The organism is Patescibacteria group bacterium, assembly GCA_041667185.1.
In the GTDB taxonomy this organism is placed as follows: domain Bacteria; phylum Patescibacteriota; class Patescibacteriia; order SG8-24; family SG8-24; genus JBAYFM01.
In genome coordinates this window covers 1-57671 of sequence record JBAYFM010000009.1, presented here as the reverse complement: position 1 = coordinate 57671, position 57671 = coordinate 1, and the positions used below count along the sequence as shown (strand labels likewise).

Below are 57671 nucleotides of genomic sequence, written 5' to 3'. Positions count from 1 at the left end.
CGCGGCGTCGGGCGCGAGCTCGGCTATCGCGACTTCGAGGCTTACCTCGCCAGCATTCCCGATATTCCGCCGGCTCTTCTCAAGGTAGACAAGGACTTCCCGTGGATCGTCCTGGTCGAGCCGCGTCTCGGCCTGCGGAAGCTCTGCGATCGCGCGGGCGTCGTGTTCAGCGGCAGCGATGCGACTTGTGCCGCTTTCGACGCGCGTTACGTCGAGTTCGCGAATCCGACCTGGATCCGCGTCCGGGATGGTCGTCAGAATCGCGGCCGTCTTGTTTCCGAGTGCCGCGAGTCATTCCAGGAGGATGAGCTGGGCCTCACGGCGCTTCAGGGCGTCTGCGCCTATCTCCAACACGCCTTTGTCGAGATCATCTACGAGATGGGCCGAAATGGCGTGGATCTGGCCGGGTCGGTCTGCAGTGACAAGCGCGATTTTACAGCGATCCTTCTGCTCGATTGCGATGTCACAGCGACGCTCGATGCGGACCATGCTTTCTTCCGCAACTGTCCGGGCTGCGGCACCGCGTCGCGCCGGGTGCTGTAGGTTCGCCCGAAACGATCAGCCGTCCTTTCGCGAAAATTCAACGCTTCGTCTCGTCCGGCTTTCCCGATAAGGAAGCCGGGCTTTTTTAACGGTTCTTTGTGGTAAAATATCCGGATAAAATTGCGTTGAAGCCAGTCATCTTATGAAAACAGCTGACAAGAAATCTGGCCGCGGTCGCGGCCTCATCCAGGTCTATACCGGCGACGGCAAGGGCAAGACGACCGCTGCTCTCGGACTCGCGGTCCGCGCGGTCGGCGCTGGTTTCAGGGTCGCTATGATAAGTTTCGACAAGGGCGGCGATCATTATTCCGAGCGCCGGGTCATCGCCGAGCGCTTCCCGGGCGAGATCGATCTTTTCGCCACCGGACTCAAGCGTTTCGATCCGGCGGCCAAGACGTTCCGTTTCGGTGTCACGCCGGAGGACGTAGCCGAGGCTGAGCGCGGTCTGCGACTGGCACAAGAGCTATTAGCTGGTAAAAAATACGACCTGGTTATTCTCGATGAAGCCCTGACCTGCGTGCCGTTCGGATTGTTGCGGGAAAGCGACGTACTGGAACTGCTGGCCGCCAAATTAGCCGCGACCGAACTGGTGCTCACCGGCCGCGGTTGCCCGACGTCGATCATCCGGCTGGCTGATCTTGTGAGCGAGGTCCGCTGCCTCAAGCATTATCACGCGAACGGGGTGCTGGCGCGCGCCGGCTTGGATCACTGATCCGAGCCATAGCCGCTCTTGCGGCCGCTGGCTCGCGTCGTGTTATAATATTTTCGCCGCCGCTGTGCGCGGTGAATTCAACAAACCATAAGCTTTTTTAAGCTATGCCCAGCAAACAGACGTTGTCGTCCAACCGGTTCTTCATCGTCAATATCATCCTGACCGCGGCCGTAGCCACCTTGTTCGGCTTTGCCGCCGGTCTCGTCGCTTCGAGCGGCCGCCTGACCGGCGGATTATTCCAAATGCTGCCGGCCGCCGTGCGCCAGGTCATTGATCCGGCGGCTGGCCAGTTTCAATCCGGCGCGGAGAGATATTCTTTGCCGCAGTTGCGCGGCCGGCTGAAACAGACCACCAGCGAACAGGCCGCCATCGAGGTCGTGAAAAAATCTTCGCCAGCCGTGGTCTCGATCGTCGTCTCCAAGGATATGCCGGTCTATGAACAATATCTGGCGCCGCAGGAGAACGACGATCTCTTTCAGCAGTTCTTCGGCGACATGCCGGGTTTGCAGTTCAACGTTCCGCAATACCGTCAGAACGGCACGGCGAAGCAGGAGATCGGCGCCGGTTCTGGTTTCCTGATCTCGGCTGACGGCTATATCGTCACCAACCGGCACGTCGTCGCCGACGAGAAGGCTTCCTACACGGTCGTGCTGCAGGACCAGCGCAAGTTCGAAGCCAAGGTGCTCGGCCGCGACGCGGTCAGCGACATCGCAGTCCTGAAGATCGAGGGGATGGATTTTCCTTTCGTCGCGCTCGGGGATTCGGACAAGCTACAGGTCGGGCAGAGCGTCATCGCCATCGGTTACGCGCTGGGGCGTTTCAGCAACAGCGTCTCTTTCGGCATCATTTCCGGATTGCAGCGCTCGCTCACCGCGAACGACGGTTTGGGCGGCTCGCAAGGACTTTTCGACGTCATTCAGTCGGACGCGGCCATCAATCCGGGCAACTCCGGCGGGCCGCTCCTGAATCTGAAGAGCGAGGTCATCGGCGTCAACGTAGCCATCGTCCAGGGCTCGCAGAACATCAGTTTCTCGTTGCCGATCAATGACGTGAAGACTGTTGTTTCGAGTCTGCGCGCCACTGGCAAGATTGTCCGGCCGTTCCTGGGCGTGCGCTTCGTCATGATCTCGAAAGAGCTGCAAGCTGCCAATCAGCTATCGGTCGATCACGGCGCGCTCGTCGTCCGCGGCCAGGCGCAGACCGACCTCGCGGTCATGCCGGGTTCGCCGGCCGATCTCGCCGGCATCGTCGAGAACGACATCATCCTGGAGATTAACGGCAAAGAGCTGACCGCCGATTATCCGCTGCAGCTCGCGGTGACCAAGCTTGCCGCCGGCGACACAGTGAAGCTGAAGATCCTGCATAAAGGCGAAGAGAAGGTCGTCGAGGTCAAGCTGACGGAGAAGAAATAAGTAGCAGGCGCAGACGCGGTCCGGCAGAAGATCCGGGCCGCGTTTTGATTTTCTTGATCTTCCGGATCGGGTTCTGCGAGTGGGGTCCGGATATTGACAATGACGGTCAAATATTCCAAAGTAGGGCTGTGTTTTGACCCCTAAGGCCGCCTGGAGCGGCGAGGATGCAGTCATGGTTGACGAGAAGAAAGACGCCCCGAAGCCGCTGGAGAAGGAAGAGGTCCATGTGAGCGTGAAGCCGAAGGACCCGAAGGATCCCGCTCATCGGCAAGTTGCCGAGAAGGTCAAGGCCAACGTCGAGAAAGAGGTCAAGAAGGCGCTCGACGACAACAAGTCCGGCGGCGTGCAGAAGCAGCTCGATGCCGCCGAGAAGAAGATCGACGACGCCAAAAACGGGACGAGTCCGAACCAGATCGAGAAGATCAGTGTGAAGGTGAAAGGCAAGGACGGGGACGGCGACGAAGTCTCCCGCGAACGGTCGGTCAAACCGAAGGGCTGATCAAGCCCGCGCATCTCTATTCGCCAGCCTAGTGCTGGCGATTTTTTTCACCACCAAAGTGTAACCCCGAGTGTCAGCTCGGGGTTTTATGACTCGTGAATCCCCCGACCTGTTCCCCGCAGCTTTAGCGAAGGGGGAAGCCGCAGGCAGAGGGGGATAGGCCGCTTGCCGCCAAGCGCGACCTTTGGACGCTAGCCTGGGATTTTATGAATCGTTTCCTTCGGTGTCAGGCACCTGAGGTGCCTGACACCGTTGCGCCATCAAATGAGCTTAAAAAAGATGCTGCAGCCCGCGGTGCCTGACACCAAGGGGACAGGCACCGGAGAGGCCGCGATAAAAAAGACCCGTCGGAAAGTTCCGGCGGGTTGCGGTCGAGAGGCATGGCGAGATCCTCACTTGGCGAGGAGTTCGAGCGCCTTGTCGAGTTGCGGGTCGCGGTTCATCTGGAAGTCCGCCGTCGTCCGAGGCACGATCACGTCCGGCGTCAGGCCGACATTGTGGACCGAGCGGAATTTTTTGGGCGTGAACCAGCGCGTGGTCACCAGACTGATGACGGAACCGTCGCTCAGTTGGAGGTCAACTTGGCCGACGCCTTTTCCGAAGGTCTGCGTTCCGACCACTTGGGCTAGGCCATAGTCCTGCAAGGCGCCGGCCATGACCTCTGCCGCCGAGGCTGATCCGCCGTCGACGAGCACGATCGTCGGTTTGCTGGCCAGCGGCGAGTATTCGGTCAATCGTGAGGCGAATTTCGCGTTGTCGTGCGCATAGGTGATCATCATGCAGCTATTCGAGCCGATCCAGGCACTGACGATGTGGCAGACGTTGTCGACGGTGCCGCCGGGATTGCCTCGGAGGTCGATGATCAGGCCTTCGATCCCGGCTTTCAGCGCGTCGTCTGCCGCTTGGTCGAATCTGGCGGCAGCATCCCCGGTTAAGTCGGCGATCCGGATGATCGCCAGACGACGACCGTTCGCTTGGACCAGCCGCAGACTGACCAGGTCGTAAGCCGCCGGGACAGCATCGATGTCGAACTGCAGCGGTTCAGCGGCTCCTTCACGTCCGATGAGCAGGCGGATCGTCTTGCCGGCGAGCCGCGTGCTCCGCAGGGTAACCAGGCCTTGGCGGGTGAGTCCCGAAGCGCTGCGGCCGTTGATGGCCAACAGCCGGTCGCCGGGGAAGACCCCGGCTTTTTCCGCCGGCGAATTGGGTATGAGCCCGACAATGGTCGGCGGGTCGGTCCGGAGATCAGTAATGGTGCCCAGGTCGGAGGTCGAGTCTTTTTCCGCCCGCTCCATCTGCCGCACCGTCTCGGGATCGTAGTAAGCCGAGAACGTGTCGTCCTGGCGGTGCAGCGAGCCGATGAGTCCGGTAAGGGCGCTACGGAGCATCTTGTCCTGGTCCAGCGGTCCGGCGGCGTAGTTATCCTCGATGTAGTTCCAGACCTCGCTGAATTGCCGCGCAGGCGGTCTCTGGTTGCCTCGGCCGATGACCAGGCCGAGGATGAAGGTGGTGACGGGCAGAACCCCAATCGCCAATGCTATGAAAGAACGTCTCATGTCAGACTCCTGTCTTCAGCCTTTGACTGACATACGTATAGCGAACTTAATCAGAACCGGAACGACGAGTCAATCGGGGTTGGTCGGGACTTTTTGCGCCTGATGCTGGAAATAAAAAGACCCGCCGGAAAGTTCCGGCGGGTCGCGGTCGAGAGGCGGTCGACTCACTTGGCGAGGAGTTCGAGCGCCTTGTCGAGCTGTGGGTCGCGTTCATTTTTCGCGTCGTCTTCGGTGAGCGGTACCGCGACGTCGGGTTCGATGCCCACTTTATGGATCATGTTTCCCGATGGCGTGAGCCAGAGACTGATCGTGAGCTTCACGTAGGAGCCGTCCGGCAGGTCGTATCCGGTCTGGACGCAGCCTTTGCCATAGCTCTTTTCGCCGACGATCCTGATCTTGTCGTTGTCTTTCAGGGCGCCGGTGAGCACCTCCGAAGCGGAGGCTGAGTTCTTGTTCAGTAGCACGATGGTCGGCATCGCGGCGAGACGGGCTTTGTGTTGCACGCCGCTTTTTTCGATGGTGCCGTCGCGATATTTTTGCTGAACCACTACGCCGCTGCCGATCCATTCACCGGCGATGTCGATAGCGATGTGGAGATAGCCGCCGGGGTTGTCGCGCAGGTCGAGGACCAGTCCGTCGGCTTTGGCTTTGATGATCGCCGCCACGGCCTCGTCGAACTGCTCGTCGGTGTTTCTCTGGAATTCGGCGATCTGGATCACGGCGAGATGCTTTCCGCCGCGTTCGATCATTTTCCATTTGACGGATTCGATCGTGACTTCGTCGCGCGTGATCATGAATTCCTGCGGTTGGGGCAGGCCCGGGCGGTTCACGAGCAGTTTGACCTTGGTCTTCTTGGCCCCGCGGATCTTCGTGACGCATTCGTCGATCTTTTTGTCCTTCGTCGGCTGTCCGTCAATCGTCAGGATCTGGTCTCCGGCCTTGAGCCCGGCGCGTTCCGCCGGCGAGCCCGGCATGATCCGGATGATGGTCAGGGTCTCTTGCTTGTCTTCGAGGACCGCGCCGATGCCGCAGAATTTTCCGGACTTGGCTTCTTCGAATTGCTTGGCTTCGGTCGGGTCGAAGAATCGCGAATGCGGGTCATCGAGCGCGGCGACCATGCCAGCGAGCGAGCCGTAGAAGAGTTTGGAATCCGAGACCGAGCTCGAATCGAAGTACTGGCTCCTGATCATCATCCAAACCTGCCGGTAGGTTTCGAAATCCACGCCTGCAACCTTGTCTGGAGATTCGCTGCACATCCCGTTGAGCGAGGCTGGTTCCGGCGGGAGGGATTCGATCTGGCTGACTGGCGGGACAGTTTCGACTGTCTCGGCTGTGCGGCGTCCCAGGAGGAATCCGCCGGTGTAGATGCCGCTGGTAGCGAGCAGAACAAGCAGGGTTTTGGTTGTCAAAGAGCGTGACATGAGCCACCTCCACGTTAGCTGTTCAGACACAGAAAGGCCCACTTGAAGCGACCTTAGCGGCTGCGTCAGCCGGCGTCAAGCTCAGACAGCCGGCCAGTCGTGTCGGGTCCGAGCGGCTAAAAAAAGACCCCCAAAGTTGGGGGTCAGCGCGGATCGGCGAGCAGGGCGTCGATGCCTGGGATGACGCGCCTGGCTCCGGCGGCGCGCAGACGTTCGGCGGTGATCGTGCCGAGGACGCCCACGGTGTACAGGTCGAAGCGGTGGCCGATGAGCATGTCCATCTCCGAATCGCCGCAGTAGAAGCAGTCGCGCGCGAACTCGGTGATGCAGACGCCGGCGGCGTCCGCGAAGGCCTGGATATGCAGCGGTCCTTTCGGAATGGCTGTCGAGCCGAGCGTCAGCTTGAAGCGGCCGCGGGCGAGTTCGGAGCCGAGGCGGCGGCTGACTGTCTCATCCGGCGAGCCGCTGGAGACGAAGATCGTGACGCCTTTGCCGGCGAGCGCGCGCAGGAGCCTTTTCGCGCCGGCGAGATAGTCGATCGGCACGAGGCGGATGCGCCGCTCGAATTCGAGGAAGAGGCTGGCGATTTCCTTGTCGGTCGGGTTGTCGCCGGCCGCGTTGATCGTCTGACGGAAGATATCCGTGAGTTTGGCGCTGGTCGCGGCCGCGAATGAATCCCGGGCGGCCGCTTCGTCGAGGCCGTAGCTGGCCACGAGGTCGGCGAAGATCTTGAGGCACGGCTGCATGCTGTCAATCAGCGTGCCGTCCATGTCGAAGATACCGTAGCGGAAAGAGAAGACGCTGCGATAACCCTTCATCGGCAGCTCCTTGGTCGGTGGTGGTTGGAAAAGGACTTCAAGACAGCTTGCCAGCGCTGGCGGATGGAGTCAATGGGGTTAGGGAGTGCAGGAGTGCGGGAGTGCTGGAGAGACGGAGCCACGTCGCTCGCGAGCGACGTGGCGGAGTCAATCGATATTTTTTAACTTCCGCACTTTAGAACTCCAGTACTTCAGCACTTCTTCACCCCCACCCTCGAATCAAAAAACCGCCGAGTTCGCCCGGCGGCTTTTTAGACGTTGGCTGATGCCGACAGCTACTGGACCAGCTGGCAGCCTTTCGCGGTCGATTGGCAGGAGTAGGGAATGCCGACGTATCCCGCCTGGGCCGGAGCGGCAAAATCTTCCCAGTCCGCCGGGCGGCTTGTGCAGGCGCCCTGGGCGCAGCCGTAGCAGTCGACCTCGCCGGTCTTGATCTGGCGCATCAGCACGCAGCTGCTGGCGGCGCCTTTAGGCTGGGCGCAGGTGACCTGGACCGGATAGCTCTCGGCGAGGAGACATTGTCCGGGGCAGCCGGCAGCCTCGCATTCGTGTCCCTGAGGGACGCAGAGCGTGCCTTTGTTGTCCGGCAGCGTGGCGCAAGTCTGGCCGGCGGCGCAGGGATTACGCAGACCGCACTGGACGCTGCCGATGGTGTCCGTGGCGTTCAGTTCGAAGCAGAAATGTCCGGACGGATGCTCCCAGGTCCGCAGGCGGCCGCGTGTCAAAGGCTCGGTCACGAGCGGGGCGGTCGCGGCCGGCGGCAGTGGTTCTCGCACCGGCATCGGCTGTTTCAATTCCTGTTGGTCTGCTGTTTCGCTGGCCAGATCAAAAATGGCGCAGAGCAGGTAGTTGGAATCGCCCTGAGGTTCGTAGCCGTAGGGTTCTTTCGTCTGCGGATCCTCGAGCGAACCGACCAGGTAGCTTTCGGTTCCCGCGGCCTGCATGAGGACTTTCAGGTCGGCCGGCAGCCGGTTGTTGCGGGCGTAGAAAGAATCCACCGCGGCCGCGATCTGCTGCACTTCGGCCAGGCGTTGCGAATCGAACTGGCGGCTGCGCTCCGCGTTCGGCGAACCGGAAAGGTACAGGCCGCCGGCGATGGCCGCGATGACGAGCGTGATGACGAAGCCGGCGAAGATCCGGAGACCATTGATGCGCAACATATTTATTTCTCTTCCTTTCTCAGATCCCATAGGTAGTAGCCGAAGATCAGGCCGGCGATGAGCATTACGGCCAGAACTTTGAGGATGAACCGCAGCGTCAGTTCGCCCGCGAGCAGGTTATAGATGAGCGTGATGAGGTCGCCGATGATGATGCTGGCCGCCACGAAGAGCGTGAGGTAGGTCAGCCACTTGCGGACTTTGGAGCTCTTCTTTTCCGGATCGCGGCTGATCCATCTGATCGTGAGCGTCGTCAGCCAGAAGTAGATCGGGAAAGCGACGATGAGCGAGGCGATCGAGGTGCGCACGCCGAAGATGTCGAGCTGATAATACTGCGACAGCTTATCCGGGATCCAATGATTGATGAAATCGAAGAGCAGCGTACCGAAGCTCCAGGCGCTCCAATAGAGACAGGCGAACAGGAGCAGGTAAATGAACGCCTCGCGCGCCGACAGGTAGGGGCGTTGGCGCGGCACCGGGATCGGGAAGTCGATCTCGGCAAAGGCTCCGATGGCCGAGACGATCTCCTCTTCCGCCCAGCCGGCCTGGGAGAGGGCTTTTTTAATGTCCGGCCTGGGGATCTTTTCCGTCAGGGCGGATTTGATGAACTGCTTAAGGTCTTCATTCATATGGGGACATTATAGCCTTTGTTTTGAGAGTTGGGGAGTGGGGGAGGCTTAGTTGAGAGTGCTGGAGTTCTGGAGTTCTGGAGTTCTGGAGTGCTGAAGTTGGGGAGTCAGGAAGAGACGGAGAGACGAAGTTACGAGGTTAAAAATATATTTCAAATGACTTCGTTTCTCCGTCTCTCCGTCTCTCCCGTATCTCCGTCTCTCCGTCACTCCCTGTTAAAGTGGCGAAAAAAACCGCGTCCCGATGAACGGGGCGCGGCAAGAATCAGAAGGATCAGCTGAGAGCTTTGAGAAGTTCCGTGAAGTTCATGATCTGCGAGGCGGCGGTGAACAGCCAGAATAGTCCGCCGGCGAGCGCGGCGTAGGCCACGAAGCCGTTCAGCGCTTCATCGCGCGTCATCACCGGGAGCGGTTTCGTTTTGAGGAACTTGCCGAGCGGCGTCTGGCGGAAATCGTCGTCGTCCGTCAGGGCCCAAAGTTCCTGCGCCGAAGTGGCGCGGGATCTGAACGAGCGGCGCGGTTCGGTGGCATCGACGGCGATCCGCGTCCAGAAGAGCTTCATCATGTCGCCAGAGGTGAGGCCGCAGTTTTTCATGCGCTGGCGCAGTCCTTCGTCGTGCAGTTCGCTCCAGTCTATGAGGCCGGCATTGATGCAGTCGAAGATCTGCTGCAAAGCGTCGCTTACGACGTTCACCTTCGGTTCGACGCCGAGCTTTTCGGCGAAGGCGGCGATGATCCGTTCGCGGTCGCGCTGTTGGCGTTGGTCGCTGATCTCCTGCTTGAGGTCGAAGTAACCGGCCAAGCCGATGAAAGCGACGACGATCGGAGAGAAGAAGAGTCCGAGGCAGGCCGTCAATCCGAGTCCGGCCACCAGCACGGCGAGTCCGAACTTGGGCGAGATCGAGTAGGCGATGGATTTCGCCGCCCGGCCGCCATCAACCGGGTTGACCGGCAGCAGATTGAAGAGATTCAGGAAACCGTTGAACATGGCTGCGCCGGCGAAGATCGGTTCGTTGGTCAGGAAGTAGAGGCCCAGACAGGCGAGTCCCAGGGCAAAGCCCCAGGCCGGTCCCATGAGCGCGATGATCGTCTCGTCCCGGCGCGATTCCCATTTCCTGAGCGGGGAGACCGCGAGTCCCAGGAGCGGCACGAAGTAGAATCCCCGGATACCGCAGCCGAGGCGTTTCATGGCCCAGCCGTGTCCGAATTCATGGATGAGGAGCGAGCCCATCATGATGAGCGCGAACTTCCAGCTCGCGAGCCAGGCGATGACGAGGAAGAATAACGCGGCTAACAGCAGTTCCTTGCCGGTTACGAGCGGCCGCTTTTCGGCGGCCTGGTTGCGTTGGTCGTTCACGACGGCACCTCCGGACAGTGATTCAGCTGATTGTCTAAAGAACTTGCGGCGATCTTAACGGCGCGGCGGGTGAATGTCAATCAAGGCTGGCGGGCGCCGGGCGTTGACGATAACGGCCATTAACGGCTAAGGTGGGCGCAAGCTCCTTTCATTGTCTCATTTCGGCATTCGCCGGTCAGGAGATCCAGATGTTCACGACGGATCAGCAAAGCTTGGTCGACTTTGTCTTGCGCCATTGCGCCGACAAGAAGCTGGCGCAGCGGGCGCTGGCGGTCATCGATCCTTATTTCACGGAAGCCAAGGTCGGCATCTTTCCGCTCGATATCGCCTGGCACGTGGATCAGGATGCGGCCAAAGCGGCTTTAGCCGTCGCTCTCGGCAAGACGATCACTGATCTGCGCGTCTTGGCCGGGTCGCTCGGCACCGGTCTCAGCGCGAACGGCGCTCTGCCTGCCGATCTGGCAGCCGCCGACGCCGAGGCTGCTGACGTCGATCCGTCAGCCGACTTCGTCTTCACCAGCGTGCTGCTCTTGAGCGAGTTCCGCGACGAGCTCGCCATCCAGTTGGATGATGAGCAGTCCAACGAGCTGATGTACAAGGTGTATGACACGCTCGGTCTGGCGGTCCAGATCAACATGAAGACGGCTTACGCCCAGTTCTTCGGCCGGCTCAACGACAATGCCGCGAACACGATCGCTCTCATGCCCATGGCCTGCGTCTTCTACTTGCTCGGTTTCGCCATGGCTGGCGACGTCGGCATGTTCGAGCGGCTGAAGCTGCTCGTCGAACTTTGCCGCCACGCCATTCCCATCGGCGAGATCAAAGCTCGGCCCGCCCAGGACGGCCAACCCGCCGCGCCCGGCAAGTGGCTGCTGCTCGCCGGCTGATCGGCGGCCTTATCGCAAAACCCGGATCCGCACTGGATCCGGGTTTTTTTGTCCCGTCTTGATCTCCGCGGGTCGTGTGAATCCGGATTCATTCGCAGGTTCGGATGATCATGGGCTATATCGTACCAATTCTTGACGATCAGGTCTGGCTTGGGCGTTCCCGGCCGGGGCGCTTGATTATTTGGCGGAGATACATTATGCTGTTTCCACATAAATATCATCGGGGCGTAGCACAGCGGTAGTGCGCTCGGTTCGGGACCGAGAGGCCGCAGGTTCGATCCCTGTCGCCCCGACCACGCAAGAACACCAGCCAGACTGGTGTTTTTACGTACATGGATTTCGGTCAGATAAAAAAACGTCCCGTAGTTTTTGGGACGTTGGACGAGAGCAGTTTTCCGGTTTCTGGTCACTTCTTGTGGCCGAACAGGATACGGCGCAACCGTTCGAGAAAGGTGGTTCTGGCCTTTTGCGGACGTTGCGTTGTCCCTCCGCTACAGGTCATGGATCCGACCCTGGTAAGTTTGTAACCCCTGCGTCGCGCGGCTTCTTCCAGAGAATACCAGTACGTTTTACCTGTCCTTTTGGAGTTGGCCTTCATCTCTTCCTGTCTGATCTGTTGGGCCAGAGCCAGTATCTGCTTGGCTTCTTTGGAGAGTAATGCAAAGGGCATGTCGCGCCTCCGTTCCTTGGAAAGATCTGAGCACACTTTTGCGTGAATCGCCGCGGCTGTCAAGACGAGGTCTTGTCGCGCGGACAAAAAAACGGACCAGAGCGGTCCGTGGGCGGCTAAGTCATTCAGCCTCGATCGCCGAACAGGAGATGGCGCAACCGTTCGAGAAAGGTGGTTCTGGCCTTTTGCGGACGTTGCGCTGCCCCTCCGCTGCAGGTCATGGATCCGACCCTGGTAAGTTTGTAGCCCAGCCGTCGCGCGGCCTCTTCATAATACCAGTCCGGATGGTGGTCCAGGGGGATGGACATCTGATCACCGTTGTTCACCAGCGGCCGGCCGGTCCTCCGGGAGTTGGCTTCCATCTCTTCGTGCGCGATCTGGTCGGCCAGAGCGAAGATCTGCAAGACTGTTTTGGAGTGTATTATCATGGGCATGTCGCGCCTCCGTTCCTTGGAAAGATCTGAGCACACTTTTGCGTGAATCGCCGCGGCTGTCAAGATTGCCCATGTCGCGCGGACAAAAAAACGGACCAGAGCGGTCCGTTGGCGGCTGAGTCATTCAGCCTCGTCTGCCGAGGCAGCCTTTTATTCGCCCTCAAGAGCGATCTCTTCGCCAGCGAGGTACTGCTTGATCCGAGCGTCGTCGGCCAGCAGACACTGGAGGAATTGCGTCGCTTTGAGGTCGGCCGTATTCAGGTAGCCGAACCAGCGCAGGCGCTCCTCCGGCGTGCCCTCAAGAAGGTTCTGGAACAGCTTCTCGCGCTCGGCTTCCTTGAAGAGGAAGAGCCCCTTCTTGGGATACAGGTCGAGCATTTCGGCGCGGATCTTCGCTGGCGTGTCTGGCCCCATGGCCAGCGCGAAGAGCGTGGAGATCGCGTCGATGTTATCCTTGACGAGCTCCTGGTTGAAGTTGTCGTTGGTCAGCGAGTTCATGATCGCCCAGGCATTGTTGCGCGCCCGGACGAATTCTTCGCTGGCGCAGGGGAGAGCTGGCGCAGCAACGGACATCGCGGCCGGCGCCTGGTCGACGGTTGCGGCCGGTTCCGGCTTCTGGTCGGAATATCCGGATCCATAACCGACGAGGTAAGCGGCGTTGATGGCCAGAAAGATCCCGATTCCGATCAGGCGTTGACGGGGAGTGAAACGCGCAGTGGAGATGTTGCCGTTCGGTTCGGACATGTTGGCCTCCGTGGCTGAAAAGGTTGTAAAGAACGGCCTCACCTTAACAGACCGCGGAAAAACAGCAAGCTCCACCCGCCGCCGGTATTCCGTTTTAGCGCCAAGAGGCGTAATCTAGAGGGTGAAATATGGACGACCTGTTCGACTACAAGGCCCGCCGCCAGCAAAAGAAGGAGGCTCCGCTCGCCGATCGTCTGCGGCCGGAGAATTTTTCGGAATTCGTCGGCCAGCAGGACATCATCGGCGAGGCCAGCCCGCTCCGGCGTCTCATCGATCAGGACGAAGTGCCATCGATGATCTTTTGGGGGCCGCCCGGCACCGGCAAGACGACGCTCGCGCGTCTCATCGCCAAGACGACCAAGTCGCGCTTCGTGCAGCTCTCGGCCGTCTCGAGCGGGGTCGCGGAATTGCGCCAGGTGGTCGCCGAAGCCAAGGACACGCTGAAATTCAACGGCACCCGCACCATCGTCTTCGTCGACGAGATCCATCGCTGGAACAAGGCCCAGCAGGACGCGTTCCTGCCGCACGTCGAGGACGGCACAGTCGTGCTCATCGGCGCAACGACGGAGAATCCGTCCTTCGAGGTCAATTCGGCGCTGCTCTCGCGCTGCCGCGTCTTCGTCCTGAAGAGCCTCGCGGCCGCGGATATCGAGGTCCTGCTGCGCCGGGCGCTCGCGGACGCCGAGCGCGGGTACGGCAAGCAGAAGATCGAGGCGGAAGAGGGCGTCATCGAGTTCATCGCCGCGGCCGCCGACGGCGACGCGCGGACTTCGCTCAACACGCTTGAGATGGCGGTGAAATCCGAGTCCGGCAGTTTAGACGCCGCCGGCGCTGGAGTGATACACTTGAAGCGCGAACGTCTCGCTGCGATCATGCGCCGTTCGCATCTGCTCTACGACAAATCCGGCGAGGAACACTACAATCTCATCTCCGCGCTGCACAAGAGCCTGCGCGGTTCGGATCCCGACGCCGCGCTCTACTGGCTCGGGCGGATGCTCGAGGCGGGGGAGGATCCGGTCTACGTCGCGCGTCGGCTGGTCCGCTTCGCGTCCGAAGACATCGGCCTCGCTGATCCGAACGCACTCGTCCAGACCGTGGCCGCTTTCCAGGCGGCCCACAGCCTCGGCATGCCGGAATGCAACGTCATCCTCGCCCAGGCCGCCGTCTATCTCGCCCGCGCGCCGAAATCCAACTCCCTGTACGTCGCTTACGGCCGCGTGCGCGAGGATATCGAGCGCCTGCCGAGCGAACCCGTCCCGCTGCACTTGCGCAACGCTCCGACCAGACTGATGAAAGAACTCGACTACGGCAAGGGTTATGTCTATCCGCCCGACGTCGCCAAGAAACGTTCCGACGGCCACGCCGATACCGGTCAGGATTATCTGCCGGAGCGGCTGCGGGGACGCAAATACCTAAAAGACTGATCGCCGCGCTCATGGCTTCGAAAAAGTGGTACGCCAACGCCTACATCCTGCTCGTGTTTTTCATTTCCATGACCGCGGTGCTCATGGCTGCTCTGATGCTGCTGCTCCTGCCGCAATCCTCGGAGATCGTGCGTCTCGCGCAGTGGCGCCTGATGCGCGCCCGGACGTTCGGCGTCGAGGCTCTGGTCCGCTACGAAGGCTGGCAGGAAACGAAGAAAAGCAACGGCGCCGTCGATCGCCGACGCGAGGCGGTCTACTTCGAGTCGGTCGGCGTCGTCGACCGGACGGATGCCGAAGCCTCCCAGGCCGCTCTGCAATTCGACCTCGCCGTCGGAGCCGATCAGCCGACGGAATACTCCGGCCAGTTCGTGAAATCGGGCAGCGCCGACTTCCTGCGCTTCGATGTTCTGCCGGCCATGCTCGGCGTTTTGAGATTGGAAGCGTTCCGCGGCGACTGGCTGACCTTCGATCTGGAGAGTATCCGGGCCGGCCTGGAAGCGCCGTTCTGGGGCGGCCGCGGTCGCGAGCTCGCCGAGGCCGACCAGACCTATCTTCTCGAGCAGCTGCGCATCACGCCGTTCCTGAAATTTCTCGGCAAGCTGAAGTCCGAGACCGTCGGCGGCGTGCCGAATCATCATTACGTGATCCGTCCGGAACTCCTATACGTCAAGGATTACGTGCTGCAGGCCGAGGCGCTGCGGCAGGGCCGCGAACTCACGAGCAAGGAGCGCGAGCCGGTCGATATTTTTTTCGCCAACGTGACGGCCGAGAACGGCGAGATCTGGATCGGTAAGCGCGACCTGTATCCTTATCGCGCCCTGTTGCGCTTCCGGTACGATGACGGGTTGCGCCGCGGTATTTTTTCGGCCACGTTCAATTTTTCGAAGTTCAACGGACCGGTCGCGATCAGCGCGCCGACTGCCGGAGTCGAACAGGTCGATGACATCATCACTTCGCTCCTGCCGACCATTTCCGAACATTTGCCGCTCGCCGGCCAAGGCGCGGTCCGCCGGGGCGCGGCTGCCGCTCCGGCCAAGGGGTTGCCGGTCATCTCGGCCAAGGCCGCTGGCGACGACGATCCGGACAAGGATGGCTTGTCGAATGCACTGGAGTATTTTTACGGCACTGATCCGGCCAAAGCCGATACCGACGGCGACGGCGTGAATGACGGCCTGGAGGTCGAAAGGGGATCGAATCCGGCTGGCCCGGGCAAACTTTTCGATTTCGGCATCGAGGCGGCGCTCAATAAGTGAGGTTCGCGGTATGGCTGTGAGATTTGGCATCGCCAGACATCGCCCGGGCGGCAAGGCTGAAGTTTCCGGCTCCCGCCTGCTTTTTTTGCGCGTCGCGATGGCGGCGCTGCTGCTGGTCTTGGTCGGCCGGCTGTTCATCATCCAGGTCCTGTCGCACGATCATTACGCCGCCCTGGCCACCGACCAGCACTATCTGACGGAAAAATTGTTCCCGGAGCGCGGCGCGGTCTACGTTTCCAATCCGCGGGCCGCGGAACAGAAGTTCCCGATCGCGGTCAACAAATCCCTGGCGCTCGTCTACGCCGACACGCGCGGCATCGACGATTCGGCCGCGGCGGCGAAAGCGCTCGCGCCGCTCCTCGGTCTCGACGAAGCCGAACTGCTCGCCAAGCTCGCGGCCAAGGACGATCCTTATGTGCCGCTCGCGCGCCAGGTCTCCGAAGAGGCCGTGAATCGGGTCCGCGCGCTCGGTCTGGCGAGCGTCCACATCACGGCTGAGCCGTTCCGTTATTATCCGGAGGGCGCGGCTTTTTCGCATCTGACCGGTTTCGTGGGCTTCGACGCGGCCGGTCAGCGCGTTGGCCGTTACGGCATCGAAGGTTTCTGGAATCGCGAACTCACCGGCAAGGTCGGCTACATCGAAGCGGAGACCGATCCGGTCGGCCGCTGGATCGGCATCGCCGAGCGTGACCTGCGGCCGGCGACCGACGGCGCGGAGATCCTGCTCACGATCGACCGCAACATCCAATATTACGCCTGCGAGAAACTCGCCGCCGCGGTCGAGCGCCATGGCGCCACGGGCGGAGCAGTCGTCATTCTGGAACCCAAGACCGGCGCTGTCCTGGCGCTTTGCGGCTACCCGAATTTCGACCCGAACGCCTACTCCGCGGTCAAGGACATGCGCGCTTTCAATGATCCGGCGATCTTCTATTCTTACGAACCTGGTTCGATCATGAAAGCGATCACCATGGCCGCCGCTCTCGACGCGGACAAGGTGCTGCCGTACACGACCTACAATGACGAAGGTGTGGTGAAGATCGGGCCTTACTCCATCCGCAACTCCGACGGCAAGGCCAACGGCATCCAGACCATGACCCAGGTACTTGAGAAATCTCTCAATACCGGCGCAATCTTCGCTGCCGACCGTCTCGGTCCGAAACTGTTCCGCCAGTATGTGGAAGCTTTCGGGTTCGGCGCCGCGACCGGCATTGAACTCGACTCCGAAGCCGCCGGCGACATCTCTTCGATCTCCAAGAAAGGCGACATCTGGACCGCGACCGCTTCGTTCGGCCAGGGCATCACGACGACTCCGATCCAGATGGCCGCGGCCTACGCGGCGCTCGCGAACGGCGGCAAGCTCGTGAAGCCTTACGTGGTCAAGGAGATCCGCCGCAGCGATGGCATGGTCGTCCGTACCGAGCCGCAGGTCGTCCGCCAGGTCATCACCAAGCGCGCTTCGACGCTCGTGGGCGGCATGCTCGTGCGCGTGGTTGAGAACGGCCATGGCAAGGCCGCCGGCGTCAATGGTTATTACGTCGCCGGCAAGACCGGCACAGCCCAGATCTCGAAAGCCAACGGCCAGGGTTATGAGGAGAACGCTTTCATCGGTTCGTTCGTCGGTTACGCGCCGGTGGACGATCCGGCCTTCGTCATGCTCACCAAGATCGACCGGCCGCAGGACGTCATTTTCGCCGAGTCCAGCGCCGCGCCGCTTTTTGGAGAAATAGCCTCTTTCTTGCTACAATACCTGCAGATACCGCCGGATCGCCCCGCGGATTAAGCTCGCCGGTCCGGGATATTAAGCTCAAGAATATGCGCAAATTCATCCAGAAACAGTTGGCCGGCCATGCCCGTCGGAAGATCCTGGTCCAGAAGCCCGTGGTCGTGGCCGTGACCGGTTCGGTTGGTAAGAGTTCGGCCAAGCAGGCCATGGGCGCAGTTTTGGCCCGCAAATTCAAGGTCGGCGCCAATGAAAAGAATTACAATAATGAGGTCGGCTTGCCGCTGACCATCTTGCGTTTGCCGGCCGGCCGGAGGTCATATTGGAAATGGCTGAAGATCCTGGCCCGCGCCTGGTGGAAGTCGGGCCGGACAGAGGCTGATTATCCGCAGCTGCTCATATTGGAAATGGCCGCCGATCATCCGGGCGACATCGCGTATCTCACCGACATCGCGCCGCCGGATATCGCCGTCGTGACCGCGATCGGCGAATCGCATGTCGAGAATTTCGGTTCGATCGCGAACGTCGCGAAAGAAAAACAGGTCCTGGTCCAACGGCTCGGCCGCGACGGCGTCGCGATCCTGAATCACGACGACGAACTGGTCTGGGCGATGCGGGAGAAGACCAAAGCCAAGGTCATGAGTTATGGTTTTCACGAGGAGGCCGACGTCCGCGCGGTCGAGGTGTCCATGCATTATGACGTCGAGTCCGAGGATGGCTGCGGCTTGCGGTTGAAGATCGCGGCTGGCGGCAGCACGATCCCGGTTTTTCTGCCGAAAGTCCTGGGTCGGCACGCGGCTTACGCGGCGCTCGCGGCCACGGCCGTGGGGCTCGCCAAAGGCATGAACCTCGTCGAGATCGCCGAGGGTCTGCGCGCGTACGAACCGCCGCCTGGCCGCACCCGCTGCCTCGCCGGCATCAAGCGGACACTGCTCATCGATGACACTTACAACGCTTCGCCGCGTTCGACGAAAGCGGCGCTGGCCATCTTGCGCGACCTGCCGGCTGACGGCGAACGCCAGCGCATCGCCGCCTTGGGCGACATGCTCGAACTCGGGACATTGTCAGTCTCCGGCCACGAAGAGGTCGGGCGTGAGGCTGCCGGCGTCGGTCTGGATCTGTTAGTGCTCGTCGGCGAGCGGATGGGCGATGCCCAGAGTGCCGCCCTGGCCGCCGGTTTCCCGGCTGATCGGCTGGTCCATTTCAGCACGACCGAAGAGGCTGGACGTTTCGTCCAGGAGAAGATGAAGAAGGGCGATATCATCCTGATCAAAGGTTCGCGCGGCATGCACATGGATAAGGTGACCAAAGAGCTCATGGCCGAACCGCTCCGCGCTGCGGAACTGCTGGTCGAAGCGCACGAATAGCCAACCGATTATCCGTTGATCAGCCAAAAACCCGCCTCTCCGAGAGGCGGGTTTTGTCAAAAGGGGATGCAGCTCAACAAAAAATGGCTTATTTCAGCGCCGCTATTTCAACCCCGGGATAGTCCCCAAAAGGTCGGTCATTTCGCTCACCAGTTCGTTCAGGGTCGAGTGGTAGTCGCTTCGGGATCGGCCCTGCTTTTCGACGATCGGCGCGGTCGGCGAAACGCCACCATGCTTTTCGCGCAGTTCGCCCTCCCAGGGATACTGACCTTCGATCCTGATGCCGTTACTCGCCGGATCGAGTTTCAGTCTCCCAGCCAGCCGCATCTCTCTGCGGACCTGCACCAGGGCTGCGTTGCAGAACTCTTCGTTTCGTCCCCAGCTCGAAGAGTCCCGGTGCCGATTGGCCAGTTCCGGAGCGGAGCGCCCGACCCAGGCCGTGTCCTCATTATACAGAACACCCGGGCCGTAGCTGTCCTCTTCGCCGATCCGCGAAGGGCGGCTCGGGTAACCGGCCTGCTCCTGGACGCCCGTCGCGCCGTAAGTCTCGACGAAATACATGACCGCGGCTCCGTTCGCGGCTCGGATGTCGCTGGTGAAATCCCGTCCCGGAGGCATCCAGGAATTGATGACGAGGTCGCGGCTGGCCGGACGTCCGGCGAGGAGACTCTCGATGCGGCGGCTGATCTCGGACGGGCGGCTGTTCAGATCATTGGTCAGGCGGTCCGCGGCGGATGGCGCGTCCGTCATGGTTTTTTCATCCCAGCCGCTCTCGAGTTCGAAAGCGAAACGTTCCGGGTCGGACCCCGCAGCTGCGGAAAGCTGCATCCCGAAATCCGTTCGCAGCACGCGGTGCAGACGCGCGAGTTCCGGCGGATCCAGCCGCCCGGCCTTTTTCAGCCTGGAGACGGCGTTCGTCAGAGTGACCAGATCCTGGCGCTGGCGGTTGGCGGCGGCCAGTAATTTTTCCCGTTCGGCGACAAGCGGTCCGATCTCCGCGTCCCCGGCGTATTCTTTGGCGATGAATTCTGAAGAGGAGAGAGCGGTGAATTCAAGCTCCTTATCGCCGGCGTAAGCCTGGCGGGCGGCGTCGACGCCTTCGGTGAAAGGGTCGACGACGGAGTATTCGACTTTGAGTCCGTTCTCGCGCGCGAGATCGACGATCAGTTTGCCCAGGGCGCCGTTAGCGCCGCCGATGTCCAGGATCTCGAGCGGGTCCTCCGGCCGGCGAACGCCAGCAGCGACGCGCTGTTCATGCATGATTTTGGCGGTCGCGAGCACGCGGCCGACCTCTTCCTTGGTCGGGATCCAATACATCGGGAATTTGTCCAGGAAATCGCCGAGTCCGTTCACTTCCTTCCAGTCGGTAAAACCGGTGGCGTATTTTTCCTTCTCCATCACCTCGTCGGAGCAAATACGTTCGTGCATCTCGGCGACCGCGCGTTCGATCTCGTCGGACCGGCGATCGAACTCTTCGTCGCTCAGGTCCGGGGCTTCGGTGCGCAGCGCTTTGGCCTGGTCCTCCAGATCAGCCATCAGCCACTTTTCAGCTTCGTAGCGGGCGGCCAATTTTTCCGGACGTTCCGGGTCGGAGGAATATTTTTTGGCGTCGGCGATCCGGCTTTGAGTGCTTTCACGCACCTCCTCCGGCCGCTGTTCGCCGCTCAGATATTGCCGCAGTTCAGGCGTGCGCGACATATCATTTCTCTTTGGCCGACCAGACCGACATGGTCCGGAGCCGGGCTTTAGCCATAGCCAGGCGATCACCGAGACGGTCCAGTCTGGCGCGACGGCGATCGCTGAGGCTGGCGCGAGGCTGCTCGTCCCGGTCGTTCTGCCGGGTTTCGGATAGGTGGTCCATAGGTAAGCGTCGTTTCATTCATAATTATATCAATCTGATCAGCCAATAGCTATTGATCGTCAGCAGTCGCCGGCTGATCTGTTGAGTAATGAGTCAGGTTTCTGGAAGGATTAACCCGAGTCGTCTACCTGCCGGCAGACGGGGAACGCTGGCGTGATTCGCAGGTCGAACTGCCCGGAGGCGGCATTTTCGAGCGCACACCCTTGCCAAAAATCGTTTTTTGGTGTATGCTTCGACGATTCCAATTTAAGGATCAGCTAAGGCTCAAACGATATGTTCAAGCGCGATGATAATTTCGGAGGCAGGCGCGGCGGCGGTTTCGGCGGCGGTAGCGGCGGTTTCAAGCCGCGCGGCGGCCGCGATGACCGTTTTGGCGGTGGTGGCGGCAGCTTCGGTCCGCCGCGGATGTTCGAGACCACCTGTGCGGCTTGCGGCCAGCAGTGCGAGGTCCCGTTCCGGCCGAACGGCAGCAAACCGACCTACTGTCGGGAGTGCTTCCAGAAGCAGGGCGGCGGCCAGCGCGACCGTTTCGAAGGCGGCCATGATCGTCCTAATTTCAGCGAGCGTCGGCCGGCCGTCGGCGGCGGCGATTGTTGCCGCAAGACCGAAGAGCGGATCGTGGCTCTCGACGCCAAGATCGAACGCATCCTGATCAAGCTCGAGTCCATGGAACGGACCGGGGAGAAGTCGGATAAGAAGGAAGAGTCAGTAAAGGAGCCGGTCAAGAAAGAGAAGAAAGAAAAGAAGGCAAAGTCCGACAAGAAGGACGCGGAATAAGACCAGAAAGAGAAGCCGTCGAGCCCCGCTCGGCGGCTTTTTGTTTGGCCAGACCGCATCTTGACTTATGGGCGGATCTTTGCTACGGTCCGTTGTTCTTTACAACAGACCCCGGCGCCCCATGATGGGCGTCTCACAAAGGATGCCTATCATGGAAAATACTGAAATGCGTCAGTTGAAGACGTCCATCGTCCGAACCGGCGCCGACGAGTCTCTGGAGAGGCTCAACGCGATCCTCGCGTGCGCGGGACGGCAGATCGCCGACGTTACGGCTCAGTATCTCATCGTGACCGAGCTCGAAAAGCTTTGTCATGATGCCGACCCGGCGGTCCAAGCCCGGCGCAAGAACATCCTCGCGGAGTTCCTCGCCGTCCTGCCAGAGACTTTTGGCCAGGCGGATCCGGAAGCGATCGAACGCTTCTATGTCTGCCCATTCCAGCAGCTCTTCTCCATGGCGAAGTCACATCTCGCCGATCCCGGACTGGAAAACGTTCATCTCCGTTTCACGCGGATCTGGAAGAAGTATTCCGAGCCCCGCGAACGGGAATTCGCCCAGCGCTGCGCCATTATCCTGGTCGAAGCGATCCGGCTCCATCGTGAGTCCGGCAAGAAAGTTCGGTCCATCGAGCGGCCGAACTAGACGCCCTTAGCGGCGTCTTTTTTTTGGAGAAACGGAGTGTGGGAGAGACGGAGTCAATCGATATTTTTTTTGACTCCAGCACTCCAGCACTCCCTCACTCCGTCTCTCCAGCACTCCCTCACTCCGTCTCTCCTGCACTCCCACACTCCCTCGCGTTGACAAAACGCCCATTTTATGCTATATTTTCAATAGTTAGCGTGAATTAACCGCAAAATTATGAGCTTTGAAGAAAAAGGCTGGGTCCCGTTGGAGACGGGCGAAGGTCCGCTGGCCGAGGCTAGCGACAAAGAGGTTGATATCGTGGCCAAGGGTATCGCACCCAAAGACCAACAGTGGAAGACGGCTGCTTCCGGCGAAGGTCCGTTGGCTGATGCTAGCGAGGCTGAACTCCAGTCCGCGGTCGAGATGCTTGAACACGGCAAGCGCCATGTCGAGGCTACTAAGGGCGTGTTGGCTAAAGCCGACGAAGGCGAACTCGATGCCGCGATCGAGGCTCTGGGCGGCAACGAAGAGAATCCGCTCGAGAAACTGGTCGCCAAGACCGAGGAGAAGAACGCAAAACGGGTCAGCGATCATCCGGACGCGCGCCCTCAGGACCAGGCATAACATTCAGCGCCTAGCGAAAACGACCCCTTGATCGGGGGTCGTTTTGATTTCCGCTCGGTTTTTGCCAGCTGACGGCTGGAAATTATTTCTTGTCTTTCTTGGGTTTCTTCTTTTCTTTCCGCTGGGAATTATTGCCTTTGGCCATAGGGGGATTTAAGAATTTTCTATTAGGGTCTGTAGCCACGCGACTGTTGATATTTTGCCGGATTCGGCGGCGGTTGTCTAATTTGATCGCTGGTGGCGGGTAGCTGGAGGATCATTTCTGCAGATGGAAAAGCGTGCCGAGGATATGGCGGAAGAGCGCGGTGTCGCGGGTTTCGTCGAAAGCATGTTCGACGCAGAACGGCTTGGCTTGGTCCGCGTCACTCTCGCAGCCGGCGTAGATCCGGACGCTGGTCGGATAGCGGATGGTGAAAGTGAAAACCACCAGTTCCCGCGGTTCGTGAACGGTCGTGAAGACATAGGATCGGTAAGTGCTGCCGGCGGCTCCTTCGTTGTACGCGACCAGGCAATAATCGAAACCGTTGATGGTCTCGAAGATCGGCTTGTCCGCGCTGAGCGACCGGTCAACGCAGCCGTCGTCGTCGGCGCGCGCGTCCGTTCTGGGGAGGACTTCGATCTTGAGGGTCCGCTGCTTGTCGCCGATCGCCGGCTGCAGGTCAATGATGCCGACCTCCGGATTAGAGACCGGCTGCGCGTCGGACGGGGGATACATGATCTGATAGCCGGTCGTTTCGTCGGCGAAGCCGACCCAGTTCGCCAGGTCGGGGCCGGGCGCTGCCGGCGGCTGAGCTGCCGGTTCGGGTCGGGAGGCCGGCTGTGCCGGGGGCTGCTCAATGGCGTCGGAGATCGCAGATGCCGCCTGGTCCTGCGCGGCCGCTGGTTCTTGGATCGCCCCTGATCTGCTGTCGTCGGTCAATTCCCAGGCGATCCCGATCGCCGCTGCGACCGCGATGATCAAAAAGACCGGCCAGATCGGGCGGCGTTTTTTTTCTTCCGACGGCGTGGTTTGTTGCGTCTTGATCTCGTCCATAGGGAGAGCGCGCTAGGCTTAGACCGGCCAGTAGCGGCCGGCAATTACTTGAAAATATACTACACTTGCGCGGCAAAACCAATATCGTGTTATATTTATCTCAATATGAGCGAAGAATCGAAAAAGGCCCCAGCGGAAAAAGAAGCGGCCAAAGCCCATCCGGTCCAGATCGTGATCCTGCTGACGCTGGCTTATTTGGTGCTTTCGGCTGCTGCGGGCGCAATGCTTGGAATCAAGTTTCCCCAACCCTTTTTTCACGGCCAGCCCCGCGCGGTGATCTTTGCGAGCCCGGATCGGGAAAAGCCTTACAACCGGAATATCGATACCAAGGAATTACAACGCGTCTTGAACGCGTTTCACTACGACCGGAAATACGAGAAGTATGTTTTCGACTGTTCCGACATGTCCAAGCTGCTCGCCAGGTATCTTCAGGAGGAGAAAGGGTATGACACCTCGGTGATCGCGGACGACGTCGCGCGGCACGGATGGGTCTATGTCTGGACCGGCGCACAAGAGGCTTGGGCCATCGAGGTGACCGAGGAGACCGCGCTTCTGAGGGGTAGTTCGGGAGAGATTCTGGGTGACGATTGGTGGGATTATTTTTGGAGCTACAAGAATATTCTTGATCCGCGGTCCAGAGCTTCCGGCGGTCCGGCGGAGTTTTATTATCCGACCCGGGAAAGAGCGGATATGCACGTGTTCGAGTGGACCGAAGTCACGGATGAGATGTAACAGTCTGGCGCAGTTAAAAAACGACTCTGGAAAAAGGGTCGTTTTGGTTTGCTCCTATAAAAAAATTCCCGGCGGTCCGGCCGGGAACGAGGTTCAGCGTTCTTTCAGGCTCATGTTGTCGCGTTGCTTCCAGCAGGAATAGCCGCACTGGACGCAATCGTTCGGGCAGCGGATCGTGCCGGGCGCGGCGGCGATGGGCAGGCTGTCCAGGGCCGCGAAAGGCAAGTCCAGTACCGGGTCCGGCCGGTCGGGATCCAGGCTTTCTCGGACGATGAAATTCGGCAGGCTGTTCAGCTGCTGCAGCTCGGCCCGGAATTCCCGGCGGCGAGTGGTGGTCCGAAAGAGCGTTTCCGGACACGCCCTGGCGATGGCCAGGACTTTTCGGACGTACTCCGCCGAGTAGAAGTCGCCGCTCGAGTGGAAGCGGAAGAATCTGACGCGGGCCTTCTTGATGGCCGTGATCATGGCGTCGACGAAGCCGTCGGTGCGGCTGAAGTCTAGCCGCTCCCGGGCGCCGCGCAACACGTTCGGCAGAAGGAAATTGTTGCGCAGGGCGTAACAGGCCGGCTGGCCGTTCTTGCCCTGGCGGCACCAAGCGGTCGGAGCGCAAGTGGCGAGCGGTGGCAGGTTGAAGATAGCCACCCGCCGGCCCATTTTGGAGTTGCCGTGTATGAGCGGATCTTTCATCGGATTTTCCTTTGGAAAGAGCGTTGTTGGGGCAACCTTAGGCAACCGCAGCACAGCTGTCAATGGCGGGGCTCCGCAGAAAAAAGAGCGCACCCGGCGAGGTCTGAGCGAGTGCACTCTTGGCCGCGCGGGTGCGCGAGTTATCGCTGATTGGCCGGTCGGAGACAGGGGCGGACGAACAGGAGGTACACCATGGTCGTGTCGATCATGGTGAAGATGATCGGCTGGGCGGCGTCGGCCAGCGTCCAATCAGGAATCGCGAACAGCGCCGCCACGCACGACAGCCAGAAGAGCATCCAGGTCGAGCGATCCTCGCCGTTCGGATCGCGCCACGCCGACACGAACGTCGGAATGGCGCCGATGAAGATCATGGCCAGGCTCGCGGCGAGTCCGAGAAGGGGATTGCTGAACGTCTGCCAGAGCGCGAGTCCGAGAACGGCGCCGCCGAGACATAGCTTGTCGAGCGTCGTCCAGCCCGTCTGGCCGTACTTCAGGGCGAGGAGCGCCGTCATCCAGGACACGAGAACGGCGCCGATGATCTGTCCGTTCAGCGTGTGCTGCGCGATCATGCCGACGAGGACGATCGAATCGAGGCCGGCCCAGATCAGCCACGAGGCTTTGGAGGGTTTGGTCCGACCTTTGAGGATCGCGCGGATGTAGGGGACGGAAGCGGCGAAGAACATCAGGCCGGATATGACGGACAGAGTTTCCTTCATGGGAAAGCTCCTTTGGCAAAGGGCGCGTCTGGCCCGGATGTTCGGGGTCAGTTGACGCTTCAAACTAACAGTATGATCGGCCAGCGTCAAAGTTGAGGCGGTGTTTCGGCGGCTTGGCGCCTCGCTATTGCAAAAAGCCCGCGTGGTGCTAACGTGGCCCTCGGCCCGATAGACGGGCGGTTCTTTGCAGAAAAAGGAGGCGAATCGTGATTCCTGCCAATCTTCAAGACAAACTAGTTGCTTTTACCGAGCGATCGCGCAGGATCATCAGCGGTCTGATCGGACAGACCATTGAGGAAGGCCGGTCTCCCGAGGATCTCATCTTCGTCATTCCGGCTGAAGACGCTGACAGTCAGAAGGTGACGGCCGTCATGTTCGGCCTGGAGGCAAAAGCCGCCGCCGGACCGTTGCCACAAGGTTTCGCCGTCGGCAAGGACGATTTCTTCGCTTCCATCGGGCAGATCTTTGAAAAATACGAACCCGATATCTGCCGAGGTCTCCGCACCCGGATCTACGGCGAAGCCGAGGTGTTGGTGGTCGTCGATGGTTACTTTTGTTACGCCTCCGTGATTTATATGACCGGCGGACGTCGCCTGCCGCAGGCTTGACGGCGGAATTCTCTTCGATAAACGAGCGCCATCGCGCTCGTTTTTTTCGCCACCTTAATTCAATCCCGAGCGTCAGCTCGGGATATTAAGACCAGCGAATCCCCCGACTTGTCCCCCGCAGCTTCACCCTTCTTCGCTAAAGCTATGAAGGGTCTGACAGCTGCCCAGTTTTTGTAGACACGCACCGAAACAGTTTTTGGGCAGGCCCGCCGCAGCTTCAGCGAAGGTGGGGCGGAGGGGGAAGCTTTAGCGTAGGGGGATAGGCTGCGGCGAACGAAAGCGGTCAGAATATCAGAAGTCCCGGGCCAGGAGCTGAGGGGGTTCATGCGGAGCGGAATGTGCGGCGTATCCGGATCGGGGGACTCGACAAAAAAAGCGGTTCGTGCTACTTTTTATCTCGCAAAAGACGCGGTCCCATCGTCTAGCCCGGTCCAGGACGTCTCCCTCTCACGGAGAAAACTGGGGTTCGAATCCCCATGGGACTACCAACAAAAGCGCCCCTCACATGAGGGGCGTTTTTGTTGGTCAGGGTTCCCGTGGGGATTCGAAGGGTACAGACGCAACGTGCCTAGTATGGCACGTTGCGGATGACCCGGGGTGTGGCGCGAACTAGCGAGCGCCGCATGGGCGGCAAGGGCCGCCCGGGGTTTTGCGAGCGATCACAAATTATACGCGAGCAAAACCGGAGGAGGCGGCGCACATGAGAACTTTTCCAGCGCCGCCAGGGGAGCAGGAATCCCCATGGGACTACCGCGACTCGCCCCCCTAAAAAAATATTTTTCGAACCAAGTGTCTTAAAGGCTCATTTTGTTGTATAATTATACAATCGGTTCTTTTTAGGATGATTTTGCGTCAGGCGGCACGGGCTTTAAGCCCGCGAGGACGATTTGTTGACTGATCATCGTGTCTGTCAGCGAAAAAAGATCAACGACCACGGCGTTCAAGACAACTAGCCGATATTCGGTTCAATAGCAATAAAGTTCCTATGGCCACAATCAAAGATCCAAAGAACGGGAAAGAAGTCTCCCCCAACGGCGCCGACAAGGTTGGTGATGCCGCCGCGGCCGTCGGGTCTGGTCAAACCGCGCTCTACACCCGCAGCCTGATCGAAGCCAGTCTTGATCCTTTGCTGGCCATCAGTCCGGAAGGAAAGATCACCGACGTTAATGAGGCAACGGTAAAAATGACCGGCGTTGTCCGTGAAAAGATCATCGGCTCCGACTTTTTCAGTTATTTTACTGACGCGGAAAAAGCCCGCGAAGGATACCAGTTGGTCTTTAAAGAAGGAGCCGTCATCGACTATCCGCTCACCATTCGCCAAAAAACCGGCAAAGTCATCGACGTATTCTTTAACGCCTCGGTCTACAAGGATGAAGCAGGAAACGTGCTCGGAGTCTCGGCTGTCGCTCGCGACGTTACCGCGTCCAAGCAGGCGCTGTTTTACGCCCGCAGCGTCATCGAGGCGGGTCTTGATCCGATGGTTACGGTCAGCCCGGATGGGAAGATCACTGACGTGAATGAGGCGAAAGTGAGCATCACTGGCGTACCCCGGGAAAAACTCATCGGGAGCGATTTTGCCAGTTATTTCACTGATCCTGCGGAGGCGCTTCAGGGACATCAGCAGGTCTTCAGGGAAGGATTCATCCGGGAATATCCGCTGGTACTCCGTCATGTTTCAGGACGGCTCACTGACGTCCTATACAACGCCTCCGTCTATAAAGATGATAAGGGTAATGTTTTCGGAGCGATCGCCGCCCTGCGCGATATCACCGATCGGAAAAAAGTGGAGGAGAAGCTGCATGAGACTTCCGCCTACGCCCGCAGTCTGATCGAGGCCAGTCTTGATCCGCTCTTTATCATCAGTCCGGATGGAAAGATCACCGGCGTGAATCTGGCCACCGAAGGGGTCACCGGCGTCACCCGGGAGTGGCTTATTGATTCTGATTTTTCCACCTACTTCACGGAGCCCAGCAAGGCGCGCGACAGTTATCGGAAGGTTCTCAAACAAGGACAAGTGAGAGATTATCCGCTTTCCATACACAATGCCTCAGGAACGATCACTGATGTGTCGTTCAACGCTTCGGTGTATAAGGACGCGTTGGGCGTGGTGCGCGGCATCTTTGCCACGGCGCGCGACGTGACCGAAACTAAAAAATTATCGCGGTACGCCCGCAGTCTGATCGAGGCCAGCCTCGACCCTTTGTTCACGGTCAGCGCCAACGGCAAGATAATGGACATGAACGAGGCGGCGATCAGGGCTACTGGGGTGTTGCGCGAGAAGCTTGTCGGAACCAATTTCCCCGATTATTTCACTGAGCCCCAAAAGGCCCGCGAGGGTTATGAACTGGTTTTCAAACAAGGATCGATCGCCGACTATCCTCTGACGATCCGGTCGCAAAGCGGCAACCTTGTTGATGTCCTTTACAATGCGTCGGTGTATAAAGACGACAAGGGCAACGTCTTGGGGGTGACTGGCGTCATGCGCGACAACACCCGGGCGAAGGAAAAGATTGACGTGATCGCATCGACTAGCAAGGAAATGGAGGCGTTCAGCGGTTCGGCTTCCCATGACCTCCGGGCGCCGTTGCGGGTTATCGACGGTTATGCGCAAATGCTCCTCGAAGATTACGCGGCGAAGCTCGATGATAACGGGAAGCAGATCGTCGCGAACATCCGGGCAAGTTCCGCGCAGATGCGAAAGCTGATTGACGATCTTCTGACATTTTCTCGCCTGGGACAGCAGGAAATAAAGAAGGAGTACGTTGCCATGGGCGCGATGGCCGAAGAGGTGTTCGAGGAGTTGAAAAAGGCCGCTCCGGACCGCCAGATCGAATGCAACATCCAGAAATTGCCGGACTCCCGGGCCGATAAGTCCACGCTTCGTCTGGTTTGGACCAACCTGCTTTCCAACGCCATCAAATACACCGGGCCGCGGGAAAAAGCGGTGATCGAGGTCGGCAGTAGGATCGAGACTGACAAGATAACCTATTACGTCAAAGACAACGGCGTCGGATTTGACATGAAAGACGTCAATAAGCTCTTCAACGTATTCCAACGGCTCCACAGCATTGACGAGTTTGAGGGTACGGGCGTGGGACTGGCCAATATCAAGCGCATCATCGAGCGGCATGGCGGCACGGCCTGGGCCGAAGGCAAGGTCGGCGAGGGGGCGACATTCTATTTCACCCTGCCCAAGGTCTGATCCTTGATCTTAAAGATACGCGCTATGGAAAAACCCACGGTCAAGCATATCCTAGTCGTCGATGATGATTCCATGACCCGCAGGCTTTTTGGATCATTGCTCGCCAGAGCCGGTTTTGAGGTTCTGTATGCGAAAGACGGCAATGACGGCCGCGAAATGGCCAGGAGGCTGCATCCGGACCTGATCCTGCTCGATCTAAACATGCCCGTAATGGACGGCATGGAAACGGCTGACAGGCTCAAAAGCGATGCTGATCCCGTGGTCGCAAGCATCCCGATCATCCTGCTCACGAGCGAGGATCTCAGCATTGAAGCTCAGAAGGCGGTCAAAGAATTGGGGGTGCTGGATTATTTACAGAAGGGCGTCACCAACGAAGAATTCATTGAACGGGTCCAAAAAATCATCGGTGCGCCGCAAAAACCGGCGATCGTGAAATAGGACGATGCGGATAAAGAGGCTGTGGCGGGGAAAGAGATGCCGACCGCACTGCTCATGTCGTTGAAAAGATGTTATAATAAAGTCAGTTGAAAAATTTATTAAATATTTGCTCGGCTTTTTGACGTTTAAGTCTTGGGCCAGGCAGTCGTAGTGAGACATCTATGAGAATATCTAAAGCATATTTGGGAGGCGCCGCGGCGGTGTTTTCCCTGGTCCTCGGTCTGGTCGCGCCTAGCGCTGTTTTCGCGGCGACGGCTCCAAACCTCGGTACAGCCGCCCCTTTTTCTGCCTGGGGAAAGACCGGTGTGACGAACAACTCCAACGTCGGAACGACGCATCACTGGGGCAATGTCGGCGCCGACCTCCTGGCTAGCATCACCAACCTTGATGATGCCGCGCAGGTTGATGGATCGATCATCGCCCCGACACCAGCAGCGCTGCAGACCGACATCAGCAACGCCTATGGCGCGCTCACGGCTCAGGGCCCCGGCATCATCCTCGATCTCGCCGGGACAAACACGGTCGGACCGGGCGTCTATAACGTCGCTGCGACCACGCTGAACGGTACTCTCACCCTCGACGGAGCGGGTGTCTACGTCTTCCTTGGTTCAGCCACGACCCCGGTCACCGGGCAGATGGTCCTGACCAACGGCGCTTGCGCAAGCGACGTATTCTGGGCAGTCGCGGATTCCATGACCATCGGTGCCGGTTCGCACATGGAAGGAACCATCATCACCAACACCTCGCTCATCTCTTTCGGGGATTCCGCGACCCTGAAAGGCCGCGCCTTGTCGCATATCGCTGCGGTGACGATGATCAACTCGCAGATCACTGAGCCGGTCTGCGTGGTCCCGCCCGCATCGGGCAGCGTTCAGCCATCGACGATCACCGTCACCAAGCACGTCGTCAATGATAACGGGAGGACGAATACTATCTCCGACTTTTCGTTGTTCGTTAACGGTACGCCGGTCGTTTCTGGCGTGACCAACACATTCCCCGCGATCTCCGGCGTGTATACCGTGACCGAGACCGGGAATCAGAACTACACCGTGGCTTTCTCCGGCGATTGCGACCACAACGGCGGCATGAACCTCACATCCGGCCAGAACAAGTTCTGTATCGTCACGAACGACGACATCGGCGCGCCGGTGGTCGTTCCGCCCGTGCCGCCGCTCATTGACGTGGTGAAAGTCCCCAGCCCGCTGGCCCTGCCAGCCGGCCCCGGCGCGGTGACCTACACCTACACGCTCCGCAACATCGGGACGGTCCCGGTGACCGACATCACGCTAGTCGGCGACACCTGCAGCCCCATCAATCTCGTTTCCGGCGACATCAATAGCGATGCCAAGCTTCAGGTGAACGAGACGTGGGTGTACCGCTGCAATTGGACGCTCGCGCAAACTCACACCAACACCGTCGTCGCGACTGGTTGGGCCAACGGCATCAGCGCCACCGATATCGCCAGCGCCACGGTCGTCGTCGGAACGCCGATAGTGCCGCCGCTCATCCACGTGACCAAGACTCCGGCTCCGTTGACGCTTTTGGCCGGCGGGGGAATGGTCACCTATACCAAGAAGGTCACCAATCCGGGAACGGTCGCTTTGAGCAACGTCCGGCTCACTGATGATAAGTGCGCCGTCGTGACGTATATTTCCGGCGACGTGAACGGCGACTCCAAGCTCGATCCCGCCGAAACCTGGACCTATACCTGCCAGGCGAACCTCACTCAGACCACGGTGAACACGGTCACGGCCGCCGGTGACGCCAACGGCTTGACGGCGCGGGACTTCGCTCTCGCCACCGTCGTCGTGGCCGCGGCCGTCCCGGCGCTGCCGAAGACCGGATTCGGTCCGGTCAGCATCGCTGTCGTCGCGGTTGGCATCTTCGCGGTCTTGCTCGCCCTCTACGTCATTCGGCGAAAACAGACCGCGTAGCCGATCATTGAGAAGGATCCACGAAGAAGGGGTGCGCGAGTCTCGTGCGGCCCCTTCTTCTTTAGCAGGTTTTATGGGTAAGTTAGCGCCAAATCGAACTAAAATTCTGATATTGGGAATGACCATGCTCGTCCTGGCGGTCTTTGGCGTCCTCACATGGCGCGATATCCTAGTCTCTGATGTGCCGGCGATGCCGGCCGCTTGGGCCAGCGTTGGGGCGGCTGTCAGCGCCAAGACACTTGATTTCGGCGGAGCGGCTGCCGTGCCAGTGAGCATCGGCGCGCCCGTGCGTATCAAGATACCCCGCATTGGCGTGAACGCGGTGATCGAGAGTGTCGGTCTGGCGGCTGACGGATCGATGGGTATCCCCAGGAAACCCCGCAACGTCGCCTGGTATCAGCCGGGTCCGCACCCGGGAGAAGCGGGGAGCGCGGTCATCTCCGGACACGTTGACTGGTATGGTGGCATCACCGGAGCGTTCGCTGGCCTGCGCAGGCTAAAGCCGGGCGACAAGATCGCGGTGCAGGACGACACCGGCTCAATCATTTATTTCGTCGTCCGCGAGAGTCGGATGTATGACGCTTCGGCGGACGCGACCGAGGTCTTCGTTTCAATTGACGGAAAAGCGCATCTCAACCTGATCACCTGCGCCGGGAAGTGGGACCGGCGCGCCAAACAGTATACCCAGCGTCTGGTGGTGTTTGCCGATCAAGAATCGAACTGATTTCGGCGCCTGGCGTCAAAGTGACAATCAAGAATAACCGCCCGCGCGCTCTTCGCGCCGGGCGGTTTGGTTCGCGGAGCAGGCACCCGTCGGGGTGCCAGGCACCGCGCAGGATCGCTTCCCCTGGCTCGCGGGCCGGGGGTCGCGATGACGGCTCTTGATAATGCCTGGCGCTAAAGGGGCAGGCTTGACAAGTCCGCATATTTGTGCAAATCTTGTGCCACGAAAGGGGGATTTCCAATGGGGAAATCAAAAAAATCGTTCCTTGAACAACTCGTCTTCATCACCGGCGGAGGTACTGGCATCGGCCAGGCTCTCGCCCGCGAATTCGTGAGCAAGGGTGCGCGAGTCATCATCGCCGGACGTCGAGCTGATGTCTTGGCAAAAACGGCCGCTGAAATCGGTCCCGCCTGCACGACCTGCGTGCTGGACGTCAGCGACAGCGACGCCGTCGCGACGACGATGGCGGAGATCCAACGGACGCACGGTGAGATCGACATCCTGGTCAACAACGCCGGGATTTGCCTCATCGCCGACACGCGCGAGTACTCGCTGCTCGATTGGCAGAAGATAATCGGGGTGGATCTGTACGGCACGATCTTCTGCCTCCAGTCGGTGTACAAGATGATGTGTGAGCGGAGGCATGGACAGATCGTCAACATCTCTTCCGCCGGCGGCCTGTTGCCGACCCCGTTTTTTACCGCGTACAGCGCTGCGAAATTCGGCGTCGTCGGCCTCTCGCTCTCGCTGCGAATCGAAGCGGCGATGTACGGCGTGAAAGTGAACGTCGTGTGTCCGGGGCTGGTAGCGACAGACATTCAGGCAACTACCGAGATGAGATCGATTGCCGACCGACAGAAGGTGGTCCAGGATATGCCGGGCCCCATCGCCACGTCGGAGGCGGTCGCCAAGCAGATCATCGTGGGCATCGAACGCGATATGCCCCTCATCCTGCCGGCAGTCGCTCGATGGATACATCTCGCGTACCGCCTCTTCCCCGGCCTGATCACCGCGCTGATGGCGCAAACCGCAAAAAAGATGCCTTTCGTACGCTAGCATGACAGGCCAAGCGCCAAGCCGTCTCTTCTACAGCCGCCAGTCGCAAGATTGACGGCTGTTTTTATTAGCAATTTGCGGGTTAACCTTTATCGTTTCGGTGTCAGGCATCACAAGGACAGTCAAGAATAGTCGCGCGTACTTCTCGCGTCGGGCAGTTTGGTTCGCGGAGCCAGGCACCGCGCCCGCTCCTCATAATGACGGTCGGGGTCGTTTTTTCACCCGCCGATGCGCTATAATGTTCTGGCAAAGCTATTCCCCCTTAAATCGCTCCACATATGGAGGATCACACTCACGAACCGGAATCCCGCTTGTCGCACGTCTCGCTCATCAAGATACTCGGCAGCCTCGCGGTCTCGGCCTTTTGGGTCTGTTCCGTTTGGGGCTTCTGGGAACACGGGCCGGACGCGCTCGGCCTCAGCGCGGCCGTCTACTTGTTCCTGCTAGTCAGCCTGTTCCTGTGGCTCCTGCGCGAGCGTGGCGCGTCGCTCAAAGAGAACCTCTACTGGATCGTCCCGGTCGGGCTCATGTGCCTGAGCTTTTGCCTGTATGACAATCCGTTCCTGAAAGTGATCACGATGCTCGTCCTGCCAGCGCTCGCTATCGGCTTCTATATATTAGAGACGATTCCCGGCGGCCGCCGGCTGACCTGGGATGCGCGGCTGATCTCGCGGATCGTGCTGCGCGCCCTGTCCGCGGTGGCGTTCATCCCGCAGGCGTTCCATGACTTCGGGCGGCTCCTCAGCCAGGGTGCCGGGATGCGGAAAAGCACCACCAAACGCGTCCTCGTCGGCCTCGCGCTGTTTTTCGTGATCGCGCTCACGATCGTCCTTCCACTGCTCTCCTCGGCCGACGCGGCGTTCGCCGCGCGGACAGACCGCCTGCTCGACTGGTTCCGCTCGCTCTTCGACACCACGATCGCGGCCCGCGTCCTCTTCGGCCTGTTCCTCGCGACCGTGACGCTTACCGGACTCCTGGCGTGGGGCCGCAGCCTGCACTTTGAAGAGACACGCATCGAGGACCTCAAGGCCATCGACCCTATCGTCACCGGTATCGTGCTCGGCGGCACGCTCCTCCTATACCTGCTGTTCCTCGGGGTGCAGCTCGAGAAGCTTTGGGTCGGAAGCCTGCCCTTCGATTTCGCGGAAACCGTCTATCTCGTGAAGAGCGGGTTCTGGCAGCTGTTCTTCCTGTCGGTCATCAACATCGCGATCTTCTTCCTGACGTATCGCCGGACGATTCCGGCCGTGCAGCACATCCTGACCGCGTTCACCGCCGCCTCGTTGCTGCTGCTCGCGTCGGCCGGCCACCGCATGGTCCTCTACGTGACGTATTACGGATTCAGCTACGAAAAAGTCTTCGCGGCCTACGTCGTGATCTTCTGCGCGGTGCTGTTCGTCTGGCTCATCACGCGGATGTTCGCGGTCCGGCGTGCCAACATCCTCAAGTTCCTGGTGGTGCTATTCATGTGGATGTTCGCGGTCGCGACCGTCCTGCCGGTGGAGCAGTTCATCCTGCGCGCGAACGTGGCGCTCGCACGTCTGCCGGATTCGCGCATCCGCCTCTACGAACTCACCATGCTCTCGCCGGACGTGCTCGGCACGGTGCGGCAGTTCCGCGCCGCGGGGAAACTCGAGGAGGTCAACGCGGCCTACGTCAGCGGCCCGGAGAGCGTCTCAGCGGAGATCCGCGAACAGCTCGACCACCCGGACTGGCAGCCCTGGATCGACCGGCAGCAGGAGCGTGTCGCCAGCAAGGTCTGGTACGAACTGACCCTGTCTGATCTATTGAACCGCTAGACGGAAAAGAATATCCGGTCGACGCATAACTTGCCCCACCATCATCCCCGGTCAGGTTGCCCATGAGGTGGCAGTTTGCTAAGTCTTGGAAACAAATTTATACGGATTTTATATGCCCAAGGGTGTTGTCGTGGCGGTCTCGGTCGGAATAGTCGCGGTCATCGGAGCGGCGATCTTATTTTTTGACGAACCAAAAGGTCCGGACTCCGGCGAGGAGGTAGACATCAGTCAAGAACTTAGTGGTCCGGACTCCGGCGAGGAGATTGATCTGTCTAATGAACCGACTAGCCCGGACTCCGGCGAGGAGATCGATCCCAACGAGCCGACTAGTCCGGATTCGGGCGAGGAAACGACGTTCAATGAACATTTCAGGTTATCTGCCAAAGGATCGTGCAACGCTATAGCCTACGGCAGTACCTGCGTCGAATATATCGGGGCTTATTGGTCTTTCACTAACGCCAAGCTGAACTGTTCAGATGGCATGTATGCGTCAGGACCATGCCCGCGTCCTACTGTCGGCGGATGTAACCTGGGTTCGGGCACATCAAACGAGATCGTTACGTGGCACTATGATCACGGCGGCGATCCATATACGACAGAGGTCAGGCCGTACGCCGCGCGTTCTTGCGGCGCCCTGCCGGGCGCGCAATGGATCGAGTAAGAAGCAAAATACCCGGCATCCCGAACCATCAGAAACCAGACCTCGATAAAGCGCCGTTTATTTCGGTGCCTGACACCAACGAAATTCAACAATTGACACGCGGCCTTTGATTTTCTAGGCTGAATTGTAATACTCACCTGACTTGTCCGCATGAGCATTGAGCTTATCGTCGTCATTTTTGCGGTCCTGCTGGCGCTGCTGTTCGATTTCACGAACGGTTTTCACGATGCCGCCAACCAGGTCGCGACGGCCATCAAGACCGACGCCATCAAGCCTCTCCGCGCCCTGCTCATCGCGGCGACGTTCGATTTCATCGGCGCCTTCTTTCTCGGCAGCAAGGTCGCGGAAACCCTCGGCAAAGGGATCGTCGATCCGGACCTGATGACCAAAGGCGTGTCGAGCGTGCTCGTCCTCATCGCCGCCCTCCTCGGGGCGATACTCTGGAACCTGTGGACCTGGCGGACAGGAACGCCCTCGTCGTCGTCGCACGCGCTCATCGGCGGCCTCTTGGGCGCGTTCGTGGTCGGCTGGGGCTTCGCTCCGGTGAATTGGATCAAAGTCCTGGGCATCTTCGCCATCCTGATCGCTTCGCCTCTGATCGGTTTCGTCGTCTCCTCGACGCTGACCCGCTTCGGCATTTTCGTGAGTTCGATCATCTCTTTCCCCACGCGGACGAATAATTTCTTCAGGAAAGCGCAGTACGCGACGCTCATCACCCAGGCATTGTCGCACGGGACCAACGACGCGCAGAAGACCATGGGCGTGATCGTCTTCGTCCTGACTATCGCGGGCATGCACGCGCCGGCCGCGGGCGGGGCGTATATTCCGGCGTGGGTCACGCTCGCTTGTTCGACCGCCATCGCCATCGGCGCCCTGTGCGGCGGCTGGCGGATCATCCGCACGCTGGGCTGGGAGATCTACGACATCAAGCCGATCCATTCTTTCACTTCGCAGTTCTCCTCGGCCTCCATCATCTATCTCTCCTCGGTCTTCGGGTATCCGATCTCGACCACGCAGGTCATCTCGTCCTCCGTCATGGGCGCCGGCGCGGCGGAGAATCCCCGGCGCGTCCATTGGGAGGTCACGAAGAACATGGCCTTCGCCTGGCTCGTCACGATACCGGCTTCGGCCGCCGTCTCCGCGACTTTTCTCCTTCTTTTCCGGGGCCAGTGGCCCTATGTCATCGGAATAATAATCAGTGCGATCACAGCACATATGATCTGGAAAAAACTATCCGTGGCGCGATTCTTTCCGAGGCAGATCGATTTCTTGAAACTGCTCGCGGAGCAGGCCGGCGTCGTGCTCGAAGGCCTGAAGACCGCGCAAAAATATTGCGAGCAGCCGAGTCTGGAAGCGGCGAAGATCGTCGACCTGGAGGAGAATCGGGCCGACGACGTGCATCGCGATATCATCGAGAAGGTTCGGAGCACGTTCATCACGGGTAAATACGACCGGCACAACATCGACAATCTTTCCCAGCGGATCGACGACATCATGGATGAGTCCAAGAAAGCGGTCTTCCGGATGGAGAAATTCGAGGTCCCGCCGGACCACTACATCGTCGACATGCTCGGTAAGCTGTCGGAAGCAGTGGCTTTCATCAAAGAAGCGATCGAGACCATCGGGACCGATCGCAAGCGTTGCGATGAATGCCTCAAGGCCGCTCGGAAGCGCGAGAACGCGATCCAGCACATCTACGAGGCGTGGTATGGCAAGACCGAGAGCGAGATCAAGGTGGACATTGGGCGGCTCACCGCGGATCAGGTCGGCAACGTGCTGCACGCCATGGTCAGGAATCGCGACGAGGAAAAGGTGCAGTATGAGTTCATCAAGGCCGCCGAGGCTGTGGTGATGGCGTCGGCGGAACTCGAGACCATGCTCGCGAAGATTTCCTAGCGGTGATCGTCAGTCGCTTAATCAGATGAAAGCCCGGCCGCAGCAAGGCCGGGTTTTAGTAATGACTCCGTATCCGATGAACGGAGAGTGCTGGAGTGCTGGAGTGCTGGAGTCGGGGAGACCCGACACAAACTCCAGCACTCCCTGACTCCGTCTCTCCCACACTCCCGAACTCCCTGACTCCGTCTCTCCCACACTCCCGAACTCTGATGATTGACCAAATAGCATGGTAATGATAAGAAATGATGGCTCGCATCTTTCGCGCTGTCCGATCTTTCCCAAATGACAAAGGAGCGCCAAATGACTTCAGAGAGAAGACTGACCTTGATTTCCAGGTTGGCCCTTGTGGCCGCGAGTCTGGCCGCCGCTGTCTGGACGATCTGCTACTGGCGCACCGGTTCGGTGCCTGCGATCGTCGATGGCGGGGTGCTGAAGTTGCCTTTTGCCATCTCTCGCTGGTGGGATGTGCCGATGGCGGCCATCTGGGCCGCTCTCATCGTGCTGGCGATGACTTCTCGATTCATCGAAGATGAGCGTGTTCGACGCATTCTGATTATTGGCTTACTCTTCGGTCTGTTCTGCGGCTTGTTCATCAACCTGCCCATCACCGAGGTCCTCAACCAGCTCTACGGCCAGGATTACGACCTAATCTTCATCGAACCACTCGTCGGTCTGGTCGCCGGTCTGGCCTGCGGCCTGATCGTCAGCCTGAACGTCGGCTTATTCGTCGGTCTGTTCGCCAGTATGGCTAGTTGTCTGGTCTACGGCCTAGGCCTAGGTTTGGTCTACGGTTTAGTCCCGGGCTTGGTCTATGGCCTAGTCTACGGTCTGCTCGCCAGCCTGATCGTCAGCTTAGTCTACGGCTTGGTCACGCTGGCACGCTCCGGCATCTGGCGGCATCTTGGCCGCTGGCTCCTGGCCGCAGACAAACAAAACCACACCAGTTCCAAGATCTGACGCTATCGCCACACCTCAGCACCGGACCGCATACTCGCGGCCCGGCGCTTTTCTTTTTGACCCCGCCACGTCGTTCCCTGATCCGATGAACGGAGAGTGCGGGGGTACAGAAGTACAGAAGTGCTGGAGTGCTGGAGTCGGGGAGACCCGACACAAACTCCCGCACTCCCTGACTCCGTCTCTCCCAAACTCCCGCACTCCCTTCAAAATATGCTAAAATACACGGATAATACCTGACCTCCGAGATTTGTGCGCCTATTCCGTTTCCGCGATCAATTCCGCATCGAGACCGCTGAAAGGCCCTGGATAACGCTTTTCGCCGGCAATACTTTCATTCTCACCGCCGCCAACCTGACCCTCTGGACGCTTCTCGAGGCCTTCCTCATCAAGCGCGCCGGGGTGGAATATCTGCCGATCTTTTTCATCATGAGTTCGGTGGCCATTTTCATCGGTTCGTGGCTGGCTCTCGGACCCCTGCGTCAGCTGCGTCCTTTCACCCAGGTCAGTATTTTTTTCGCTTTTGCGTTCGCCGGTTCGATCCTCCTGGCAGTCGGTGAAGGGTTCGTGGAAAAGACCTCGGAGCCGCTCGCGGCCCTGGTCTTCGTAGGCGTCGGCCTGGTCGTGAATTCCGCTGGCGTCATCACCGCCTCGGTCAAGCAGGGCGTCGTGACAGCGCAAGCTTTCAATCTGGAGCAGATGCGCCGTTTCCAGCCGTTGCTTTCGAGCGTGGACACCGTGAGCAGTATCGCGGCCGGCGCGATCCTCGCCGGACTCAGCGAACTCCTGCCGCCAGCCGCGCTGTTCCTCATCGTGTCGTTCTTTCTCGGCCTGGGCCTGGTGTTCAGTTTCCGGCAGATGAAACTCGCCAGAAAGAGCTCGCTTTTCGCGGCGCTGCCGCCGGAGCCCGCGGATGATCGCGCGAGCGGCGGCCGCGGCTGGCTTGCGCGTCTCGGCGACCGCGACCTGCAGCGCTTCGTCCTGATCTTCGCGATCCTGGCCGTGCTATCCATGCTGTTCACGAGGATCTTCAGTTACATGTTCGCCGTGGCCGCCAACACCCGCTACCTGACGGAGCCGGAACTCAACGCTTTCCTCGGGCGTTACATGGTCATCCTGAACGTCGTCTCGCTCGTCTTCATCAACCTGATCTCGCACCAGCTTTTCAAGCGCGTCGGCGCGACCGGCAACCTGCTGACCTCGCCGGCGATAACTTTTCTCGGCTCGTTCCTGCTGCTCCTGACGCCGGTTTTTCCGGTCGTCGTCGCCGTGAATTTCCTGCGCGACATCGTCTATCCGCTTCAGGGCCACTCCATGCAGCAGATCTTCGGCGGCGTGAGTGATCGCCAGCGCGACGCCATCCTGTCGTGGCTCGACGGTCCGGTCGCGACCGTCGGCGGACTCGCCGGCAGCTTCCTGCTCATTGCCCTCGGCTGGTTCGTGCCCGAATCCGAACCCATGTTCGCGATCAGGGTGCTCAGCGCTATCGCGGTCTGCTTGTTGCTCATCCGTTTCGCCGCGATCATGGATATCCGGCGGCGTTATCCGGAGATCCTCATCGCGCGGCTGCGCGGCAGCGACTATGCGACCCGGCTCCGGGCGATGGAATCGCTGACCGAGTGCCGGCATCTCAGCGGCGGCTGTTTGGCGCCGATCATCAGTATCATCCAGGATCAGGCCGAACCGGTCGCGCTCCGCGTCGCGGCGCTCCGGACCGCGGCGGCCATCCAGGATCCGTCCTGTCTGCGCGTCGTCGGGAAACAATTCAATCATCCGCGCCGCGCGCTCCGGCGCGAGGCCATCCGGACCGCGGCCGCGTTCAAATACGCCTCTGACCGGCTTTACGAGAGTGGCTTCTCCCGGCATACGCTCATCGCCAGGCTGCGGGAGGCTTTCCGCCAAGAAGCGGTTTCGGAGATCGTGAACGATATTCTTGACGCGCTCGTGGCCCTGCGCGATCCGAACATCATTCCGCTCATCATTGATTCCCTGAAGAGCGGCTCGCCGGAGCTGGCGCACAGCGCCCTGCGTTCGCTGCGCCTTTTCCATGATCCGGCGGTCATTGATTTCGTCAGGCCGTTCCTTGCGAGCGCTGAGCCTGACCTGCGCGCCCAGGCGGTCGCCGCGCTGTGGCAGTTCACCTGGGAGCGCCAGGCCTTGTCTGACACGATCGTTGAGCTTCTGGCCAAGCCCGAGGATGCGGCGGCGTATCGCCAGGGCCTGTATCTCGTGGGCCATCTGCGGCTGCGCGATCAGCAAGCACTGCTCCAGGAGGCGCTGAATTCGGCTTCGGCCGTCATCCGTCTGGCGGCGGCGATCGCGCTTCTGAAGATGGGCGACGAATCCGGCGCGAGCGAACTCGACGCGGTGCTTGCCACCGGCGATCGCGGTCTGGCTCGCGAGGTGGAGCGGCTCCGCGACCACGAGGGCGTTCCGGCCAAACAGCGCGAGACGGTCGCGGCGCTCATTCATGAACACCACCTGCATTATCCGCCCAGCCTGCCGGTGAGCGAACCGCTGCGGGTCCGGCTGTGCGATATCCCCAAGGAATGCCTGGCCGCCCTGCTGACGTTCTACAAGGAGGCTGGTTCGACGACCAATCTGCGTAAGATCGAGTTGGCTTTGGAGAACAAGTCTTTTCCGCCGACGCGCGGCCGCGTCGCGGTCACGGGCCTGACTTCGCCCTGGAAAGAGATGGTGGCGATTGCGCTCCTGTCCCACGGGTTCCTGATCCGGTTCGCTGATCCCGGCGCTGAGGTCGCGGACGAGGAGATCGTCGTCGCCGGCCCTGAAGCAGCCCATCGGGCGGCGCGCGCCGCGGTGCTCACGCGGAAGATTGGAGAACTCGCCGATCACGAGGTGTCGGAACAACATTACGCGCCGTCGGAATTGCTGGCGGTCGTGGAACAGATCCGCTTGGCCGGTCATTAGTCGGCTCCGGCGGCGGGATAAAAATAAAACCCCTCCGGTTGGAGGGGTTTTGAAGTTGTCCGCTACCGGTTGATGCCCGGCAGGTTCACGAGATGTTCGAAAGCCTTGTGGCCTTCTTGTCTGGCCTTGTCGTCCGCGGAGCGATCGATGATCTCGAGCGCTTTGCGGGCTCCGTACATCATCAGCTGCGGATTGAAGTACGGGCGGCCGGAGACTTGCCACCAGCAGCAGCTGGACAGCGCCTTCTGGACGTCGTTGTCGAGTTCGGCAACGGCTCCGAAGCGGCGGGCGATGTCCACGAGCTTCCAGAGCGCCTGATGGTAGATGTTGTCCGGCGACTTCCAGAGCGGGAAGTGGTTGCCGGTGACGAAGTCGCGGGGCTCGGTCGACCAGCTGCTCGGCGGCACGACGGAATCCGGCGAGCCGTGGCCGAACATCGTCCAGAGGCGTTCGAAGGGCAGGATCTCCGCCGGCGAGCGGGGACCGGTCCAGTTCTCGACCATCGGCTTGAGGAGCCAGTCAATCAGCTTCTTGTGGTGGTGGCCGAAAGTTTCGGCGTCAGTGGCGAGAACGACATAGCCGAGACGGCCGGCGAACCAGCGACCGATATCGCGGGTGAAGTCCTTGTTCAGCCGATCGAAGTCGTACTGGCCGTGGGCCAGGGCGTTGCCCCACTGCCGCGAGCGCAGGAAGATGCCGAGGCCGCCGACCCGGGGCACGTGGTCGAAGGGGACCGAAGCGTGTTGGGCGGCGTAAGCGGCGTCGTCGGCGATCGTGTAGACGTAGCCGGCATCGCGGAGCGGCGGCACGACGTCGCGGGAGTAGGCGTATTCCGGCAGGTAGAAACCGCCGCAGGAACTTTGGGGCAGTCCGACCGAGTTCTTGCCTTGATGGTCGCGTTCGATCTGGCGGGCCGCTTCGGTTTCCGAGATGAGCGGCATGATCGGATGATGGGCCGCGGTTCCGAAGAGTTCGATCTTACCTTCGCTGACGCAGCGTCGCATGAGGGCGATGATGTCGTCGTGGCCGTGGCGCCGGAGCAGTTCCAGAAGCGACCAGTTGATGTTGGCGCTCAGGGCGAAACGCGGCTGATGATCGAGCCAGCTGAAGATCGGGCGATAACATTCGTCCACGATCTTCGAAAGTACGTGCGGAAACTGCCACCAGGGTTGGTAGAAATGCAGCAGCAAGCCGACTTTGATGGGAGAAGCCATTTGGCACCTCGTTTTGAAAGAGCAATGTCCGCTTGTATATTTACGCCACCTGCACGGAAATACAAGGGGGTGGGGGGTGGAAGTGGAGGAGTGCTGGAGTGCTGAAGTGCGGGAGCGTTTTTTCCGTATTTTTTGTGGTGCCAAAAGAAAAACTCCAGACTTGCGTCTGGAGTTTATGAGATCATATTTTAGCGTATTCCTGGCCGAGTCGTCGGAGACGGCTGCGGAAGGGTCAGCTATTGCTGGGCACGCCGGGTTTCTGGTTCCGGCGGAACAGCTTGCGGAAGAACGTGAGCGGTCCCTTATCCTCGCCGTTCAGACCGGCGAGTTTCTCTTCGACGAGCTTGTGGATCTCCGCGGCCGGACGGCCGAGGAAGATCTCCAGCGCTTCATCGAGGGTTGAGACGGCATAGACCTGGTAGAGGCCTTGCCGCTGGGCTTCGACGAGCTCTTCTTTGAGCATGAGATCGTCGAGGTTCTGCTTCGGCAGGACCACGCCGTGTCCGGCTTTGAGCAGGCCGCGGCGCTTGAGAACACCGAAGTGGCCTTCGATCTTCTCGTTGGCGCCGCCGATCGGCTGAGCTTCGCCCCACTGGTTCATGGAACCCGTGATGGCCAATCTCTGGTCGATCGGGAGCTCGGTGATGGCCGAGATGAGCGCGATGGTTTCGGCGAGAGTGGCGGAATCGCCATCCACGCCGCCATAGCACTGCTCGAAGCTGATCTGGACCGCGAGTCCGAGCGGCTTCTTGCGGCCGTACTGGCCGGAGATGTAGCCGCGGATCGTGGCCGTGGCGGTGTTTGTCGACGGTCCGCTGAGGTCAGCTTCCCGCTGGACGAGCACGATCTTCTCCTTGCCGGCGTAGGCCCGGGCGGTGATCCGCTTGGGGCCGCCGAAGGCGATTTCGGAGTTGATGGCGCCGTAGACCAGACCGTTGATCTGGCCGACCTGGGAGCCTTCGAGCTGCAGGAGCATCACGCCGCGATCCATATGGTCCTGGTAGCGGCGAACGTAGAGCGCCTGACGGTCGTACCGCTCAGCGATGGCATGCTGGACATGCTCGGCTTCGACCGCGGAGACACCGGCCTCGCGGGCCCAATGGGCCGCTTCGGTGATGACGTCTTTGATGATGCCGAATTCGGTCGAGGCCTTGAGCTGGCTCGCCGCGCGGCGGCAGCCGTACTCCACGAGTTTGGCCACGGCCGTCGGAGCGAACTCCGGCAGTTGGCCGTCTTCGCGGCACAGTTCGACGAAAGCGGCGTAGGCCGCCGGGGCGTCAGCCACGTTCAGCTCGTCGTCGAATTCGGCGACGATGCGGAACAGGTTGTCGAATTCCGGCTCGTGGTGGCGCAGGGCGTGGGCCAGGTAGTGGCTGCAGATAGCCACGACCCGGACGTTGACCGGCGTCTCCTGAGTGCGGAAGTCGACGAGCGTCTCGGAGTCCATGAACTTGCCTTTGCTCTCGATCGCGAGCGCTCGCGTCCGGATGACCTTGAGCAGCTTGTAGAAAGCGATGCCGCCGCCCCAGCGCAAGAGATCATCGAGATCCAGCACCAGGCAGCCGCCGTTCGCTTTCAGGAATGCGCCGCCGTCGATCATCGTGTGGTTGACCCGGACCGAGTCCTGGCCGACCATCTGCGCGTTGATCCGGCCGAACAATTCCGAGTATTGCGGCACCGCCACGTGGACGACGGGCGGGTGCGCGTTCTCGGAGTTGTCGGCGAGCAGGCTCACTTGCGTGAGCAGCTCGAGAGATTTCGATCCGTCATCCTGGCTGTCGCGGTTCATGAGCTTCATGATCGAGCTCTGCTGCGGCTTGTCTTCCGGTTCCTTGAGGGCATGCTGGAAGATCATTTTGCTGAGCTCATCGAGATAGCGGCTGAAGACCGCGTTCTCGCCGACGATGCCGTTCAGGATGGCGACTTGTTTGTCCAGGATCTCCTGGATGACGTCGTGCTCGGCCTTGCTTTTGGCCGCGAGGCGGAGATCGACGAGTTCCCTGGATTGCAGGCTGGTCAGTTCGAAGATCGTTTCCGCCTTCAGGGAGTTCTCGCCGTTGGTCAGCTGCGCCCTGATGTCTTCATCGAGTGCGTTGAACTCTTCCTCGCTGAGGGGTTCGCCGGGATGGGCGAGCGACATGAGCGTGAGGTGGCGCTTCTTTTCGTGGATGATGATCAGGTGGTGGCAGGCCTGGACCTTCTTGTCGGCCTCTTCCCAGAGCTGGGTGAGCGCTTCCGAGAGTGCCGTGAGGTGTTGTTGACCGACCTCCTGCACGCGCTGCGGCATGATCTTGGTCGCGTACTTACCGAGCGCCTGGAGGCGCTTCTTGAATTCGCGGCCTTTGCCGTTCGGCACGGAAATGATGGCCGGGCGGCGCGGCGTGGCGAAATCGTACAAGCAGACGAGATCCGGCGGCGCGGCGTCGATGCCGGCCATGTACTGCCGGAGGAAATCCAGCGTCTTGGCGCGGCGGCCGGTGTTCGGCGAGCCGACCACGATGACGTTGTAGTGGCTCTTCGAGTAGTCGCTGTCGGACATCTTGAGGCCGAGCTCGATCGAGGCGAGGGCGTCCTTCTGGACGACGGTCTTGCTCTGATCGGCAGCGGCGTCAGTGGCCACAGGAGCGCAGGTCAGACGGAGCTTTTCCGCCGGTACAGCCAGTTTGGTACGGGTTGCAGATGACATCGGAACCTCCCGTGTTCTTGTTTGATTGTAAAGGACACGGGGCTATCTAAACACAAGCGTTGATTAACGTCAAAAACGTCTGGGCCGGGGCGAAAATAAGCTCAGCTCAGGCAATCTTGGCCGGTTGCCGCCGAGATTGACGGTTAGCCATATATATGGTAAGGACCATGTGAGTTCTTTCACATTCCCCACCACATACGCGGAGTGACGCATGACCGAAACCAAGAGCAAGAAAGAAGTTCGCGGCGCGGCATTTTTGGTCGATCGCAACGACAGCCAGAGCGTCTGTACGCCGGAGGATTTCTCCGAGGAACAGCGCAGCATCGGCGAAGCCGTGGCTGACTTCATGAAACAGGAAGTGACGCCGAAAGTCGCGGCTCTCGAAGAGCACGACTACGAGCTGCTCACAGGCCTGATCCGTCAGGCCGGCGAACTCGGACTGCTGGGCGTGGATCTGCCGGAGGAATTCGGCGGTCTCGGCCAGGATCTCACGACGTCGGCGCTGGTCCTCGAGGCCATCGGCGGCTGCGGGAGCGGTTCCTACGCCACGGCCGTGGGCGCGCACAGCGGCATCGGCACCTGGCCGATCCTGTACTTCGGCAACGAAGAGCAGAAGCGCCGCTTTTTGCCGGGCATCGTGTCCGGCGGTCTCATTGCCGCCTACGCGCTTACCGAGTCGAGCAGCGGCAGCGATGCCTTGGCGGCCAAGTGCAAGGCCGTGCTCTCGCCCGACGGCAAGCATTACGTCGTGAACGGCGAGAAGGTCTTCATCACCAATGCGAAGATCGCTGACATTTTCACGGTCTTCGTGAAGATTGACGGCGACAACGCCAAGATGGCCTGTCTCGTGATCGAGAAAGGGACGCCGGGTCTCAGCATCGATCGCGAAGAGCACAAGATGGGCATCCGCGGTTCGTCCACCTGCCGGCTCGTCTTCGAGGACGCGCTGGTGCCGGCGGAGAACCTGCTCGGGACCATCGGCAAGGGCCACAAGATCGTCCTGAACACGCTGAACCTCGGACGGTTCAAGCTCGGGGCGGGCGCGGTCGGCGCCATCAAGTCGTCCGTGAACTCCGCGGTGCAGTACGCTTCCGAACGCAAACAGTTCGGGAAGCCGCTGCTCGACTTCGACGGCATCCGGGCCAAGATCGCCGACATGGTGGTCGCGGGCTGGGTCGGCGAGTCCATGGTTTTCCGCACCGCCGGACTCCTGTCCAGCCGGCTCCATGGCGCCAAGACGCCGGAAGAGGCGACCAAGGCCATCGAGGAGTACACGGTCGAGTGTTCGCTGGTCAAAGTGGGACTCTCCGAGATGCTCGGCAACGTCGCCGACGAGATGGTGCAGGTCTACGGCGGCTACGGTTACGTCGAGGAATACCCGGCGTCCCGCATGTACCGCGACTCGCGCATCAACCGCATCTTCGAGGGTACCAACGAGATCAACCGCATGCTCGCGGTCGGCGAGGTCCTCAAACGCCATCTCCAGGGCCGGATCGATCTCGTCGGCGCGGCCAAAGGCCAGGCGGCCGCGGCTGTGAAGCGCGGACGCAAGAGCACTCTGGCCAAGGGTTTGGCCACGGCCAAGCAGCTGCGCTCCTTCGCGGAGTTCGCTGTTCGCCGCGCCGCCGATCAACTGCCGTTCTCGGTCACGAGGACGCGCCAGGTCATCGAGCCCGGACCGAAGGCGCTTCGTCCGGCGTTCGACGCCGTGCGCTCAGCCGTGCTTTACGCGCTCGGCGAGGCGATGATGACGCTGCAGGCCAAGCTCAAGGACGAGCAGCAGCTGCTGTTCGCTCTGGCTGATCTGCTGCTCGCGGTCTTCGCCATGGAATCGGCGCTGCTGCGGTACGAGAAGCTGGCGGCTGCCGGAGCCGACGCGAAGCTCGCCGAAGCGGTCGTGCGCGCTTACTTCTGCCACGCGCAGCGGGAAGCGGCGGACAAGTGCGTCCGCGTTCTTTCAGCGCTCAGCTCCGGACTCGAGCGGCAGAACAAGGTCGCGCGAGTCCTGGATCTGCTGGCGGCGGCGCCTCTCGACGATCTCGTCGCGCTCAAGCGCCGCATCGGCGACGCCGCGGCGGAACAGGGGAAATACCCGTTCTAGTTTCCGGACAGCCTCAGGCGGTCGAGCTTAGCTCGGCCGCTTTTTTTGTCTTCGTCGCGTCGTTCGCGAACGACGAAAATGAATGCCTGACACCAGGTGATAAAAAATCTTTTTTGTCAAAAATTTCTCAGGGCGAAAAAGGGCAGGCGGGAATCCAGCCCCACCCTCCGCATCTCCGTCTCTCCTGCACTCCAGCACTCCAGAACTCCAGAACTCCCGCACTTCAGAACTTCAGCACTCCCACACTTCCTCACTCTCCCAATGGGCACAATCGGCCAATATTCAGCGAGCGACTTCCAAAATCCGGGGTTTTGGGACAATAAAAAACGGACTGCTCGCAGTCCGTTTGCATCTGGTCGGCGTTGTTTCCGATAACGTTGACCTTAGAAGTACTTCAGATCCCGGCCGAAATCGCAGGCCTCATAACGGGCCGGCATCCCGCGATAGGTCTCGGCATGCGCCAGGTACCTGAAGAAGTTGATGATAAAAATGAACGGGTTGAAGATCTTCAGGATCGGCTTCACATACTTCATGATGAACCTCCTTATTCTGGACCAGAGTCTAGCATAAAAATCTTTTTGTCAAAAGCCTCTCCGGGCGAAAAAGAGCAGACGGAAATCCAGCTCTCCCAGACTCCGTCACTTCCTGACTCCGTCTCTCCCGCACTCCAGCACTTCCTCACTCTTCGATCCACTGAACGGGAGAGTGCGGGAGTGGAGGAGTGGGGGAGACCCGACAAAAGCTCTTACACTCCAACACTCCAGCACTCCAGCACTCTCCCAAACTCTTTTACTCCGTCTCTCCAGCACTCCCGCACTCCCACCCTTGTCTCAGCGATCGGCCCGCGACTAACCGGATAGGTCGCGATTTGCTACACTGCGAGCAGCAGCTACTCATTATATATACGTCTATGGACCAGTCGAAAGATCAGGCCGCCGCTCCGGCGGTCAAGAGCGCCGGAATCTGGAAAAATCAGCCGTCCTGGCTGAAGTTCCTGGTCGGCTCTCTGCTTTATAGCGGAACCATCATCCTGACCTTCTGGTATTTCAGTTCGCCGTTTAAGCCAGCTGCGGTTCCGACGCCGTCCGTGAACGCGCCGGATCAGGCGGTTGACGACTTGCGTCCGATCCCTGGCATCGCGGCCGCTGGAGCATTCGCGCTCTATGAACCGGTGGTTGCGAACGTGAAACCGGCCGGCAAACCCTATGCCGTCAGCGCGGACCTGGGGAATATTCCGAACGCCGGCGATTTTTATCTCTCCGACGCGGCCAAAGATTTGCTCGTCCGGAACGCATTCGTCGTGACGCCGGGCTGGACCAAGGAATTTTTCCAGCTCTACGAGAAGAACCGCTATGATAAACTGCCGAGTTTCGTGACTGTCGATGCCGTGGTCCATAATTATCACCTGATGTTCGACAACCTGCTGCAGCAGCTCGAGACCGGCAAACTGTCGGCCGAAGCCCGGGCGCTGACAACGCGGCTGTTGCGTGCCTCGCGGGAACAGTTGACTGGACTCAAAGGCACGGCCTGGGAGAATGCCGCGAAACGCAACGTCGCTTTTTTCGCCGTGGCGGCGAAGCTGCTCAATGGCGCCGCGGAAACTCCGGCCGAGGTCCGGCCCGAGGTCGCGGCCGAACTCGATCTCATCGCCGCTCACGCCGGCATCAAGGAATCGCCGATGATGAACATGGGAGCGGAGCGGAGTTCGGGTCCGCCGCCGAAGCTCGGCGACGCCTACCTCGAGGATTATTCGCAGTACGTGCCGCGCGGGCATTATGAAAAATCCGAACTGCTGAAGTCGTACTTCAGAGCCATGATGTGGTACGGCCGGATGAACTTCCGGTTCAAGACCGCCGACGAGGTCCGCTCGGCCGCGCTCATGGCCGCGGCTTTGCGCGCCGACGGCGCGGCGCTCGCGCACTGGGACGCGATCTACGAACCGACCGCGTTCTTCGTCGGGAAGAGCGATGACATCGGTTATCACGAATTCGTCAAAGCGCTCGCGTCGGCCTACGGCGCGGACGCCGACGCCTCCGCCTTGGCCGCTGACGAGGCTGGTTTCGGCAAGTTGCAGACCGCTCTCGCGGCGCTCGAACCGCCGCAGCTCAACTCGATGCCGATCTTCGACGAGACCATCAGCCCCGACCGCGAGAAGGAGATCAGGGGTTTCCGGCTGATGGGACAGCGGTTCACCATCGACGCTTCCATCTTCCAGCGCCTGATTTATCGCGAGGTCAAAGAGAACCCGCAGGGCGCAAGGCGGATGCTGCCGAAAGGCCTCGATATCCCGGCCGCGCTCGGCTCGGAGGAGGCTTACGCGCTGCTCCGGAGCGCCGGCGCGACTGATTTCAAGGACTACCCCGAGAACATGAGCAAGCTGCGGACCTACATCAGCGGTCTCGGCGACGAGGTCTGGACGCAGAATCTGTACTGGGGCTGGCTGTATTCGCTGCGGCCGCTCGTTGCGGCGAAGGGCGCCGGCTGGCCGAGTTTCATGACGAATGCCGCTTGGGCCAGGAAGGATCTCGAGTCCGTGCTCGGCAGCTGGACCGAACTCAAGCACGACACCATCCTGTACGCCAAACAGGTCTACGCGGAGCTGGGCGGGGCGGGTTTGGACGAACGTCTGCGCGATGATCGCGGGTACGTGCAGCCGGAGCCGGAGGTCTACGCGCGGCTCCTGGCGCTCACGGCCATGACCAAGCGCGGGCTCGAAGCGCGCGGGCTTCTGGATGCGCCGTCAGCCGCCAATCTTGATCTGATGTCCGAGCTGCTGCGGAAGCTCTTGGTCATTTCCGAAAAGGAATTGGCCGTCCTGCCGCTCAGCGCCGAGGACTACGAATTCATCCGTTCGTTCGGCGGCCAGCTGGAGCATCTGTGGTATGAGATCAACGCCGCGGAGATCGCGGCGGCGCAGGCGAGCAGTTCGTCCTATCTCGACAATAATCCGGCCGCGCTCGTGGCCGACGTGGCGACCGATCCCAACGGTCAGGTGCTTGAGGAGGGGACCGGCCACATCTCGAACATCTTCGTCGTCTTCCCGCTCGACGGCGAACTGAAACTGGCGAAGGGCGGCGTCTACTCTTACTATGAATTCCCCTGGCCGATGAACGACCGGCTGACCGATGCCAAGTGGCGCGAGATGCTGGACACCGGAAAGACGCCGGAACGTCCGGACTGGGTCAAGGCTTTCACCACCGCCAATTAAATGAAGAGACGCGCCCGGACCACGACTTTGATCTGCGTGTCCGCGGCCACGGTTGTCGCCGCGGTCTGGTTTGCCGCGAGCCGGCTGGAGGGCGAGGCCGCGATCCCGGATCCGGCTCCGTTGCCGCTGGCTGCTGACGCGGCCGCCGAGGCCGGCTTGCTCGCCGAGCGGCGCGCGGCTTTCGCAACGTTCCGGGCCGCGAAACTGGCCCTGCCCGAATCCCAGCCAGAGATCTCGCTCGTCGCGGTCGGCGACCTGATGCTGTCGCGGACCGTGGCGCAGCGGCTGGCCGCGAATGGCGGTCCGGAAGCCGCGTTCGCGCGCGTCCGGGATTATTTGCGCGCCGGCGACATCACTTTCGGCAATCTGGAGACTGCGCTTCTTTCTGGCCGGGCGATCCAGCCCGGGGAGATGGTTTTCCGGTCCGATCCGGCTGCGGCCGCGAGCCTGGCTTCGGCCGGTTTCGACGTTCTTTCGCTCGCTAATAACCACGTCCCCAATTTCGGCGCCGCCGGCATCCTGGAGACGCTGAAATATCTGGATGCCGCCGCCGTCGCCCACGCCGGCGCTGGCGCTGACGCGACCGCCGCCCGCGCTCCGGCCATCGTCGAAAGGTCCGGGCTGCGGTTCGCTTTCCTGGCTTACAACGACGCCGATGTCGTACCAGCGGGTTATTTCGCCGCTGCCGATCATCCCGGGACCGCAGCCATGGACATCGAGAATTTGAAAGCTGATATCGCCGCCGCCCGCGCCGCCGCCGACATCGTCGTCGTCTCCATGCATTCGGGCACGGAGTATGTCCCTGATCCGAACCGGCGCCAGACCGCGTTCGCTCATGCCGCCATCGACGCCGGAGCCGATCTCGTCATCGGCCACCATCCGCACGTCGTCCAGACCGTCGAGACCTATGCCGGCAAGCCGATCATCTACAGTCTCGGAAATTTCGTTTTCGATCAGGGCTGGTCGCGCGAGACCAGGGACGGACTCATGGCCAAGATCGTCTGGCGCGGCCAGGAGATCGTCCGGATCGAGTTCCAGCCGATCGTCATTGGGGATCTGTTCCGTCCGGAGACCGCGGCCGGCGTTGATCGCGAGCGCATCCTGGCGCGCCTGGGGACGAGACTCGGGCAGCGGGCCGCGTTCGTCTATGACGCCGCGAATGGAACTTTCGAGCCGGACGCGACGGCCGTGATCGAATCGGTCGGCGCGACTGCGATGACTGGTCCGTCCCGGATCTCCAGGATCGCGACCGCGGACATCAACGGCGACGGAGCCGAGGAATCATTTTCCTTGAAAGTCGGCCGGCTGGTCGTGAGCGGCCGTGACGGCGCAATCTGGAGTTCGCCCGCAGACCAGTGGGTGGATGATTTCGCGCTGGCGGATGTCGACGGCGACCTGAACACCGAGCTTGCGCTCAGTTTCTGGCGGGCCGGCAGTTTCGGCAGCTCCAAACCTTTCTGGGCGGCTGACGATGCCGCGGTCCGGAACCATTTCGCCGTGTTTTCCCTGGCTGGCGGGCGCGTCCGTCCGCTCTGGCAGTCTTCCGCGCTCAGCCGGCCCAATTGCGAGTTCGTCCTGGCGGATGCTGACAGCGACGGCTGCCAGGAGCTCGCGGTCCTCGAGGGCGAGTATGGCGCGACCGGTCCTGAGTGCGGCGTCGTGGCGCCGGCCTTGTGGCGCTGGGACGCCTGGGGCTTCACGAACCTGACCCGCGGCGTTCCGGGCGGTTTCAGCGGCCTGACCGTCGAGCCGCGCTCCGCTGGCGCCGTCTTTTCGGCCGCCAGAATGTCGTTTGATCGTTGAAGATCCCTTGGGCTGGAAGCCCTGATTTTAGAAACACCACGTCGTTCGCGAAAAAAAAGCGCACCCGAACAGCAAGAGCGAGTGTGCTCTCTGCCGCGCGGATGCGCGAGTGTGGGGAACTTGGCTTGTCTACGGTACGAAAGAAGCGATCTCTTCCTCGCTGGTACCGATGTCCTCAAGGGTGATGACGCCCTTGGCGACCGCCTCGCGCAAGTGGTTGAGGCAAGCCTCATACTCGACGGTTCCGTAACGTAGATCCTCAAGACAACACTGGGCGCTGAACTTACAGCACTTGACCCAAAGCTCGCCAAGCTCTTCCTCGCTGGTGCCGATGTCCTCGAGGGTGATGACGCCCTTGGCGATCTCTTTGCGCAGGCAATCGAGGCAATACTCGTAATTGACGGTTTCGTTACGCAGGTGGTCGAGCCAGCGCTGGGCGCTGAACTTGCAGCACTTGACCCAAAGCTCGCGGAGCTCATCCTCACTGGTACCAATGTCCGCGAGGGTGAGGTTGCCTTTGGTGATCACCTCACGTAGGTCAGTGAGGCAATACTCGCAGCGGATGATAGATATACCCTCGTTACGCATTTTGTTGAGATACATCTGAGCCCGGGCCTTTGCGTATTGATAATCACTCATTCCCTTCTCCTTTTGAAAGAGCGTTTGTAGTCAATCGAACCACGCGGATCATATTGACGAGCGACCATAGTACAAAACAAAAGGCGATCTTTGTCAAACTTGACCACCCTAACCCTGATCAAGTTTTGCGCGAGATATTAGCGCTTAACATAGCCTTATTATCCCTGTCCTAGCTGGCGCCGCTTTTTCGGCAGTCCAAACGCCGGCCGCACGATAGAAAAATCCTGTTCCGGCCCGAGCCACAAAGGTTGCCCGAACGGCGATCTTGGATTATACTGTCTCCGGGATGCGCAAAAAGCATCTTTTTGGCTTATTGATGAGGCGCACGGTTGTTTTTAGCGGCGCCGAACCGGATAGCCCGACCTATGGAACAATTTTGGCACGATTATCTCTACAACCCGCTCCTGAACGTCTTGATCTTCCTGTATTCGGGCTTTGCGGGCGAGAATTTCGGCGTTGCCATCATCGAGCTGACCGTCGCTCTGCGTCTTGCTCTCATGCCGTTCACCATCATCGATGAGCGCAATGCTTATCGCTACGAGACTCTGAACAAGAAGATCGGCACCCTTGAGCGCGACTTCAAAGCCGACGCCATCAAACGCAAGGAGAAGATCCGTGAGCTCTTGCAGCAGCACAAGGTGAATTATTGGGCTAAAGTTTTTGTCCTCGGCATCCAGGCCGTCGTCCTCGTGCTTATCTATCAGGTCTTCATCGGCGGCATCAAGTTCACGCCCCAAGAAACGCTTTACACCTGGGTGACCGTCATCCCAGCCAAGATCAATACGATGTTCCTAGGTTTCGATCTCGCTGAACGCGGCATTTTCTGGCCGGCGGTCGTCGCGGTCGTGCTGTTCCTGCAGATCTATTCGGTGCAGAAGAAACGTGAACATCTCGTGACCCGCTCGGACGTCATGTACATGATCCTGTTCCCGCTGTTCACGCTGGTCGCCCTGTTCCTGCTGCCGACGGTCAAGTCAATCTTCATCCTGACCTCGATGTTCTTCTCCATGGCCGTCTTCTGGCTGCGGCAGATACTGTTCCGGACGGAGAAAGCGGCTAAAAGTTGAGACGGTATCCGTCGGCAGAACGCCGGCGGATTTTATTATGGGGAAGCGTTGAGAGAGACGGAGCCACGTCGCTCGCGAGCGACGTGGCGGAGTCAGGGAGAGACAGAGTCACAGGCTCCGTCTCTTCGTCTCTCCCGCACTTCGTCTCTCCCGCACTCCGTCTCTTCCACGTATTGCCAAAAGCGCCGTTTTAGCCTATCCTAAGCAATATCGGCGTCGATTTAAGCGCATATTTAGGCACAAATTATGTCTTCAGAAAGCTCCGAAAGCCTGGATAAGATCATGTATTCGTTCGTCGTTGAAGACGTGCTCAAAGGCCTGTTCATCCATGTACCGCCGGGCTATGTGGCCTGCGTCTATGACCTCGGTTTCGGCGTCCTGAAAAAAGTCCTGACCCCCGGCCTGCACCTGAAGATCCCATTTTGGCAGAAAGCCAAGCTGTTCAACACTCAGACGCTGGAATACTCCGTCAGCCGCAAGTTCAATCCGGAGAACGAGCAGGCGCTCGGCGACACGCCGATCGTCGCTCAGACGCTTGACGGCCAGCGGATCTCCGTCGAGGGCACGGTGCTGCTGCGGCTCGACACCAATCAGGTGCCGACCATCTGGCAGACCATCGGCGAGGATTTCGTCTCGAAGATCGTTCGGCCGACCATTAGGAGCCGCATGCGCATGATCGCTTCGCGCTACAATTATCAGGATGTCGTCTCGACGCGGCGCGACTCGGTCGAAGTGGATTGCAAGAACGAACTGGAGCGCATCTTTTATCCGCGCGGCATCTTCGTGGAGAACGTCCTGCTGTCCGAGATCGGCAAAGTGGGGGATGGCGCCGGCAAATCCAAGAACGAAAAGTCGGAAGAGAAACCATTGGATTAGCGACAAGATAAAGAAACCGGCCTCTCGCGGCCGGTCAATTAGTAATTAGGTGGTAGTTGGTAGGTGATAGTCCCTAAAACCTAACACTTAGCCCCCTCAGTCCCTAACCCCTAGCGAATTATCATGCTGCCGTTTTTGGCCGTCATTCTGGCATCATTCGCCGTTTCCGCCCTGGCCACGCCGCTCGTGATCAGGTTAGCCCGGCATTTTGACGTGCTCGACGCGCCGGTTTTGCCGCGCAAGATCCATCAGCGGCCGACGCCGCTTCTCGGCGGCATCGCTGTTTTCGCCGGCCTCGCGGCCGCCGTCGGTCTGTGCCTCTGGCTGGGTTGGCTGCCGGCGCTGCATATCAGATTGAAATATCTGGCCGGCCTGCTTTTGGCCGCGCTGATCCTCATTTTTGGCGGTTCGCTCGACGACAAGTTCGATCTGCGTCCGTCGCGCCAGATCATCTGGCCGGCGCTGGCTGCGCTCATCGTGGTGGCGAGCGGCATCGGCGTGGGCTACGTCACGAATCCGTTCGGCGGCCAGATCTACCTGGACCGCCAGCAGTTCACGGTCCTGTGGTGGGACGGCCTGCCGTACAGACTGACGCTCATCGCCGACCTGTTCTCGTTCTGCTGGCTTCTGGGCATGATCTACACGACCAAGCTCCTCGACGGGCTCGACGGACTCGTGAGCGGCGTCACCGTCATCGGGGCGCTCATCATCGCGGCCGTGAGTCTGATGAAGGAGGTCGCCCAGCCGGACACGGCGCTCCTGGCGTTCGCGGTCGCCGGAGCCTTCGCCGGCTTCCTGATCTTCAATTTCAATCCGGCGCGGATCTTTTTGGGCGAGGGCGGCTCCACGCTGGCCGGTTTCCTGCTCGGCACGCTCGCCATCATCTCGGGCGGCAAGATCGCCACGGCGCTCCTCGTTCTCGGCCTGCCGATCTTCGATACTGTTGTCGTTGTGGCGCGGCGCATCTTCTGGTATCGTCGCTCCATGGCCACCGGCGACCGGACGCATCTGCATTTCCGGCTGATCGACATGGGCCTGTCGCAGCGGCAGACCGTGCTGTTCTATTATTTCGCGGCCGCCCTGTTCGGTTCAGCCACGCTGTTCCTCCAGGGCTGGGAGAAGATCGTCGCCCTCGGACTCATCGCGAGCCTGATCGCGGCCGTCCTGTCGTTCTGGACGGCTTGGCGGCGTCGGACTCGGCCAGCGGCGAATGATTCGATCCCAGAAGATCAGCAGCCTGAATGACCATGTTGAAAGAACAACCGGAAAACAACATGTCCCGCAATAAACTGGTCTTTTCCCTGACCATGCTTTTAGTGATGCTCGCGGTCGCTGGATTCGTCGCCTGGCAGCAGCGGACGTTCGCCCGCGCCGAGGTCGTGATCGACGAGCGGATCAAAATCGCGGCCGATGTCGCTTCGACGCCCGCGACCAGGGAAAAAGGCCTGTCCGGCCGGGAAGCGCTGGGGGCCGCAGAAGGCATGTTATTCATTTTCGGGCGCGCGGACCGCTACGCTTTCTGGATGAAGGACATGAGATTCGCCATCGATATCCTTTGGATCAAGGGCGATGAGATCGTTGATATCACGACGGATGTGCCGCCGGCCGCGGTCGGAGCGCCGCTGGAGCGGTATTTCCCGATGTCTCCGATCGACAAGGTTTTGGAAGTGTCGGCGGGGTTCGCGGCGCGCCACGGGCTGCGCACCGGGCTTAAGCTCACGATCAATATTGACAAGGTTGGGGCCGAGCGGTAAACTGCTCCTGCTCATCGTAACGGTCGGCCGGCGCCTTGATGGCCCGGTTGCGCCTTTTTTCTAAAGAACTTCTCGTAATATGGCCAACATCGCCGTCATTCAAACCGGAGGCAAACAGTACCTGGTCAAAGAAGGGGATACTTTGCGGGTCGAAAAACTTGATGTCCAGGAAGGTGCTGCTCTCAAATTCGACGTCCTGCTCGTCACGGACGAGTCTGGCAAGGACACCAAGGTCGGCGCGCCGTTCGTCAAAGGCGCCGCGGTCTCGGCCAAGGTCCTCGGTTTCGGCCGGGCGAACAAGGTCATCGTGGTCAAGTTCCACGCTAAGGCCCGCTACAAGCGGAAGGCCGGACATCGCCAGCCGTTCACCGAGATCAAGATCGAGTCGATCAAGGCGTAAGGGAGAATCTAAAAAACCGGAGCTCAGGCTCCGGTTTTTGGTAGTGAAGAGAGTGCTGGAGTGCT

49 protein-coding genes, 2 tRNA genes and 1 pseudogene (1 of these 52 running past the window's edge) are annotated in these 57671 nt (G+C 60.3%); 34 read left to right on the top strand and 18 right to left on the bottom strand.

Translation table 11 applies throughout. From position 1 onward, the window contains the following. From WCT10_04060 to WCT10_04045, 4 genes are all read left to right on the top strand, one after another. A protein-coding gene (locus WCT10_04060; GenBank protein ID MFA6603982.1) for a hypothetical protein crosses the window boundary here: on the top strand, positions 1-543 show its 3' portion. 171 nt of this gene lie to the left of the window's left edge; 543 of the gene's 714 nt are visible here — the last part of the coding sequence; the start codon falls outside the window, past its left edge; its stop codon occupies positions 541-543. A 142-nt stretch (positions 544-685) separates the two neighbouring features. After that, positions 686-1255: a cob(I)yrinic acid a,c-diamide adenosyltransferase gene (locus WCT10_04055; GenBank protein MFA6603981.1), complete on the top strand. Its 570-nt coding sequence runs from the start codon at positions 686-688 to the stop codon at positions 1253-1255. 104 nt (positions 1256-1359) lie between these two features. Then, the gene (locus WCT10_04050; GenBank protein MFA6603980.1) at positions 1360-2667 is read left to right on the top strand and encodes a trypsin-like peptidase domain-containing protein; all 1308 of its coding nucleotides are present in this window, start codon (positions 1360-1362) and stop codon (positions 2665-2667) included. 172 nt (positions 2668-2839) lie between these two features. Then, complete coding sequence (locus tag WCT10_04045) at positions 2840-3166, top strand: hypothetical protein (GenBank protein ID MFA6603979.1); 327 nt, start codon at positions 2840-2842, stop codon at positions 3164-3166. A 392-nt stretch (positions 3167-3558) separates the two neighbouring features. Here WCT10_04045 and WCT10_04040 read toward each other — a convergent pair whose 3' ends face one another. From WCT10_04040 to WCT10_04015, 6 genes are all read right to left on the bottom strand, one after another. Beyond that, on the bottom strand, positions 3559-4722 hold the full coding sequence (locus tag WCT10_04040) for a S41 family peptidase (GenBank protein MFA6603978.1): 1164 nt from the start codon (positions 4720-4722) through the stop codon (positions 3559-3561). Between the two features lie 164 nt (positions 4723-4886). Then, positions 4887-6143 (bottom strand): S41 family peptidase, encoded by a 1257-nt coding sequence (locus tag WCT10_04035; GenBank protein ID MFA6603977.1) that lies wholly within the window; start codon positions 6141-6143, stop codon positions 4887-4889. 143 nt (positions 6144-6286) lie between these two features. Beyond that, on the bottom strand, positions 6287-6961 hold the full coding sequence (locus WCT10_04030; GenBank protein MFA6603976.1) for an HAD hydrolase-like protein: 675 nt from the start codon (positions 6959-6961) through the stop codon (positions 6287-6289). Between the two features lie 275 nt (positions 6962-7236). After that, entirely contained in the window at positions 7237-8121 is an 885-nt protein-coding gene (locus tag WCT10_04025; protein ID MFA6603975.1) for a hypothetical protein, read from the bottom strand. 2 nt (positions 8122-8123) lie between these two features. Further along, positions 8124-8747: a DUF5671 domain-containing protein gene (locus WCT10_04020; GenBank protein MFA6603974.1), complete on the bottom strand. Its 624-nt coding sequence runs from the start codon at positions 8745-8747 to the stop codon at positions 8124-8126. A gap of 274 nt (positions 8748-9021) precedes the next feature. Continuing rightward, positions 9022-10104, bottom strand: coding sequence for a site-2 protease family protein (locus tag WCT10_04015; protein ID MFA6603973.1), 1083 nt, complete (start codon positions 10102-10104; stop codon positions 9022-9024). A 188-nt stretch (positions 10105-10292) separates the two neighbouring features. Between WCT10_04015 and WCT10_04010 the strand changes: the two genes are divergently transcribed. Both WCT10_04010 and WCT10_04005 read left to right on the top strand, forming a co-directional pair. Continuing rightward, on the top strand, positions 10293-10991 hold the full coding sequence (locus WCT10_04010; protein MFA6603972.1) for a hypothetical protein: 699 nt from the start codon (positions 10293-10295) through the stop codon (positions 10989-10991). Positions 10992-11212: 221 nt separating this feature from the next. Further along, positions 11213-11287, top strand: a tRNA-Pro gene (locus WCT10_04005). 110 nt (positions 11288-11397) lie between these two features. Here WCT10_04005 and WCT10_04000 read toward each other — a convergent pair. From WCT10_04000 to WCT10_03990, 3 genes are all read right to left on the bottom strand, one after another. Next, a complete protein-coding gene (locus WCT10_04000; protein MFA6603971.1) occupies positions 11398-11661 on the bottom strand; it encodes a hypothetical protein in 264 nt (87 codons plus the stop codon). A gap of 125 nt (positions 11662-11786) precedes the next feature. Continuing rightward, on the bottom strand, positions 11787-12095 hold the full coding sequence (locus tag WCT10_03995) for a hypothetical protein (protein ID MFA6603970.1): 309 nt from the start codon (positions 12093-12095) through the stop codon (positions 11787-11789). 150 nt (positions 12096-12245) lie between these two features. Continuing rightward, positions 12246-12839 (bottom strand): hypothetical protein, encoded by a 594-nt coding sequence (locus tag WCT10_03990; GenBank protein ID MFA6603969.1) that lies wholly within the window; start codon positions 12837-12839, stop codon positions 12246-12248. A gap of 128 nt (positions 12840-12967) precedes the next feature. Here WCT10_03990 and WCT10_03985 point away from each other — a divergent pair. From WCT10_03985 to murF, 4 genes and pseudogenes are all read left to right on the top strand, one after another. Continuing rightward, positions 12968-14306: pseudogene (locus tag WCT10_03985) on the top strand (replication-associated recombination protein A). After that, entirely contained in the window at positions 14275-15516 is a 1242-nt protein-coding gene (locus WCT10_03980; protein ID MFA6603968.1) for a hypothetical protein, read from the top strand. Before WCT10_03985 ends, WCT10_03980 begins: the two are co-directional and overlap by 32 nt. Positions 15517-15526: 10 nt before the next feature. Next, a complete protein-coding gene (locus WCT10_03975; protein ID MFA6603967.1) occupies positions 15527-17296 on the top strand; it encodes a penicillin-binding protein 2 in 1770 nt (589 codons plus the stop codon). 32 nt (positions 17297-17328) lie between these two features. After that, positions 17329-18603, top strand: coding sequence for a UDP-N-acetylmuramoyl-tripeptide--D-alanyl-D-alanine ligase (gene murF / locus WCT10_03970; protein ID MFA6603966.1), 1275 nt, complete (start codon positions 17329-17331; stop codon positions 18601-18603). A gap of 102 nt (positions 18604-18705) precedes the next feature. Here murF and WCT10_03965 read toward each other — a convergent pair whose 3' ends face one another. Further along, complete coding sequence (locus tag WCT10_03965) at positions 18706-20301, bottom strand: hypothetical protein (GenBank protein MFA6603965.1); 1596 nt, start codon at positions 20299-20301, stop codon at positions 18706-18708. Between the two features lies 1 nt (position 20302). Next, positions 20303-20464, bottom strand: coding sequence for a hypothetical protein (locus WCT10_03960; GenBank protein ID MFA6603964.1), 162 nt, complete (start codon positions 20462-20464; stop codon positions 20303-20305). 273 nt (positions 20465-20737) lie between these two features. Here WCT10_03960 and WCT10_03955 point away from each other — a divergent pair, with 273 nt between their 5' ends. From WCT10_03955 to WCT10_03945, 3 genes are all read left to right on the top strand, one after another. Further along, positions 20738-21241 carry a CxxC-x17-CxxC domain-containing protein gene (locus WCT10_03955; protein ID MFA6603963.1) on the top strand — a complete coding sequence of 168 codons (504 nt, stop codon included), beginning with the start codon at positions 20738-20740 and terminating at the stop codon, positions 21239-21241. A 151-nt stretch (positions 21242-21392) separates the two neighbouring features. Then, positions 21393-21881, top strand: a complete 489-nt coding sequence (locus tag WCT10_03950; GenBank protein MFA6603962.1) for a hypothetical protein — start codon at positions 21393-21395, stop codon at positions 21879-21881. Between the two features lie 216 nt (positions 21882-22097). Beyond that, positions 22098-22487, top strand: coding sequence for a hypothetical protein (locus WCT10_03945; protein MFA6603961.1), 390 nt, complete (start codon positions 22098-22100; stop codon positions 22485-22487). Between the two features lie 256 nt (positions 22488-22743). Here the strand turns inward: WCT10_03945 and WCT10_03940 are convergent, their stop codons facing one another. Continuing rightward, complete coding sequence (locus WCT10_03940; GenBank protein MFA6603960.1) at positions 22744-23520, bottom strand: hypothetical protein; 777 nt, start codon at positions 23518-23520, stop codon at positions 22744-22746. A 105-nt stretch (positions 23521-23625) separates the two neighbouring features. On the opposite strand from WCT10_03940, the gene WCT10_03935 reads away from it, so the two are divergent. Further along, a complete protein-coding gene (locus WCT10_03935) occupies positions 23626-24252 on the top strand; it encodes a hypothetical protein (protein ID MFA6603959.1) in 627 nt (208 codons plus the stop codon). Between the two features lie 93 nt (positions 24253-24345). On the opposite strand, the gene WCT10_03930 is transcribed toward WCT10_03935, so the two are convergent. Both WCT10_03930 and WCT10_03925 read right to left on the bottom strand, forming a co-directional pair. Continuing rightward, positions 24346-24939 (bottom strand): hypothetical protein, encoded by a 594-nt coding sequence (locus tag WCT10_03930; GenBank protein MFA6603958.1) that lies wholly within the window; start codon positions 24937-24939, stop codon positions 24346-24348. Positions 24940-25079: 140 nt separating this feature from the next. Continuing rightward, positions 25080-25655 (bottom strand): hypothetical protein, encoded by a 576-nt coding sequence (locus tag WCT10_03925; GenBank protein ID MFA6603957.1) that lies wholly within the window; start codon positions 25653-25655, stop codon positions 25080-25082. Positions 25656-25861: 206 nt separating this feature from the next. Here WCT10_03925 and WCT10_03920 point away from each other — a divergent pair, with 206 nt between their 5' ends. The 12 genes from WCT10_03920 to WCT10_03865 all read left to right on the top strand — a co-directional run bounded on the left by WCT10_03920 (position 25862) and on the right by WCT10_03865 (position 41858). Further along, entirely contained in the window at positions 25862-26263 is a 402-nt protein-coding gene (locus WCT10_03920; protein ID MFA6603956.1) for a hypothetical protein, read from the top strand. 410 nt (positions 26264-26673) lie between these two features. Then, positions 26674-26751, top strand: a tRNA-Glu gene (locus WCT10_03915). Between the two features lie 497 nt (positions 26752-27248). Continuing rightward, the gene (locus WCT10_03910) at positions 27249-29465 is read left to right on the top strand and encodes a PAS domain S-box protein (GenBank protein MFA6603955.1); all 2217 of its coding nucleotides are present in this window, start codon (positions 27249-27251) and stop codon (positions 29463-29465) included. Positions 29466-29489: 24 nt separating this feature from the next. Continuing rightward, on the top strand, positions 29490-29903 hold the full coding sequence (locus WCT10_03905) for a response regulator (GenBank protein ID MFA6603954.1): 414 nt from the start codon (positions 29490-29492) through the stop codon (positions 29901-29903). A 161-nt stretch (positions 29904-30064) separates the two neighbouring features. Further along, a complete protein-coding gene (locus tag WCT10_03900) occupies positions 30065-31837 on the top strand; it encodes an ice-binding family protein (protein MFA6603953.1) in 1773 nt (590 codons plus the stop codon). A 118-nt stretch (positions 31838-31955) separates the two neighbouring features. Next, complete coding sequence (locus tag WCT10_03895; GenBank protein MFA6603952.1) at positions 31956-32561, top strand: class F sortase; 606 nt, start codon at positions 31956-31958, stop codon at positions 32559-32561. A gap of 240 nt (positions 32562-32801) precedes the next feature. Then, on the top strand, positions 32802-33617 hold the full coding sequence (locus WCT10_03890; protein ID MFA6603951.1) for an SDR family oxidoreductase: 816 nt from the start codon (positions 32802-32804) through the stop codon (positions 33615-33617). Positions 33618-33895: 278 nt separating this feature from the next. Continuing rightward, positions 33896-35416, top strand: coding sequence for a DUF4153 domain-containing protein (locus tag WCT10_03885; protein MFA6603950.1), 1521 nt, complete (start codon positions 33896-33898; stop codon positions 35414-35416). 112 nt (positions 35417-35528) lie between these two features. After that, positions 35529-36077, top strand: a complete 549-nt coding sequence (locus tag WCT10_03880) for a hypothetical protein (protein MFA6603949.1) — start codon at positions 35529-35531, stop codon at positions 36075-36077. 150 nt (positions 36078-36227) lie between these two features. Then, positions 36228-37973 carry a DUF47 family protein gene (locus tag WCT10_03875; GenBank protein ID MFA6603948.1) on the top strand — a complete coding sequence of 582 codons (1746 nt, stop codon included), beginning with the start codon at positions 36228-36230 and terminating at the stop codon, positions 37971-37973. A 300-nt stretch (positions 37974-38273) separates the two neighbouring features. Continuing rightward, a complete protein-coding gene (locus WCT10_03870; GenBank protein MFA6603947.1) occupies positions 38274-38930 on the top strand; it encodes a hypothetical protein in 657 nt (218 codons plus the stop codon). Between the two features lie 249 nt (positions 38931-39179). After that, on the top strand, positions 39180-41858 hold the full coding sequence (locus WCT10_03865) for a hypothetical protein (GenBank protein MFA6603946.1): 2679 nt from the start codon (positions 39180-39182) through the stop codon (positions 41856-41858). A gap of 62 nt (positions 41859-41920) precedes the next feature. Here the strand turns inward: WCT10_03865 and WCT10_03860 are convergent, their stop codons facing one another. Both WCT10_03860 and WCT10_03855 read right to left on the bottom strand, forming a co-directional pair. Next, positions 41921-43072: a hypothetical protein gene (locus tag WCT10_03860; GenBank protein ID MFA6603945.1), complete on the bottom strand. Its 1152-nt coding sequence runs from the start codon at positions 43070-43072 to the stop codon at positions 41921-41923. Positions 43073-43304: 232 nt separating this feature from the next. Continuing rightward, positions 43305-45758, bottom strand: a complete 2454-nt coding sequence (locus tag WCT10_03855; GenBank protein MFA6603944.1) for an AAA family ATPase — start codon at positions 45756-45758, stop codon at positions 43305-43307. A gap of 211 nt (positions 45759-45969) precedes the next feature. On the opposite strand from WCT10_03855, the gene WCT10_03850 reads away from it, so the two are divergent. Next, positions 45970-47859 carry an acyl-CoA dehydrogenase family protein gene (locus tag WCT10_03850; protein ID MFA6603943.1) on the top strand — a complete coding sequence of 630 codons (1890 nt, stop codon included), beginning with the start codon at positions 45970-45972 and terminating at the stop codon, positions 47857-47859. A 383-nt stretch (positions 47860-48242) separates the two neighbouring features. On the opposite strand, the gene WCT10_03845 is transcribed toward WCT10_03850, so the two are convergent. Next, the gene (locus WCT10_03845; GenBank protein MFA6603942.1) at positions 48243-48392 is read right to left on the bottom strand and encodes a hypothetical protein; all 150 of its coding nucleotides are present in this window, start codon (positions 48390-48392) and stop codon (positions 48243-48245) included. 377 nt (positions 48393-48769) lie between these two features. Between WCT10_03845 and WCT10_03840 the strand changes: the two genes are divergently transcribed. Together WCT10_03840 and WCT10_03835 are read left to right on the top strand one after the other, a co-directional pair. Next, complete coding sequence (locus tag WCT10_03840; protein MFA6603941.1) at positions 48770-51067, top strand: DUF3160 domain-containing protein; 2298 nt, start codon at positions 48770-48772, stop codon at positions 51065-51067. Next, entirely contained in the window at positions 51068-52870 is a 1803-nt protein-coding gene (locus WCT10_03835; protein MFA6603940.1) for a CapA family protein, read from the top strand. A gap of 129 nt (positions 52871-52999) precedes the next feature. Here the strand turns inward: WCT10_03835 and WCT10_03830 are convergent, their stop codons facing one another. Further along, positions 53000-53509 carry a hypothetical protein gene (locus WCT10_03830; protein MFA6603939.1) on the bottom strand — a complete coding sequence of 170 codons (510 nt, stop codon included), beginning with the start codon at positions 53507-53509 and terminating at the stop codon, positions 53000-53002. 365 nt (positions 53510-53874) lie between these two features. Here WCT10_03830 and WCT10_03825 point away from each other — a divergent pair, with 365 nt between their 5' ends. The 5 genes from WCT10_03825 (at position 53875) to rplU (ending at position 57606) form a co-directional block, all read left to right on the top strand. Continuing rightward, positions 53875-54576 carry a YidC/Oxa1 family membrane protein insertase gene (locus tag WCT10_03825; protein ID MFA6603938.1) on the top strand — a complete coding sequence of 234 codons (702 nt, stop codon included), beginning with the start codon at positions 53875-53877 and terminating at the stop codon, positions 54574-54576. A gap of 246 nt (positions 54577-54822) precedes the next feature. After that, on the top strand, positions 54823-55452 hold the full coding sequence (locus tag WCT10_03820) for a prohibitin family protein (GenBank protein MFA6603937.1): 630 nt from the start codon (positions 54823-54825) through the stop codon (positions 55450-55452). A 123-nt stretch (positions 55453-55575) separates the two neighbouring features. Beyond that, the gene (locus WCT10_03815; protein ID MFA6603936.1) at positions 55576-56697 is read left to right on the top strand and encodes an MraY family glycosyltransferase; all 1122 of its coding nucleotides are present in this window, start codon (positions 55576-55578) and stop codon (positions 56695-56697) included. Beyond that, complete coding sequence (locus WCT10_03810; GenBank protein ID MFA6603935.1) at positions 56694-57206, top strand: DUF192 domain-containing protein; 513 nt, start codon at positions 56694-56696, stop codon at positions 57204-57206. Before WCT10_03815 ends, WCT10_03810 begins: the two co-directional genes overlap by 4 nt. Before the next feature lie 79 nt (positions 57207-57285). After that, on the top strand, positions 57286-57606 hold the full coding sequence (gene rplU / locus WCT10_03805; protein ID MFA6603934.1) for a 50S ribosomal protein L21: 321 nt from the start codon (positions 57286-57288) through the stop codon (positions 57604-57606). Positions 57607-57671 lie beyond the last annotated feature (65 nt).

What these genes read in the sequence shown, in the direction of transcription:
- WCT10_03925 (MFA6603957.1), bottom strand. Translation starts at nt 25,655, where the DNA reads ATGAAGGAAACTCTGTCCGTCATATCCGGCCTGATGTTCTTCGCCGCT.
- WCT10_03900 (MFA6603953.1), top strand. Translation starts at nt 30,065, where the DNA reads ATGAGAATATCTAAAGCATATTTGGGAGGCGCCGCGGCGGTGTTTTCC.
- WCT10_03965 (MFA6603965.1), bottom strand. Translation starts at nt 20,301, where the DNA reads ATGTCGCGCACGCCTGAACTGCGGCAATATCTGAGCGGCGAACAGCGG.
- WCT10_03870 (MFA6603947.1), top strand. Translation starts at nt 38,274, where the DNA reads ATGACTTCAGAGAGAAGACTGACCTTGATTTCCAGGTTGGCCCTTGTG.
- WCT10_03950 (MFA6603962.1), top strand. Translation starts at nt 21,393, where the DNA reads ATGGAAAATACTGAAATGCGTCAGTTGAAGACGTCCATCGTCCGAACC.
- WCT10_03895 (MFA6603952.1), top strand. Translation starts at nt 31,956, where the DNA reads ATGACCATGCTCGTCCTGGCGGTCTTTGGCGTCCTCACATGGCGCGAT.
- WCT10_03885 (MFA6603950.1), top strand. Translation starts at nt 33,896, where the DNA reads ATGGAGGATCACACTCACGAACCGGAATCCCGCTTGTCGCACGTCTCG.
- WCT10_03855 (MFA6603944.1), bottom strand. Translation starts at nt 45,758, where the DNA reads ATGTCATCTGCAACCCGTACCAAACTGGCTGTACCGGCGGAAAAGCTC.
- WCT10_03875 (MFA6603948.1), top strand. Translation starts at nt 36,228, where the DNA reads ATGAGCATTGAGCTTATCGTCGTCATTTTTGCGGTCCTGCTGGCGCTG.
- WCT10_03810 (MFA6603935.1), top strand. Translation starts at nt 56,694, where the DNA reads ATGACCATGTTGAAAGAACAACCGGAAAACAACATGTCCCGCAATAAA.
- WCT10_04025 (MFA6603975.1), bottom strand. Translation starts at nt 8,121, where the DNA reads ATGTTGCGCATCAATGGTCTCCGGATCTTCGCCGGCTTCGTCATCACG.
- WCT10_03835 (MFA6603940.1), top strand. Translation starts at nt 51,068, where the DNA reads ATGAAGAGACGCGCCCGGACCACGACTTTGATCTGCGTGTCCGCGGCC.
- WCT10_04010 (MFA6603972.1), top strand. Translation starts at nt 10,293, where the DNA reads ATGTTCACGACGGATCAGCAAAGCTTGGTCGACTTTGTCTTGCGCCAT.
- WCT10_04000 (MFA6603971.1), bottom strand. Translation starts at nt 11,661, where the DNA reads ATGCCCTTTGCATTACTCTCCAAAGAAGCCAAGCAGATACTGGCTCTG.
- WCT10_03830 (MFA6603939.1), bottom strand. Translation starts at nt 53,509, where the DNA reads ATGAGTGATTATCAATACGCAAAGGCCCGGGCTCAGATGTATCTCAAC.
- WCT10_04035 (MFA6603977.1), bottom strand. Translation starts at nt 6,143, where the DNA reads ATGTCACGCTCTTTGACAACCAAAACCCTGCTTGTTCTGCTCGCTACC.
- murF (MFA6603966.1), top strand. Translation starts at nt 17,329, where the DNA reads ATGCGCAAATTCATCCAGAAACAGTTGGCCGGCCATGCCCGTCGGAAG.
- WCT10_03840 (MFA6603941.1), top strand. Translation starts at nt 48,770, where the DNA reads ATGGACCAGTCGAAAGATCAGGCCGCCGCTCCGGCGGTCAAGAGCGCC.
- WCT10_03845 (MFA6603942.1), bottom strand. Translation starts at nt 48,392, where the DNA reads ATGAAGTATGTGAAGCCGATCCTGAAGATCTTCAACCCGTTCATTTTT.
- WCT10_03825 (MFA6603938.1), top strand. Translation starts at nt 53,875, where the DNA reads ATGGAACAATTTTGGCACGATTATCTCTACAACCCGCTCCTGAACGTC.
- WCT10_03995 (MFA6603970.1), bottom strand. Translation starts at nt 12,095, where the DNA reads ATGCCCATGATAATACACTCCAAAACAGTCTTGCAGATCTTCGCTCTG.
- WCT10_04020 (MFA6603974.1), bottom strand. Translation starts at nt 8,747, where the DNA reads ATGAATGAAGACCTTAAGCAGTTCATCAAATCCGCCCTGACGGAAAAG.
- WCT10_03935 (MFA6603959.1), top strand. Translation starts at nt 23,626, where the DNA reads ATGAGCGAAGAATCGAAAAAGGCCCCAGCGGAAAAAGAAGCGGCCAAA.
- WCT10_03930 (MFA6603958.1), bottom strand. Translation starts at nt 24,939, where the DNA reads ATGAAAGATCCGCTCATACACGGCAACTCCAAAATGGGCCGGCGGGTG.
- WCT10_03910 (MFA6603955.1), top strand. Translation starts at nt 27,249, where the DNA reads ATGGCCACAATCAAAGATCCAAAGAACGGGAAAGAAGTCTCCCCCAAC.
- WCT10_04055 (MFA6603981.1), top strand. Translation starts at nt 686, where the DNA reads ATGAAAACAGCTGACAAGAAATCTGGCCGCGGTCGCGGCCTCATCCAG.
- WCT10_03980 (MFA6603968.1), top strand. Translation starts at nt 14,275, where the DNA reads ATGGCTTCGAAAAAGTGGTACGCCAACGCCTACATCCTGCTCGTGTTT.
- WCT10_04045 (MFA6603979.1), top strand. Translation starts at nt 2,840, where the DNA reads ATGGTTGACGAGAAGAAAGACGCCCCGAAGCCGCTGGAGAAGGAAGAG.
- WCT10_03905 (MFA6603954.1), top strand. Translation starts at nt 29,490, where the DNA reads ATGGAAAAACCCACGGTCAAGCATATCCTAGTCGTCGATGATGATTCC.
- WCT10_03960 (MFA6603964.1), bottom strand. Translation starts at nt 20,464, where the DNA reads ATGGACCACCTATCCGAAACCCGGCAGAACGACCGGGACGAGCAGCCT.
- WCT10_03990 (MFA6603969.1), bottom strand. Translation starts at nt 12,839, where the DNA reads ATGTCCGAACCGAACGGCAACATCTCCACTGCGCGTTTCACTCCCCGT.
- WCT10_03880 (MFA6603949.1), top strand. Translation starts at nt 35,529, where the DNA reads ATGCCCAAGGGTGTTGTCGTGGCGGTCTCGGTCGGAATAGTCGCGGTC.
- WCT10_03955 (MFA6603963.1), top strand. Translation starts at nt 20,738, where the DNA reads ATGTTCAAGCGCGATGATAATTTCGGAGGCAGGCGCGGCGGCGGTTTC.
- WCT10_03975 (MFA6603967.1), top strand. Translation starts at nt 15,527, where the DNA reads ATGGCTGTGAGATTTGGCATCGCCAGACATCGCCCGGGCGGCAAGGCT.
- WCT10_03940 (MFA6603960.1), bottom strand. Translation starts at nt 23,520, where the DNA reads ATGGACGAGATCAAGACGCAACAAACCACGCCGTCGGAAGAAAAAAAA.
- WCT10_04050 (MFA6603980.1), top strand. Translation starts at nt 1,360, where the DNA reads ATGCCCAGCAAACAGACGTTGTCGTCCAACCGGTTCTTCATCGTCAAT.
- WCT10_03815 (MFA6603936.1), top strand. Translation starts at nt 55,576, where the DNA reads ATGCTGCCGTTTTTGGCCGTCATTCTGGCATCATTCGCCGTTTCCGCC.
- WCT10_04040 (MFA6603978.1), bottom strand. Translation starts at nt 4,722, where the DNA reads ATGAGACGTTCTTTCATAGCATTGGCGATTGGGGTTCTGCCCGTCACC.
- WCT10_03850 (MFA6603943.1), top strand. Translation starts at nt 45,970, where the DNA reads ATGACCGAAACCAAGAGCAAGAAAGAAGTTCGCGGCGCGGCATTTTTG.
- rplU (MFA6603934.1), top strand. Translation starts at nt 57,286, where the DNA reads ATGGCCAACATCGCCGTCATTCAAACCGGAGGCAAACAGTACCTGGTC.
- WCT10_03945 (MFA6603961.1), top strand. Translation starts at nt 22,098, where the DNA reads ATGAGCTTTGAAGAAAAAGGCTGGGTCCCGTTGGAGACGGGCGAAGGT.
- WCT10_03820 (MFA6603937.1), top strand. Translation starts at nt 54,823, where the DNA reads ATGTCTTCAGAAAGCTCCGAAAGCCTGGATAAGATCATGTATTCGTTC.
- WCT10_04030 (MFA6603976.1), bottom strand. Translation starts at nt 6,961, where the DNA reads ATGAAGGGTTATCGCAGCGTCTTCTCTTTCCGCTACGGTATCTTCGAC.
- WCT10_03890 (MFA6603951.1), top strand. Translation starts at nt 32,802, where the DNA reads ATGGGGAAATCAAAAAAATCGTTCCTTGAACAACTCGTCTTCATCACC.
- WCT10_03860 (MFA6603945.1), bottom strand. Translation starts at nt 43,072, where the DNA reads ATGGCTTCTCCCATCAAAGTCGGCTTGCTGCTGCATTTCTACCAACCC.